Genomic DNA, 54,628 nt, shown 5'->3' with positions numbered 1-54,628 from the left:
ATAAAATTGGAAAAGCTTTATCATATTGATCATTATTGATGAAATTTTCTGCTTGTTTTAGCTTTTTATTTGTTTCTTGATCATAAATATATACTGTTTCTGAATTTGAATTCTTAGTATTTGCAGTGTGCTCTTGTTTTGTACTACCACATGAAATCAAGAAGATAAGTGATATAAGAACCAAAACATTTTTCATAAAAATTTTAGACTTTAGCGCAACATAGACGAAGATGAATTTTAATTTATATTTTTATGCAGAACAATTAATTATATGGATTGTTATTTACTTTTTTGTAACGAGATAACTTGTTTTTATAAAAATATAAGAGATTAAATAGTAGAGACAAAGCACCTACAACAGGTGGGCTTGAATTGTACCTGTCGGAGTAGTAGATGATGTATTATTAAGCTTTAACTAGTTTTACACGTAGCTATGGTGGAACAATAATTGCTAAAAAATGAAATAGTGCGTGGATTTGATTTTTATGTATAAATAAAATTATATTAATAGTAAAATAGATAAACTCTAATATTTTTTATAAATATTTTATGTTTTTAATTTTTTTTTACATTGTTTTGTTGTAAAATTTATAAAATAATTTTGTTGATTTGAATAAATTGGTGCTGAGTATGTTGATTAAGACAAAAAAGAATGTTTTATTAATTGTTCTGACTATGTTTTTATCTTCATTTATTTTAGTCGCTTGTGGTAATTCTACTAATACGACAAAACCGAAAGATAGCCATAGCCAACAGGACGTTAATCCCTTATTTGAAAAAGCACAAAATTTATTCGATCAAGATAAATACGAAGATGCATATAAAATATATAAGCAACTTGCGGATCAAGGTGATGCTAAAGCTCAAAATGCATTAGGTAATGGTTATCAGCATGGTTTTTGGGGAGAAACTGATCTAAAACAAGCTAAAAAGTGGTTTCAAAAAGCAGCTGATCAAAATTATGCGGGAGGCATCCATAATTTAGGCATGCTGGAATTTTTGCAAGGAAATTATAAACAGGCTCTACCATATTTTGAAAAGGGAGCAAACTTAAAGAGTTCAGAATCAATGACTCTTTTAGGCGCATACTATTCAGAAGGAATTATATTTGAACAAGATTATAAAAAGGCGCTTGAATATTTTTCGAAAGCTATAGATATTGATGCAGATAATGCAAGTGCTTTATTTAATATTGGGCAAGCGTATTATTATGGGGAAGGAGTTGGACAAGATTATAATAAAGCCTTTGCCTGGTATGTTAAATCTGCAAATCAAGATTATAGTCTAGCGCAGATTCAATTGGCGGAGATGTATTTTAGTGGGCAGGCTGTACCTAAAAATGTGAAAAAAGCTATTGAAATTATTAAGCCTTTGGCAGAGTTAGGTGATCCAAAAGCACAACAAAACTTGAAGTGGTATATTGATCATCCAAATTAATTAATATCAGTTGCTTAATTTAAGGAAATTAGTCGAATATGAAGGTTAAGATGAAAAAGAATATTTTCCTGATTGTTCTAACTCTGTTTTTATCTTCATTTTCTTTAGTCGCTTGTGGTAATTCTAAAAACACAGCAAAGCAGGAAGCTAACAATAGCCAACAAAACGTTAATTCTTTATTTGAAAAAGCACAAAATTTATTCGATCAAGATAAATATGAAGATGCATATAAAATATTTAAGCAACTTGCGGATCAAGGTGATGCTAAAGCACAAAATGCATTAGGTAATGGTTATCAGCATGGTTTTTGGGGAAATGTGGATTTTGATAACGCTATCTACTGGTATAACAAAGCAATAGAAAAAAATGAACCTCATGCCGCTTATAATTTGGCGTCGTTATATGAAAAAGGTAATGGAGTAAAACAAGACTTTGATCTTGCTTATGCCTATTATACTTTAGCCAAAGAGTTTGGCTTGGATGTCGCTCAAAAAAAATTACTGGAACTAGATAGTAAAGTCGTTAAAGAAAATATTCGGATTTTAAAAAATGGAGATAATATACAAATAGCAATAGATGATCCTTCTAGTAAATGGGAAATTATGGATGAAGAGGATTATCTAAAGAAGAATGGTAGATAAAAATTCTATAATGATTAAGGAATTTATACCAACTCTACATCCACATATTGCCGAATTAAATTATCATCAAGCATATGCACATAATCTAGGAATGCAACATTAAAACTACCGACGGTTTGTGCATGCTCATAAGCAAGTTTACCTGCAATTGCAAAGTGAATATGTGACGCAAGTGCAGCAATTGTAGATGCACTAACAGCACTATACGCTGCTGTTAATGCACCTAAAGCACAACCTGTTGCTGTGATTTTAGGTTGTAAGTGACAACCACCATTTACCCGAATAACAAGATCTAATTCTTTAGAAATGATGTAATCCGATTCACCCGAAATCGCAATACATTTAGCATGGTTTAATAAGTTCTTTGCTTGTACATATACATCTTGGCTATTTAGCGTACTGTCTACACCTTTGGATTGAATTTGACTGCCAGCCAGCGCACTGATTTCAGAGGCATTTCCTCGAATAATTGTTGGATTAAATTTTAAAAGTTGATCTACAGTTTCACTACGCCACTTCAAAATCGCACCATAACCCACAGGATCAAGTATCCATGGTACTTCATGCTGCTGAGCAGTTTGAGCTGATATTAACATTGCCTGTGTCTGTTCAGTTGTTGGTGTGCCAACATTAATACTGAGTGCGGAACTGATTTTAGTAAAATCTTCCGCTTGAAAAGGATTATCAATCATCGCAGGTGACGCACCGGCGGCAAGTAAAATATTCGCTGCATAATTACTGGCAACACTATTGGTTATACATTGAACGAGTGGCGATTGTTTTTGTAATGAATGCCAAGCTTCTATGACTTGATCAATAAGTTGTTGTTTCTGTAACATGATAAATCCTGAGCTAACTAACGCGTAAAATAATGGTCTTGATGCTTACATTGACGGCAAATTAATGAAACGTAATCTTTTGCATCATAATCCACAACTAAATCATTCGAACCACAATACATACACCGCTTAACCGAATAAAAATTTAAACGAGGTTCAATTTTACGCCAAGATTTCCAAACAGGTTGAAAGAAAATATTTTCGTCATAACCCAAAAACTTAAATAATAAAACCTCACTCATTTTACTAAAAGGAATGTTGTGTGGTCTTGGCAATGTGCTTGTTTCCCAACGTTCAGCCAAAGCGCGTTCACGATATTGTTCAAGTGTCTTTTTCAATAAGTTGGTATTAATAAACTTATCATTTCTCGGCTGCAATGCTTTCTGTTTATAAAGATATTCTAAAGCGGTTTGAATAAGATAGTAAATTTGGCCAATCGCTAACCCCTCCATCAAACGGTAGCAAAAAGCCTGAAACGAACGATTTCCAGCAATTTGAATTCCCCAAGTACGACAGTAGAACTGCATGAATTGCACAATCTCTTGGTAAAGCACCAAGTAGAGTGCATCCTTAACTTCATCTGTACTTTTAAAGGGAACACCTAAACTTAAATTTTCATAAAACCACTGGCGAAGCTGGTGGGTAATACTAAACAGACTTGGGTCAGCATAGCCATCTAAGCGAACATTTAAATAATAATGTTCAGTTTCAATGCCAGAATCTTGTGGTTTTAAAATACCGACTTTGACGAGGTCTTGAATCAAATGGTTCTGGAATAAGAAATTAGGCGTGAATTCATGATATTTAATGTTTTTCCAATGGATCATTTCATCATGCTGAATATCTTCACGCGCATAACCATCTAATAGACTTAACAAGAACAGTTTATGTAAAAAACTGAGTTGATTGAGACTATAGATGATTTCATCTTTTGCTTTGTATTTACGTTGTTCTTGTAAAAGTGCTTGTTGTGTTTGTTTCTTTCGTTGTGCCGTGCATTGAGTACAATGACAGTTCATATTGCTATCAGGCTTAAACACACGATGTTCGCAATGGCTGCACTCATGAAATTGAATATCTTGAGTGTATTGTTCAGCTTCAACCCAGTACATTGAAGCTTTGCAGAGAGGACAATGGCTACTTTCATCTAACTGTTTTTGTAGAATCTGTAAATCCATTGAGCAGAGACCTGTTATGCCTAAATAAAAGATTATACATGTTGGCATAAAAGAATGATGCATAGTTTTAGATTGCAAATTAAAAGCTTGAAATTTGATTTAATTTTTTAGATTTTTACTGCCTTCAATTACAGAGAAGAAATATAACTTTGCTAACCCTTGTTCATTTAACTGTTAATTTGTGACTTAGTTAAAATTCTTTTTGATTTTAAGTAATTAAATATCTATTGGTCGTGTTGACTGCCGATTGTTGTTGTAATACATATGTATATTAGATGGATCAATTTTGCATTACGGAGCATATTATGCAAAGAAACTCACTCATGAATGGACTCATGGGAGTATCATTTATTTTATTCACTTCTACTAGTTTTGCTGCAACCCCTGAAGGTTTTTGGAAAAGTATTGATGACCGTACTGGTGAGCAGCTTTCAATCATAGAAATTAAGAAAAAACCTGATAATACATATACAGGAACGATTGTTTACCGCTATCCAGTTTTAGGTGGTGGAGCAGTGTTAACCAATTGTGTGAAATGTCCAGAACCATTTAAAAATAAGCCAATCTTAGGTCTCCAAATTGCTTGGGGATTAAAAGAAGATCCTAAAAAGCCAAATCAGTATATTGATGGTCGTGTATTAGAGCCTAAAACAGGTAATATTTATAAAGGTAAAGCACAATTGAGTGCTGATGGAAAACGTATGCGTATGCGTGGATATATGGGAATTTCAGCATTAGGTCGTACCCAAGTTTGGATTAGAACAGATAGTGCGAATCCGTAAATAAGAACTATTTACAGAGAGGCCTGAACAACGAGTTTAGGCTTTTTTTTGTTTAAAATTATGTACATATGTATATGAAATAAAAATGACGGTGTGGTTGTTTTTTGTGCTAAAGAGTGGTTTTGTACGATGTAACTTCCTAAAAAGTGTGATAATTTTCGACCATTAAATTTATAACGATGAATAGCTTACTTTTTAAAGACGGGGGTTAATATGCTAAATCATATGCTCATGAAAGGAATCATGGGACTTTCAATTGCTTTTGCAAGTGTGACGACATTTGCTGCTTCAATCGAAGGCTATTGGAAAAGTATCGAAGAAAGAACAGGTGAACAATTATCAATTGTTGAAATCCGTAAAGGAAATGACGGACGTTTTCATGGAAAGATTGTTTATCGTTACCCAACACGCGGTATCGCGTTAACCAACTGTATGAAATGTGCAGCGCCAAATACAAATAAACCATTGCTAGGCTTAGAGATTCTGTCTGGATTTAGAGAAGATCCAAACAAAGCTGATGCTTATATCGATGGGCGTGTATTAGAAGCTACCAGCGGTCGTGTTTATAAAGGCAAAGCTGTTGTGACTGGTGATGGTAAACGATTACGTATGCGTGGCTATATGGGCGTATCTGCTTTAGGCCGCACAGTGGTTTGGTTACGAACAGATAGTGCAAATCCGTAATGAGCTTTATAAAAAACCTCGAATCTAAACAAGGTTCGAGGTTTTTTTATTGGATAAAGTAAATCGTTAAACAGGGCATGGTAAGTTTTCGTCCTCCTGACCAATTTTTTTAGCTGCAATTAATGCTTGAACTTTCTTACTTGGTACTTTCTCTTTTCCAAGCGCATCGTAGGTGTTGATTACATTGGTGACTTCTAGTGTTGTTAGACTAATTCCCTCCGCTGATAAAAAAACTGAGATAACGTTATGATCGATGCCTGCAGCGGCAAGATCATGGATTGCTTTAATATTTTCTAGGCGATAAAGATGCGCTTTTAATTCCATAGTCGTAGCCCTCACTTGTTATTTTAAATACCTACATTGGCATATATGTTTAAGCAATAACCGTGCACAAAATGTAAAGCTAACGAAAAAAATGTAAATTAAGCGATGAAATGCAGAGAAGTTTGTCACTTTTATTTATAAAGAGAAAACTATGTTGTAATTTTGTCTAAACGATAAGCCGATTCATCAAATTTTATTTGAAAATAGACAATCTCAACCCAATAAAAATTTTAAACGCATGTCGGGTCTTACAGACAGTTTTTATTGGTTGGCGTATGATTTGTGCAGATGTCTGTGATACTCGTGGTTATAACTGTTTTCAATGCGAGATTTTTAGACCAAACGGCATAATTTATGCTAATAAAAGACGCTTCAAGAAGTCTTGTCGACAAGACCATATACATGAAATCATGAAAGATAAGGAATACTGATGAATATCGCGGCTCAACCTCCTGTTCAAACGGATCAAACCATTTATTTAAAAGACTATCAAAAGCCATCGTTCTTGGTTGAATCAATTAATTTAGATATTCAAGTTTATGATGATCATACAATTGTTGATTCAACATTAGTGATGAAGCGTCAGGCAGCAGGCGCATTAACGCTTTTAGGCCGTGATTTAGAGCTAAAGTCGATTCAACTCAATGGTCAGATGCTCAGTGCAGATCAATACGTTCTAGACAGTGAACAATTGCAGATCACAGATGCACCAGATGAGGTCATTCTTCAAACACAAGTCATTATTCATCCAGAATCAAATACACAACTTGAAGGCTTATATAAAGCTGGCGATTTATTTGTTACGCAAAATGAGCCAGAAGGTTTCCGTAAAATAACTTTCTATCCTGATCGCCCAGATGTACTTTCAGTATTTACTACACGTGTAGAGGCAGATAAAAAATATCCAGTTTTATTGGCCAATGGTAATTTGCTTGAAACAGGTGAAGCAGGTGATGACCGTCATTTTGCGATTTGGCAAGATCCAACCAAAAAACCGAGCTATTTATTTGCCTGTGTGATTGGTGATTTGGCGGTACTGAAAGATCGTTATACGACTTCAGAAGGGCGTGACGTTGCATTAGAAATTTATGCCATCGAAAAAGATATTCCAAAATGTCATATTGCGATGGAAGCTTTAAAGCATTCTATGCGTTGGGATGAGGAACACTATGGTCGTCCTTATGATTTGGACAACTATATGATTGTGGCTGTGAGCCAGTTCAACATGGGAGCAATGGAAAATAAAGGTCTCAATATCTTTAATACCTCGTGTGTACTTGCCGATGAAGAATTCACTACGGATGCTGCGATTATGCGTGTGCAGTCAGTGATTGCACACGAATATTTCCATAACTGGACAGGTAATCGTATTACTTGTCGTGATTGGTTCCAGCTCTGCCTCAAAGAAGGTTTAACGGTTTTCCGTGATCAATCTTTCTCAGAAGATTTGCAGTCAGCCGCAGTACAACGTATTGATGATGTTGCTGTACTTAAATCACATCAATTTCCTGAAGATGCTGGTCCGTTATCACATCCTCCGCGTCCAGATCATTTTGTGGAAATTAATAATTTCTATACTGCGACAGTGTATGAGAAAGGTGCGGAAATTAACCGCATGATGGCGACTTTATTAGGTAAAGAAAAATATCGTAAAGGAACGGATGAATATTTCCTTCGTCATGACGGTCAAGCCGTAACCGTTGAAGATTGGGTTGCTGCACTCAGCGCTGGTTCAGGTGTTGATTTGTCTAACTTCCTCACTTGGTATAATCAGCCAGGTACACCTAAGTTAGAAGCAAAAGGTGAATATGATGCTGCTGCGCAAATTTATCGTTTGAGCTTTAAACAAAGTTTAAAAGCACATCCAAAATACCCAAATTTGAAAGCTGTTCCGATTCCTGTTGCTTTGGCATTATTCAATGCCAATACAGGTGAGCAATATACATTGCATAGCACTGATTTATTTATAAATGATGTGAAAGATGGTGTCTATCTGTTTGATACTGATCAGGCAACAATTGAGTTTACAGGGATAACTGAACAGCCTGTTGCTTCATTATTACGTAATTTCTCTGCGCCAGTGAATTTGATATTTGATTATTCGAATGATGATTTGGCGTTCTTAATTCAGCATGAAACCAATGGTTTTAATCAATGGCAAGCAACTCAAACGTTATTAGAACGTATCTTATTAGAAGATCATAAAGCAGATACTTATATTCAGGCGATTAAAAATACATTGCCAGATTTAGTGAATAAAGATCCATTACTCGCTTCGCGTCTGTTTGATGTACCAAGTGAAAACTATTTGGGTAGTCGTATTGATCAAGACTATGAGCCAGAAATTGTTCGTGAAAAACGCGAGTCTGTGCTGAATCGTTTAGCGCGTGAATTAGGATCATTCTGGAAAGAAACTTATCTTGCTTTAGATCCAGATCAGCAAAAAGAATTTTCTTTGGCAATGGGTGTTCGTGCGCTAAAAAATATCATGTTGAATATGCTTGCTCGCCAAGGTGATGATGCTGTATTTGAGTTGGCTTATGAACAGTATCAACAGACAGGCAATATGTCTGAACGTTTAGGTGCTTTACGTGTATTAGTTTGGAATGATGCACCACAAGCACAGGCGGCTTTAGATGATTTTTACAATCGTTTCAAAGATGAAGCCTTGTCATTAGATCAATGGTTTATGATTCAAGCTTCAAATCCATGCGCAACAGCAGAGACCATTGAATATTTAACCAAACACGTAGATTATGATCTAGGTACACCGAACCGTATTCGTTCAGTTAGCGGTGGTTTAGCGGCGAATCCTGTAAATACATGGAGTTATGGCGTTGATCATTTCGTTCAGCTTGCTACATATTTAGATGAGAAAAACCCGATTTTAGGATCACGTTTGCTACAAGTGCTTTCACGTTGGTACACACTGATTGAGCCGCAACGTACTCAAGTTCAACAAGCCCTAAAAGCATTACAGCCAAAGGTGAAGTCGAAAAATGTATCTGAAACATTAAACTCTTTGTTGAGTATCTAATCTGATAGAAGTGTTTTCTTAGCCACAGTCGTTTACGGTTGTGGCTATTCTTTTTTATTGAATATGGAATTTTTCCCACTAAAAAATCATAAAAATAAAAATGGGACATTACAGGAATAATCACACATGGCTTTGAGTGTATTTGATCTTTTTAAAATTGGTGTTGGTCCTTCAAGTTCTCATACCGTTGCACCCATGCGAGCTGCGTATCGATTCGTTCAAGTTCTGAAAGAGCGTGGTGATTTACAGAAAATTGAGCAAGTCAAAATTTTCTTATACGGTTCCTTATCTTCTACAGGGGTCGGACATGGTACAGATAAGGCAATAATATTAGGTCTCATGGGTAATGAGCCTGAAACGATTGATATTGCAAAAAGTCGATTGACCCTAGATCAAGCTTTAGTGACTAAAAAACTAAAAGTTGATGGTACAAAACTGATTGATTTTGATGCTGACCGAGATATTACTTTTATCGATGAGGCCTTAGCTTATCATCCAAATGCGATGAAAATTGTCGCGTATGACAAACATGAACAAGAGGTTTATGCCAATACCTATTATTCAATTGGTGGTGGTTTTGTTTTAGATGAAAGTCATGTCAATCATGGCAGTTTCATTGAAGACAACACGCAAATTCCTTATCCATTTCAAACGGCCAAAGAGTTACTAGCGCTGTGTAAAAAGTATAATTGCAGTATTAGTCATTTGATGTTGGAAAATGAGAAAAGCTGGCGAACTGAAGATGAAATACGCACTAAAATTATCGAAATTTGGAAGGCAATGCAGACCTGTATCCAAAGCGGATTAGAGCATGAGGGCGTTTTAGAGGGTGGATTAAATGTAAAACGTCGAGCTAAAAATATTCATCAACGGTTATTAAGAAAAGAAAATCAAAATTTGATTGAAACGACCTTTAATGCAATGGAGTGGGTCAACTTATTTGCCCTCGCAGTTAATGAAGAAAATGCCGCAGGTGGTCGAGTGGTAACAGCACCAACCAATGGCGCAGCAGGCATTATTCCAGCAGTTTTATCCTATTATGTAAATTTTTCAAAAGATGAGTCTGAAGATACCATCGTAAAATTCTTTTTAAGCGCAGCAGCAGTTGGAATTTTATGTAAATTGAATGCTTCTATTTCTGGTGCAGAAGTTGGATGTCAGGGCGAGGTTGGTTCAGCATGTGCAATGGCTTCGGCTGGTTTAGCAGAAATTTTAAATGGAACACCTGAGCAAGTTGAACATGCTGCTGAAATTGGTCTGGAGCATAATTTAGGCTTAACGTGCGATCCTATAGGTGGTTTGGTACAAGTACCGTGTATTGAGCGAAATGCAATTGCTGCGGTAAAAGCGATAAATGCAGCGCAAATGGCATTACATGGTGATGGTGAACATCATGTGTCTTTGGATAAAGTTATACACACCATGAAAGAAACAGGTAAAGACATGTTAGATAAATATAAAGAAACCTCCAAAGGTGGTTTAGCCGTCAACTCGATTGAATGTTAAACATTGCCAAATTAAGCATTAAAGATAAATGAATTTTTTATAGAAAGGATGGTGCAGATCATCCTTTTTTATTTGACAATGATTATTGTCATAAATAGTATAAAATCGATTCGAATATTACGGATGACTAAAATGGAAATAAAAAAAATCACATTACCTACCCGCCAAATAGAAGTAGAAGTGTACGCACCTAAAGAAACATCGGGGGCAGTGCCATCAATTTTATTGCTACACGAGTTATTTGGTATTCTTGATGTTTATCGTGAGGATGCTCAAGATTTAGCTGATCGTGGCTATCTCGTTTATGTACCTAATTTGTTTGATGGTGGTGCAGTCAAATATTGTATTCGTGCGATGGTGAGTAAAGCAGGACGTAGCAATGCAGCGGATAGCGGAGTGAATCAAGAGATTCATGTTTTATTGGATGCATTGAAATCCGATCCACGTTCAAATGGGCGTTTAGGCATGTTGGGACAATGTTTAACAGGCGGGTATGTAATTCAAATGGCCAAACGTGAAGATATGTTAGCTCCTGTGGTTTATCATCATTCTTTAGGGATTGAGGGCGTTGGTGTGCCAAAAAAAGAATCCTTAGATGAGATTCGAGTTTTGCAAGGACATTGGGCGAATGTCGATCCATTTTGTCCAAAGTCAAAAAGGGAAAAGTTGATCCAACAGTTAGGCGATCGAGTTGAAGCCTATACCTATAATATGCCGCATGGTTTCAGAAGTGTCAGCCGAGGCATGCCTGAGGCCAAAATCGTATGGCAACGTACAGTTGATTTTTTTGATCGAGAGTTAAAACAAAATACTGTATAAATGATATGCTTAGCCGTTATTATGTATAAATATTTATTCATTTATAGAAATAAAATGAGAGGGGCTAATGTCATATAAATATGAGTATGCAGGTTTCTGGATACGAGTGGGTGCAGCAATTATTGATTCGATTATCGTGGCAGTCGCTCTAATACCAATTATGATGATTATTGCACCTAATGTGAGTAATAATTTTTCGGGTTGGACTTGGGCTGATTGGCTAGGTCAAATTCTCAGTGCTATTTTTTATATCTTTTGTTGGATTAAATTTGCGGGAACACCAGGTAAACGTCTATTACGTTTAAAAGTATTGGATGAGCAAACAGGAAATAATGTTACTGTTGGGCAAGGAATTATTCGCTATATTGGTTATATTCCAGCCACTTTAGTTTTATTTATAGGTTTGATCTGGGTCGCTTTTGATCCTAAAAAACAGGGTTGGCATGACAAAATGGCTAAGACAGTTGTGGTAAAAGAGCTTTAGAAAGTTGTTTAATCAAATTTAAAATCGTCCTCCGTGGCGATTTTTTTATTTCTAGATCATTAAAAAATAGATTGAGAAGCATTGTCTCATAAATGGTATATAAGTCTTTTCGTGTTTCAAATAGAATAAAATCAAATTGATAAAAATGAGAACAGTATGAGTTCAGAGGCAAACTCAATCAGTTTAATTGCGCCTGTAGTTTTATTAGCTGCGGCTGTTATCGCCGTACCCATTTTTAAGCGTATTGGATTAGGGTCCGTATTAGGATATTTAATTGCAGGCCTTATCATTGGCCCATTTGGTTTTGCTTTTTTTCATGATTCTACTTCGATTTTACACATTGCTGAACTTGGTATCGTAATGTATCTATTTGTGATTGGCTTGGAAATGCAACCATCACATTTGTGGAGTCTTAGACGTGAAATCTTTGGTTTAGGCACATTACAGATCGTTGCTTGTGCTTTGGCTTTAACAGGTGTCGGCTTACTCTTTGGTTTTCAATGGCAAGTTGCATTTATTGGGGCGGCTGGTTTTGTTTTAACCTCAACTGCAATTGTGATGCAGCTATTGGGTGATCGTGGTGATATTGCACAACCGCATGGACAAAAAGTTGTTGCAATACTTTTATTCGAAGATTTACTGATTGTTCCGTTATTGGCGATTGTTGCATTCATGGCACCAAATCATGTGGTCGAAACTACATCAACACGCTTAGAAAATATTGGGATTGGTTTAATTGCCATCGCAGGTTTAATCGCTGCGGGTTATTGGCTACTGAATCCACTATTCAGACTCTTGGCAGCAGCTAAAGCGCGGGAGGTGATGACAGCCGCGGCACTTTTAGTCGTATTAGGTGCAGCATTGTTAATGCAGATCAGTGGTTTGTCGATGGCGATGGGTGCTTTCCTTGCAGGTGTGTTGTTATCAGAGTCAACCTTTAGACATCAGATTGAAGCAGATATTGAGCCATTCAGAGGCATTTTATTAGGACTATTTTTCCTTGGTGTGGGGATGTCTTTAGATTTATCTGTGGTACAACAGAACTGGCAGCTGATCGTAAGTGGCGTTTTGGCCATGATGTTTGCCAAAGCCTTGATGATTTATGTTGTTGCACGTATGACCAAAAGTTCGCATACAGAAGCTTTAGATCGAGCTTTATTGATGGCGCAGGGTGGTGAGTTCGCTTTTGTACTTTTTGCCGCGGCTGTGAGTGCTCAGGTGATTGATAATACAGTTAAGTCAAATTTGACAGCAATTGTGGTTTTATCAATGGTGCTAACACCGATTCTTGGTGTGGTATTTAAACGATTTACTCAAAGTAAAAACGAAGTTTCGTTGGAAAATGTCAATGTTGCTGAGGGACTTAGTGGTCGTATTTTGTTGATCGGCTTTGGTCGTTTCGGGCAGGTAGCTAGTCAGTTATTATTGGCCAGAGGTGTTGATGTCACCATTATCGATAATGACATTGATATGATCCAAAACGCAGAAAAGTTTGGTTTTAAAATCTATTATGGTGACGGATGTCGTTTAGATATTTTACATGCGTCAGGTGCTTCAACAGCTGAAGCAATTGTTGTCTGTGTCGATAGCAAGGAAACAACTAATCGTATCGTTGAACTGGTTACACATGAATTTCCTTTAGTAAAGCTATTAGTTCGCTCATATGATCGTGAACATTCTTTGCATTTGGTAAAACAAAAAGTGGATTATATGATTCGTGAGACCTTTGAATCCGCAATCAAATTTGGTGGCGTGATTTTGGAGCGTCTTGGTGTTGATGAGGACGAAGTAAAACGGATTAGTGATGAAATTCGTGAGCGGGATGAAGAGCGTTTTGAGACAGAAATTGCCGCAGATGATGTTTATGCAGGGGTAGGTTTACAATATTCACACCGCCATCCTCGTCCAACTTCACCTTTATTACGGCCAAAACAAGCTGGCCGTATTTTAAATGATGAAGAGGTTCAGAAGGATTTCGAGGGTAAATAGAACTTATTCTCTAAATAAGCCTTAATCTCTAAGGCTTATTTTTTGTTTTAAATCTAAATAAGATCAGTACGAAAATTCCAAGCAATAATCCCCAAAATGCTGAGCCAATACCCCAAAATTGAACACCTGATGCGCTGCATAGGAAGGTAAGTAAAGCTGCTTCGCGTTCTTCGACATTTGAAAATGCGACTGCTACGTTGTGGCTAATTGTTGCAAATAAGGCAATTCCAGCAAGTGCGACAATAAAAATTTGTGGGAACGACATCAGTAGACTGACTAGAGTTGAGGCAAAAAGCCCCATTAAAATATAAAACAAACCACAACTAATCCCCGCTATATAACGTTTGCTTGGATCAGGATGTACTTGGTCATCTAAACTTACTGCTGCGCTGATAGCTGCTAAATTAACGGAAAAACAGCCAAAAGGAGCAAAAACAGTGTGTGCAATACCCGTCCAACCAACAAGTTGATTCACATGTGGTTGATAACCATAACTTTGAATCATTGCAATACCTGGTAAATTTTGTGAAGTCATATTGATTACAAACAACGGTAAGGCAAGTCCAAGAATGGCAGACCAAGAAAATGAAGGTTGCATCCACACAGGTTGTGTCAAAGACCATGTGATTGCATGAAGTTCAAAATAAATGAATAGAGGGCAAATGATAGCCCCTAAAATAACAGTAAGAACAATACTGTAACGAGGGAATAAACGTTTAGATACGAGATAGATCACTAACATACTTAGAATAAAACCAAGCTGCGTTTCTAAACTGATGAAAATTTGTATTCCAAATTTTAATAAGATACCCGCTAGCATTGCACAGGTCAGGCTTTGAGGAATATGAGCCAATAATTTCTGGAAAATGCCTGAAAAGCCAACGATAGCAATTGCGACTCCACAAATAAGAAAAGCACCTATGGCTTCATATAAGTCGTAATGTCCCGTAGATGCAATAATTAAGGCAATACCCGGCGTTGACCATGCGGTTGCAACAGGATACTTATATTTCCAAGATAAAATTAATCCAGATAGACCAATTGCAAGCCCAAGCGCCCAAAACCAAGAATTAATTTGAGCAGTATTTGCCCCCAAAGATTGGGCGCCTTGGATCACCAGTACGGCTGAAACACTAATTCCGATAAGAAAAGTAATAAAGCCAGCAAAAACCGCGGGAATCGAGAAATCTTGAAGGAGACGTTGCATCTATGCATCTAAACTTGATTAAAATTTGTTGAAAAGTATATCGTTAATCACAAATGAATCGAAGTATTTAGGCGATTGAATAAACTGATCAAATTTGAAAAATTGAAACTAAGAAATGGTTGAAGTAGCAAGTCTTAAACCAAATCCAAAAAATAAAAGCCCAACTAAACAAATACCACTAGCTGCAAGTTTATAATTATATTTAAAGAAGTTAGCAAGCTTTACACCTGAAAAAATTAAAGCGGTTAAATAACTAAAGCTAATAATTTGTAGAATAATTGCCAAAATTAAAAAACTTAATGCAGGGTAAGCGTAATTGGGTTCTACGAATTGAACAAAAAAAGAAAGGAAGAATAAAATTGCTTTGGGATTAAGCAGACTAATACTAAGTGCTGTACGGTAAGGATGAACTTTATCTAATTGTGGTAAATCAGCCATTTCAGCATGTTGCGTTGGTCGACTCCATGTTTGAAAAGTACTTTGCAATAACTTAAAGCCTAAATATGCGAGGTAACAAGCACCAGATAATTTTAAAACGATAAATAAAATCGGAAATGCTTTTAATAGCGAAGCTGCACCTAATACAGTACAAATAATTAAAATAAAATCGCCTGTGAATACGCCACAAGCAGCGGCATAACCAGTTCGTATACCGTAACGTGATGCCACTGACATCACATATATAGAGTTAGGTCCGGGTAATAACACGATCAAGATTGTACCAATAATATACGTGGTTAAATCTGTTATGCCGAACACGTTAAACTCATTAAAAAAACCGATTTTCGCTAATATAGCAAAAATCGGTTTTTATAGGTGAAAATTCGACTAATTATGCTTTGATTTCAGCATCAATACCAAAAGATTGGCGTAGCAATAAACTGAGTTGATCACGTGCTTTGATAAAGCCATCGATTCCGCCTTGTAGCAATTGGAATGCCATCAAATCTTGTTCAAGTTCAGCTTTGAAACTTTCTTTGGTTTGAGCTGGACGTTCGATTTTTTCTGCTTGTTCCGCCACTTCAACTGACAACTGAGCTTTAACAGGCTGTTGATCTTGTTCCAGTTGCGACAACAGGCTTGGTGCAATTGTCAATAAATCACAACCTGCTAAACCTAGAACTTGCGCTGTACTACGGAAACTTGCGCCCATCACTTGAGTTTGAATACCTTGCTGTTTGTAATAATTATAGATCTGCTTAACAGACAGTACACCTGGATCTTTTTCAATTGGATATTGCTCGACACCTTCAGCTTTTTTATACCAATCTAAGATACGACCAACAAATGGGGAAATCAGAGTGATTTTCGCATCTGCACAAGCTTGGGCCTGATGTAAACCAAATAACAAAGTGAGGTTGCAAGGAATACCTTCCGCTTCAAGTACTTTCGCTGCTTGGATACCTTCCCAAGTCGAAGCGATCTTGATCAAAATACGTGACTGAGCAATGCCATAGCCTTGGTAGAGTTTAGAAAGCTCACGTGCTTTGGCAATCGTTGCTTCAGTATTATAAGAAAGAGAAGCATCAACCTCTGTTGAAACTCGACCATCAATTAGTTTTAAAATTTCAACGCCAAATTTAACCGTTAAAATATCAATGGTACGTTCAATCAGCGCATCACTTTGATAGCCTTCCTGTTTTGCTTGTGTATAAGCATCTTCAATCAGCTGTTTGCTTTCTGGCTGTTCTGCTGCGGCAGTAATCAATGAGGGGTTGGTTGTTGCATCCAGTGGACGAAATTTTTCAATCGCCTCTAGGTCGCTACTATCAGCTACAACAGTTGTTAGATTCTTTAATTGGTGTAATGCAGTTTCAGTCATTGATATAGCGTTCTTAATAAACAAAATTACGGATAACTTCTTTATAACATAAACTGTGTGAAATCAAAGCATGGCATTGCCGCATTTATTTATGCAATAGAATGCTTTTTATTTATTCGTTTGTTGACGTTGAGTTCTGATATGTTTAATCAGAAATCTCGCTGCCGCACCAAGTCCGCTTTCACGACTCCAAACAAGATCGACGTAGTATTCAAACTTAGGCGTGAAATCATAAAGTTCCAAAATTTTTAATTTCTTTTTCAATTCGGGGTTTTCATTAAACATTTCTAAAGGTAAAACACCCCAACCCAAATTTCGGACAATCATCATGCATGCAGAATGATGATTATCGGTGCGCCAATAATCTTTAGAATAAAGTAATTCTGGCTTAATTGTATTATCACGACTCGCGACTACTATTTGTCGAGTTTGAATCATTTGTTCAAAAGAAACTTCTTGAAGCTGTGCAAGCGGATGAATATTTGAAACGACAGGAACGAGAGCTTCTCGTTTTAATTCAACAAATTGTTCGCGGCTGTCCAAGTACTCTCTCTCAAACATCAGTGCAAGTTGAGCGGACTGATCGAGCAACATTTGCAAAGCATCTTCTTGAGGTGCAGACACGATATTAATAGCAAGACTCGGGAAGTGTTGCTCAAGTAGGGTGATGTAATCTGTCCAATTGGTATGCAGTAACTCAGAAACTACCACAATATTAAGTGTAGATTCTAAACCTGTACTTAAAGCATGAGCATGTTGCTTCCACTGATTCATTTCAATCAGTAATTGCTGTGTTTTCTCATATAAAGCCCATGCTTCATCTGTTGGTTTTGGTTCACGCCCAACACGCTCAAATAAATTTAGATCGAGGTCAATTTCTAAATTGGCGATTGACATACTTACGGCTGAGGGGACTTTGCCTAGCTTACGTGCAGCAGCAGAGAATGAACCTGTTTCAATGACGGTTTGAAACATGAGAAGTTGTTCTTGATTTATATTCATCTGTCAAAAAAACTGAAAGAACCTTATTGGATTAATCAAAATTATAAAAATAAAATGCGTAATATCCAAACAAGAGAGTGTTTAAAAATGTTGATTTCCAAAAGAAGACTCGTTCATGCGATTAGCTATGAAGTGATTTTATTGGTCATCATCGCAATTGCGTTAAGTTTTATTTTTAGTATGCCATTAGAAGTTACAGGTATTCTAGGTACAATCATGGCGGTGATTTCAGTCATCTGGAATATGATCTTTAACCATTATTTCGAAAAAATAGAACATAAATATCAATGGCAAAGAACGATTCGTATACGTATTCTTCATGCGATTGGATTTGAGGGCGGTTTAATGCTCGCAACCATTCCAATTATTGCTTATATGATGAATATGTCGTTCATTGAAGCTTTGATTTTAGATTTTGGTTTAACGATGTGTATTTTGGTGTATACGTTTATCTTCCAATGGTGCTATGACATTGTTGAGGGACGTTTCTTTCCAAATGCAAAATTTGCATCTTAATGATTAATAAAGCACCTTGGATAATTTGATCGAGGTGCTTTTTATATTGTATTTGATTGATTAGCGATAGCTTGGTTCAACTTGCTATTTGGTTTTTGATAGCGAAATTCAAGTATGTAAATGTCATATCTAAATAAAGGATAAGGGGGTTACTAAAAAGAGTGATGCAAAAATAAAATAGCCTAAGCATATTTAAAACTTTTAAATGAAACTGATTTTCTTCTTCAACTAAAAAACATCATGCTAAAATAGGGTACTTATCTTTTTAGATTGCATGATTTTCTCTATGTTTCAACAAGAAATCTCTCAATTAAACTTACAACAATTCAAAGCGGGCGAAAAACGCTGGATTGGTTCACTACTCGGATCATCAGCAGCACTATTATTTAAAGAAATTGCTACGCAGAATTCTAATTTATATGTGATTGTCGCAAGAAATAATCAGCACCTTGCTCAACTTGAAAGTGAACTTGAGTTCTATGGCATCAAGCCAACGATTTTTCCTGATTGGGAAATTTTGCCTTATGACCGTTTCTCTCCACATCAGGATATTGTGTCTGAGCGTTTGGCACTTCTTTCCAATATGCCACAAAAGGGCATTTTGCTGATTGCTGCAAGTACTTTAGCGCAACGTGTAGCACCATATTCGTGGGTTGTGGGCGAACACTTTGATATTAAAGTCGGTCAAAAGCTTGATTTAGAAACACAGAAAAAGCAACTGATACACGCTGGCTATCGTTTGGTTGATACGGTTTATGATCATGGTGAGTTTGCAGTTCGTGGCAGTATTATGGACATCTATGCATCTGGACAAGATCAGCCGATTCGTATCGACTTGTTTGATGATGAAATTGAGAGCCTCAAATTCTTTGATCCAGAAACACAGCGTACAACGGAATCCCTAAAAAACTTTACGGTTTTACCTGCAAAAGAATTTCCACTCAAGGAAGGACGCTCTACATTTAGAGATCGTTATGCTGAAAGTTTCCCAACGGCAAATCCAAAGAAAAATCCAATTTATCAGGATGTGTTAGATGGGATTGCAACCCCTGGTTTAGAGTTTTATTTACCATTATTTTTCGATAAGAAATTGATGGAATCACAAAGTACGCTTATGACGTACCTCCCAAAGAATTGCGTTGTCATTACAAATAATGAAATTGAAGATGAGCTGATTAATTTCTGGAAAGAAGTTGTGCGTCGATATGAAGATCGTCGTCATAATATTGATCAACCGATTCTTCCGGCAGAAGATTTATTTTTAATGCCGAATCACGTATTGCAGGCACTCAACCAATTTCCTCGTATTTTAGCCTCTGCAGACGCATTTGATGTCAAATCAGGTGTGTTGAATTTTGCTGCTGAACAACCACCCAAATTAGCAGTTGATCCCAAAAAAGAGCAACCTTTTGAAGCAGTCAAACATTATATCGATCAAGCTAAGCATCCTGTTTTACTCGTCGCCGAGAGTGCTGGTCGTCGTGAGACCTTAAAAGATGCACTACGTTCTGTATTGGGGGAAATTCAGAATGTAGAAAGTTTTGCACAATTTCAAAAAGAACAATTACACGTTGCGATTACCAGTGCACCTTTAGATCGTGGTTTGCTGCTCACAGGTCAATTATCTGTTATTTCTGAAAACCAACTTTATGAGCATCGTGTGGTACAACGCCGCCGAAAACGCCAACAAGAAGTTTCAGAAGAGTTTTTAATTCGCAGTTTAACTGAGCTGAGTATTGGAGCACCCGTAGTTCATATTGATCATGGTGTTGGACGTTATGCAGGTCTGGTTACATTAGAAATTGATCAGCAAGATCACGAGTTTTTGCAGCTCGATTATGCCGATGGTGCAAAAGTTTATGTGCCTGTGACCAACTTACATCTGATCAGTCGATACAGCGGTGGTGATCCAGACCTTGCACCATTACATAAACTAGGTACGGATGCGTGGAGCAAAGCAAAACGCAAAGCGCTTGAACAAATTCATGATGTTGCTGCGGAGCTGTTGCATATTCAAGCTCGCCGTCAATCTAAACCTGGTTTTGCATTTGAGTTAGATCATACTGGTTATATGCAGTTTTCCAGTGGTTTTGCCTATGAAGAAACACTGGATCAAGCCAATGCGATTGAAGCAACCTTGCACGACATGCAACTTGCCAAACCGATGGATCGTCTAGTCTGTGGTGATGTTGGCTTTGGTAAAACGGAAGTGGCGATGCGTGCCGCCTTTGTCGCGGTGCAAAATGGCAAACAAGTCGCTGTACTTGTTCCAACCACACTTTTAGCGCAGCAACATTATGAATCATTCAAAGATCGTTTTGCCGATACTGCAGTTCGTATTGAAGTGCTTTCTCGTTTTGGTAGCAATAAAACCCATTTGAAAACGATCGAAGATTTGGCAGAAGGCAAAGTCGATATAGTGATTGGAACACATAAGATTCTGCAAGAAAGCATTCAGTTTAAAAATTTGGGTTTGATGATTGTTGATGAAGAACATCGTTTTGGTGTTCGAGATAAAGAACGCATCAAAGCACTACGTGCAGATGTCGATATGCTCACGCTTACTGCTACCCCGATTCCGCGTACGCTAAATATGGCATTCTCAGGAATGCGAGATTTATCGATTATCGCGACTCCACCTGCACGTCGCTTAGCAGTAAAAACATTTGTACAAGAGCATACAGATGATTCTGTGAAAGAGGCGATTCTGCGTGAGTTGTTACGTGGCGGTCAGGTGTATTTCTTACATAATGAAGTCGATACGATTGAACGAGCAGCGGAAAACATTCGTAACCTTGTGCCTGAAGCACGTGTTGCTGTTGCACATGGTCAGATGCGTGAACGTGAACTCGAGCAAGTGATGCAACAGTTCTACCATAAAGAATACAATGTCTTGGTCTGCTCAACGATTATTGAAACAGGTATTGATGTTCCGAATGCCAATACCATTTTAATTGAACGGGCTGACAAACTTGGTTTAGCGCAGTTGCATCAACTACGTGGTCGTGTTGGACGTTCACATCACCAAGCCTATGCCTATTTATTAGTTCCATCCATTAAACATCTCAAAGGTGATGCTGAAAAGCGTTTAGATGCAATTCAACGTGCTTCTACTTTGGGCGCTGGTTTCATGCTGGCAACCGAAGATTTGGAAATTCGTGGCGCAGGTGAGTTACTTGGTGAACAACAAAGTGGTTCAATGCAGGCGATTGGCTATAGCTTGTATATGGAAATGTTGGAAAAGGCGACTAAAGCGATTCAAAAAGGTAAAACACCAAACTTTGATGCACCATTGTCACTGACTGCTGAAATCAACCTGCATATGCCAGCACTGATTCCTGACGATTATTTGGGTGATGTACATCAGCGTTTACTATTTTATAAGCGCATTAGTAATACCGATACACAAGAGAAGCTAGATAATATCCGTATGGAATTGATAGACCGTTTTGGTATTCCGCCTCAACCAGTGAAGCAATTATTCAGTGTGCATCAAGTCCGTTTGAGAGCAGAGCAATTAGGCATCACCAAAATTGATATCAATAGTAATGGTGGCTACATTGAGTTTGCACCAGACACCCCAGTGCAAGCGATGAGCATTATTCAACTCATGCAAAAGAATCCAACTTACTATCGTATGGAGGGCGGTCAGCGCTTAAAAGTCATGGTGCAATTGGCTGAGTATGATAAACGCATCCAATTTATTGTTGATTTGCTGAATAAGCTTCTTACTGAATTACATAGTTAGTGGAAAAGTATATTTTTGCTGCTTAAATGATCAAGATGTGTGGTCTTTAGCCAATGAATAGTCCTTTGGTCTGATGTATATGTAATAAATGAGGAAAATCATTGTTATTTGTAATCAAACAGGTTACTAATAATATTCACATCAAAACTGATGTGATAGTATTGATCATCATTATTCTGCATCATTTATAAAGATATGTTTAGTTTGCATCCACAACTTGCTCAAGATACATTTTTTGTAGGCGACTTTCCGCTTTCAACATGTCGTTTAATGAATGATATGCAATTTCCTTGGTTGATTCTTGTACCGCGTGTACCAGGAATCACTGAGTTATATGAACTTAGCCAAGCAGATCAAGAGCAGTTTTTGCGTGAATCAAGCTGGTTATCTAGCCAACTTTCACGTGTGTTCCGTGCAGATAAGATGAATGTTGCAGCTTTAGGTAACGTTGTACCTCAACTTCATTTTCATCATGTTGTACGTTACCAAAATGATGTTGCTTGGCCGAAGCCAGTTTGGGGAACTCCAGCTGTACCTTATAGCAGTGATGTTCTTGCTCATATGCGCCAGACTTTGATGCTTGCACTACGTGGTCAAGGCGATATGCCATTTGATTGGCGTATGGACTGATTTAGACAACACAATAAAAACAGTCTTCTATAATAAGGAAGGAGCTAAGGGTGCCACTAGATAGGTTGATTGATAAAGAACCTAGACAGTTCGCATATTTTCATCGGCTGATGGGATATTCGATACTGTCGCTGATATTGGTAATTTATACATTTACCTCTTCAAGTGCTAACCATCAACTTTACATCCTTCCTCTATTATTTGTTTTTTTTCTGTTTTGTCCAAAGTTAGAAAAGTGGTTACAGTACAAATTTGATAAAAACACAGAAAAAAATGTTCTCTTTGCTTGTGAAGCAGTCATTGTTGCAATCGTTTTAGCTGGGTTACATTTAAGTTTAGTTCCAACATTTACAATCTTATTTGCATTACTTTACGTTGGTCTCAATAATAAAATCACATTGCCTGTTGCTTGTTTGATTGGGCTAATCGGTGTTTTAACTTTCTATTTCTGTACATTCTTCATTTTTGGCGCAGAAGAATATTTTGAGCCAACGAATCCAGAGCTGACCGTCGTCAGTTTACTGGGTTTGATGATGTTTATTGTGATTGGAAACTACTATCAGCATCGTCGTATCAATATTCTTGGTCAGCAACGTCAGCATTATCATAACCAAATGACGCGTTATATTGCTTTCGCGAATCAGTTGAGTCGATATGCACCACTGCAATTATGGCAGTCGATCATGCGTGGTGAGGCCGAAGCAAAGATTGAATATAAGCGTAAAAAATTAACAATCTTCTTTTCAGATATTCAAGGTTTTACTGAGCTTTCAGAAACACTAATCCCAGACGATTTAGCTTTCTTACTCAATGATTATCTCAGTCATATGACAGAGATAGCGAAGCAGTATGAAGCGACTGTCGATAAGTTCATGGGTGATGCGATTCTGATCTTTTTTGGTGATCCAAACTCGCAAGGTGTTGAGCAAGATGCAAAATCTTGTGTAGAAATGGCGATTGCGATGCGTCAGCAAATGAAGCTCTTACGTGAACGTTGGAAGAAGATGGGTTATCCTGCATTACATATCCGTATGGGTGTAAGTACTGGATACTGCCACGTTGGAAACTACGGTGCTTCACATCGTATGGCTTATACCATTGTTGGGCGTGATGTGAATCTCGCTGCACGCTTACAATCGGCAGCAGAAGTTGATGAAATTCTGATTGCTGATGATACGCATCAGCTCATTAAAAATGAATTTCTTTGTGTTCCTAAAGTACCGATCTATTTAAAAGGGATTCAAGGTCCTGTTAAAACTTGGCAGGTTATGGAGAAGTTCACTGGTAAGAAGTCAGACACTCAAAAATGGTTTGATTTTGAATATAAAGGCTTCCATTTAGTGCTGAACTTAGAAGAAGTACAGAACTATGAATATCCAGAATTGGTCGAAATTTTGGAGAAAATGATCCAGCGTATTAAAACTCAGCAAAAAATTACTAATGCTCAGGGTATCCCAAAACTGACTTTGGATGATGAAGTCAGATAATCCTCAGTATAATTTTTTTAATTCAAACTGTTATTTCTAGTGGAACAATCGTTGTATGGTTTCTTGGAAAGAATCGTACCGAAGTTTTGTTGATATCTTAATTCTAATAAAGAGAATAAATAAAAAATGCAGCAAGTGATAGAAAACCTAAATACGGCGATGCTGGATAATTTGGATATTAAGGATTTAATCTTAAATTTGCCAAAACCATTAAGACCGTATTTACAGGTAGCACCTTCTATGTGGATGTATGAAGATCCGCTTTATGGTCAAATCAAAGCAATGCCTATGTTATATACGACGGGTAAAATTGTCTGGGCATCATTGGTACAAGCGAATAGGAATTTATTTGAACCTGAGTGGATATCGTGTGCTGGAGAGGTTGTATTTGATCCATCGGGGAAAATGCAGCCTGTTCAACTTGTGGAAGCGGCAGAGCAATTGTTTTCCCTAAAGGGAACTACTCCAAAGGTCTTGGATCAACAGAATTATGCAGCGCATTTGACCAATGAATTTACACGAGTATTTAATTATCCTTTTCCACAAAGTTTAGCGACTTTACCCTTAAAGATGTCTTCCATGTGGTTTGAGTATCGACATTTACCAGGTGGACTTCTTGCAATGAAGGTTTTTCCAATCATTGTGTCAGAGCAAAACCCCAATTATATTATGCCTTTACCATCTTATTTTTGGCCAAATAACTTCTTTAAAGATAAGTGGCTGGAACTGGCTGCACGAGAAAATGGTGGTGGTTTATATGATGTGGAGAAAGAGGTTCTTAATAAGATTACGAATAAAGTATATTTAGAAGAAATTCTACTTCAACCTAAATTACCTCAAATTTTTGAAGAACAAATACCGCGAGAATCTGCTGTTACAAGTTCATCAAAAACTAAACTTAGTCGGTTTTTCTTGCTCTTTTTAGCCGTGATTTTGCTGTGTTTATTTATTTTTCTTAATAAATAAAAACTCCTCGTGAACGAAGAGTTTTTATTTGAACTTTGGAAATTAATCGATTTAGATATCGTTAATGATTTTCCGAAGCATGGTTGATGGTGTATTTAGGAATCTCGATTTCTAAATCTTCATCAACAATTTCAACTTGGCAAGATAGGCGAGAGTCAGGCTCTAAACCCCAAGCACGATCAAGTAAATCAGCTTCTACGTCATTCATTTCTTCAAGGCTGTCAAAACCTTTGCGGACAACCACATGGCAGGTCGTACATGCCGCAGACATATCACAAGCATGTTCAATTTTAATACCTTGCTTAAGTAAGCTTTGGCATAAATTGGCATTCTTTTCGACTTCAAATTCTGCACCTTCAGGGCAAATTTGAGCATGAGGAAGAACTTTAATACGTGGCATATTGATCACCTATACCTTTAGTTTGAGTTTGACCAATCTTCAAGTTTCGTACCTTTTAAGGCATGGTCAATATGTCGGTTCATACGAAGCGCAGCAAAGGCATCGCTATGAATTTTAAGTTGCTGAACAGCATGTTCAATCGCTGCAAGCTCATCTGTCTTAAGACGGGCTTTTAACGCTTCAGCAGCAAGAATTAAGTCACGAGCCTGTTGCTGAGAGAGCAAATCAGTATCTGCTTTTAACGCTTGCTCTAAAGCCTCCAACTCACGTTGTGCTTCAACTTTGGTTTCTTGCAAGTGACGAAGATGTTTATCTTCTTCTGCGTATTGGAAACCTTCAACCAGTAAGCGCTCAGTATCTGCTGAAGATAGGCCGTAAGATGGTTTAATATCAATTTGCGCCTGAACACCAGAGGTGGTCTCTTTAGCTGAAACTGTCAATAAACCATCGGCATCGACTTGGAACGTTACTTCAATACGCGCTTGACCAGCAGTCATTGGCGGAATACCGTGTAATACAAAGCGACCCAATGAGCGACAATGTTCTACTAAATCACGTTCACCTTGTACCACATGGATTAACATTGCTGTTTGACCATCTTGATAAGTGGTGAATTCTTGGCGGCGAGCAACCGGAATTGCTGTGTTACGTGAGATTAAGCGTTCAACTAAACCACCCATGGTTTCTAAGCCAAGTGACAGTGGAGTAACATCAAGCAATAATGAGCCGTCTTGGCTGTTTCCAATCAGTTGATTTGCTGTAATAGAAGCACCGATCGCGACAACTTCATCTGGATTAATTGTACATAATGGTTCACGTTTGAATAGCTCACGTACTACTTTTTGAACGGCGTAAGAACGGGTTGAACCACCCACTAAAACAACATGCTCAATCTCATCAAGTTCAAGTTTTGCATCACGTAATACGCGTTTGCAAACACTCATTGTCTTATCAAGAGCAACTTGAATAATCGCTTCAAAAGTTGGACGGTCTAAAGTAAGACGGTCATCCAATAGTTTTAACTCGGCAGATTCATGATCCGTTAAATATTCTTTGGCTTGGCGGGCAGCAACAACAAAGACAGCATATTCTTCATCACTTAATGTCTCGATATTGAGCTGTTTCTTTGCCCATTTTACGATTAAACGGTCAAGGTCATCGCCACCTAACGCAGTGTGTCCACCTGTCGCTAAAACCTCAAATACACCTTCTGAAAAACGTAGGATAGATACATCAAATGTACCACCACCTAAATCATAAATCACATAGTTGCGATCAGTGCTTAGATTGGTTTCTTGATCCAAACCATAGGCAACCGCAGCAGCTGTAGGTTCATTTAATAAGCGTAAAACGTTTAAACCAGCAAGTTGAGCTGCATCACGCGTTGCTTGACGTTGTGCTTCATCGAAGTAAGCAGGAACTGTAATGACTGCACCATTTACAGGATTGTTTAAACTTGCTTCAGCACGATCTTTAAGTTGTTTTAAAATCTCAGCTGAAATTTCAACAGGCGTTTTACGACCAGCAGCAGTTTCAAATGCTGGCATCTCATTTTCTGCGCCAACAAGTGTATACGGATGTTGAAATTTAATATCTGCTTGTGAACGACCCATAAAACGTTTTACAGAAACGACAGTATTTTTTGGGTCAGTCATCATAAACGGTTTGGCTTCATAGCCAAACGTTGTTGAATCCTTTGCATAGTGAACAATAGATGGCAATAAAACGCGATCTTTGTCATCTTGTAGAACTTTCGGTTTTCCCGATAGCACTGTCGCCACTAAAGAGTGGGTTGTTCCCAAGTCAATGCCAATCGCAATACGATGTTCGTGCGGGGCAGTCGATTGACCAGGTTCAGCAATTTGCAAAAGTGCCATGCGTGAGGTATCCCTTGAAAATAATTGGTAATAGCGGATTAAAAATCATCATCTAGATCGAAGCTTTCTTCTTCGTCTAGTATGCGATCTTCAGCTTTATCAATATCATTCATAACACGTTGGAAAAAACGCAGTTTACGAACAGTATCACGTGCTTCAGCCCAATCTTCGTCTGCAAAATCAATTTTAAATTCACGTACTAGACCATCAATCCATTGTTGTACTTCAACTTTTAATGTGTGCAATTGTGCAGAAGATGTTGCTTCATCCAATTGTTCACGCATTTCAAGTGCAGATTGTAAGAACTCAAAATCGCTAATTGATTGGTCAAGATGATTGTCTTGTTTCTTTAAACCAAGTAAATATGCAGCACGGCTGTCAACTTGTGAAAGCACTTTGAAGGCTTGGTTGATTTCGCTTGACTTAATCAGTGCTTGATCTTTGTCAGTTGCTTTGTCAGGGTGATATTGCTGTTGCAAACTTAAAAATTGTTTTTTTAAAGCTGCTAAATCTATATCGAGTGCTTCGGGTAATTGGAACAACTCAAAATGATTCATGGGAGATGAATTCCGCTATTGATAAATACGTTAAAACAGTGCGGAACACACTGTTTTGACGAAAAGAAAGAGGGTGGGAGTGGATTAAACAGTAAATGATTCACCACAACCACATTCACCTTTTTGATTTGGGTTGTTAAATTCAAAACCTTCATTGAGACCGTTTTTAACATAGTCCATCTCTAAACCATCGAGATAAACTAGGCTTTTTGGATCAACGAAAACTTTAACACCGAATTGTTCAAACATTTGATCATGTGTGTCGACATCATCGACAAACTCAAGTACGTAAGCCAATCCAGAACAACCCGAAGTTTTCACACCAACACGAATGCCTTCACCCTTACCTCGGTTTTGTAGGTAATTGCTGATGTGAGTCGCAGCATTTTCAGTTAAATTGATCATGAAAACTCCAATTTTGTTCGGTAATCAATTAAGCTTTTGCTTTTTTACCACGATAGTCTTCGATCGCAGCTTTAATCGCATCTTCCGCCAATACAGAGCAGTGTACTTTTACTGGAGGAAGCGCAAGCTCAGTTGCAATATCAATGTTTTTGATTGCTTGAGCTTCATCAAGTGTCTTACCTTTTAACCATTCAGTTACAAGAGAACTTGATGCAATCGCAGAACCACAGCCATAAGTTTTGAAGCGAGCTTCTTCAATTACGCCATTGTCGTCGACTTGAATTTGTAAACGCATCACATCACCACAAGCTGGTGCACCGACCATACCTGTACCAACGTTTTCTGCATTTTTATCTAAAATACCTACATTACGAGGGTTTTCGTAATGATCAATTACCTTTTCGCTATAAGCCATGTCGCTTCTCCAAACCTCGGGGTCAGCCTAATATTAAATATGAGGGTTAAAACACTGTTTTCAATGAAGAGTTAATTAAAACTACAATGAATTTAGTGTTCAGCCCATTCAACTGTTGAAAGGTCAATACCTTCTTTATACATATCCCAAAGCGGAGAAAGTTCACGAAGTTTCTCAACAGCAGCCTTGGTAAGTGTTAACACATGGTCAATATCTGCTTCAGTCGTATATTTACCAAAACTGAAACGGATCGAGCTGTGTGCTAGCTCATCAGATAAACCTAAAGCACGTAACACATATGATGGTTCTAAAGTTGCAGAAGTACATGCTGAACCGCTTGAAACGGCAAGGTCTTTTAGTGCCATCATCAATGATTCACCTTCAACGAAGTTGAAGCTGACATTGAGATAGTTTGCAACGTTTTGAGTAGGGTGACCATTCAAGAACACTTGCTCAAGATCTTGGAAACCATTCCAAAGTTTGTCACGCAAGAGGCGAAGACGCTCTTGTTCTGCTTGCATTGTTTTGCCAGCAATTTCAAAAGCTTCACCCATGCCAACGATTTGATGTGTCGCTAGAGTACCAGAACGCATACCACGTTCATGACCACCACCGTGCATTTGAGCTTTTAAACGAACACGAGGGCTACGGCGAACGTAAAGTGCACCAATCCCTTTAGGACCATAAATTTTATGACCTGAAAAACTCATCAAATCAATTTTCATTGTTGAAAGATCAATTTCAACTTTACCCGCCGCTTGTGCAGCATCTACATGCAAGAATGTTTTATTTGCACGAGTGAGTTCGCCAATTGCAGCAACGTCAGTTACTGTACCGATTTCATTGTTCACCATCATGAGTGATACAAGAATCGTATCTGGACGCAAAGCAGCTTGAACCATTTCTGGAGTAATTAAACCAGTACGTGGTTCTGGCTCTAAATATGTAATTTCAAAACCTTGTTCTTCAAGTTCACGGCAAGGATCTAACACAGCTTTGTGTTCGATTTTACTTGTAATTATGTGTTTGCCTTTTGAACCATAGAACTGAGCAATACCTTTCAACGCCAAGTTGTCAGATTCAGTAGCGCCAGAAGTCCACACGATTTCACGCGGATCAGCTTTGATTAAGTTTGCTACTTGTTCACGAGCATACTCAACTTTCTCTTCAGCTTGCCAACCATACGCATGTGAACGTGATGCTGGATTACCAAATGTACCTTCGAAAGTTAAGCATTCCATCATACGCTCTGCAACTTCAGGAAGTACTGGCGTAGTTGCTGCATAATCAAGATAAATTGGACGTTTCATGTCAAATACCTGTAACCGATAGAAGGGCTGAATCTAAACTTACTGAATTTTGGCGTAGTGCAACTGTTTGAACGTTGTCACGAGCAATCAGATCAGCAAGGGAGATTTTTGCGAGATAATCGGCAATATGGTGGGAGAGTTCTTGCCATAAGTCATGCGTCAAGCACATTGCACCATTTTGACAGTTGCCTTTATGGTCACAACGCGTCGCATCGACAGTTTCATTTACAGCTTCGATAATTTCTAGCACAGTGATTTCAGCGGCATTGCGTGCAAGATGATATCCACCGTTAGCACCACGAACGCTTGAAACTAACCCATGACGCTTAAGTTTCGCGAATAACTGTTCTAAATAAGCGACTGAGATGGATTGGCGTGCTGCTATTTCCGCAAGCGTGATCGTTTGTTCAGTTGGCTGCAAAGCTAAATCAAGTAGAGCAGTCACTGCGTAACGACCGCGAGTTGTAAGGCGCATGATTCGATACACATGGTTAGACTAGATGTCTAAATTTTATGAATTCCGACTAAAATAGTCAAGTTTTTTAATTGCGAATATCAATGTGAAAAGTGAAATATACTGTAATTATTGTATCCACATATTATAAACAAAAAAACCAATAAAAATAAAGCTCAATAAAGCAAAGCAAATATTGATGAAACGCTGACGTTTCTGTATGCGATGGATACGATTTTGATACTGTTTTACTTCAACGAGTAAAGTATTGATTTCAGAACGTTGTTGGTCAATTTTATCCAAGAGCGGTGCGATGCGTTGTTGAGATGCAACTGCTTCTGCTTCGTCATTAAAAGCATTAAACCATTGTCTCCAATTTGCGAAGATACTGGTTAATGTTAGATGAGGAATGAAGTCTAAAAACTCTTCAGATAAGGTTGAATCACCCAAAATACGCATATTGGTGATGCTGCGTTGATTGTTAAATACAAATATTTTAACTAAATCAATCAGTGTGCTATTCACCTCTAAATCAATTTTTCTATCCAAAGCTTTCATATCAAACAACAAGCCTTTGTCAGTAAATTGGATATAAAAATCAAAGAAAGGGATATAGCTATTGATGCGAATTGTAATTTTTTGCTCAATAAATTTTTTTGCTTGCAAACGTAAAGCGGCATCATGGGTTAGGATGAATGAGAAAAAAGTCTCTAAAACAATGATGACAATGTTTAGCAACAAATGAGGGTGCTTGTTTCTTTGTTGCGTATAACTCATAAGTCTCTTTTTCCTTACCAATCAAACAATAAAACCACAAATCTGTAAACTTGAGCATCCTTACTCAATTATTAAAAATAATTTACATGACTTTGTTGCTTTGTAGAACAGTTTTTTAAAACGATCAAGTCTTAACTTTGATATTATAAAAACATTTTTATGGTTAAATACGACATACTGTTTGTAAAGTGCTTAGGAGCATGGTTCTATGGATAACTCAAATATAGAAAATTCGAGTGAAGAAACTGAGGTAAAAACTAAGACAAAATCAAAGAGTTCTAAAAAATCTGCGCTTGATTTCAAGAAGTATACACAACAAATTTGGTTAGCTGGTTTAGGTGCTTTTTCTCGTGCTGAAGAGGAAGGAAATAAATTATTCGACTCATTGGTCAAGGTCGGCGAAGAGTTAGAATCAAAAACAGTTGATTTTGCGGATAACACAGTTGGTAAGGTCACTGAGAAAGCCAAAGAGTCTGTTACAGATACCAAAGATAAAGTTGAAAAGATTTTAGATACTGGTGTAAATCACTCTTTAAATCGCATTGGTTTAGTGACACCAAAGGATCTTCAACATATTGAGCAACTTTTAGTGCAACTTCACATTAAAGTGGACGCTTTAATTGAAGAAAATAACCAGTTAAAAGCCAAATTGAATAAAAAGTAAAAAAATCGTTGGCACTCGTCCGTTTATGTCGTATTTCAGTATTTATTTTTGCTAAAAGGCCTTTCTAGTATTGCGTTCTCCCCTAAAGCATTGCTATAAAGGCGTCATGGCCTTTTAAACTATAGCCTTGGATCTTAACAAACGATATTAAGAGGATATTTTTTATCATGAATAAATCAGAATTAATTGATGCGATTGCTGAAAAAGGGGGAGTATCTAAATCGGATGCTGGTAAGGCACTCGATGCAACGATTGCGTCAATCACTGAAGCACTTAAAAAGGGTGATACGGTTACTTTAGTTGGTTTTGGTACTTTTAGCGTTAAAGAACGTGCTGCACGTACTGGTCGTAATCCAAAAACTGGTGAAGAGCTTCAAATTAAAGCAAGCAAAGTACCTAGTTTCAAACCAGGTAAGGGTTTAAAAGATTCAGTTGCGTAATCTTTTTAAATCAATAAACGCACCATTTCGGGTGCGTTTTTTATTTAATGAATGAAAAAGTGAGTTTGATCCTTATTCTGCATTCATTCGCTTTTATTTTTCAGTTAAAATTGCTCCGAAATAAAATATTGGAATTCTTATGGAATCTTTTCGTACACTCATTAAGGGTTGGCTTGGCAAAGTCCTTTTAGTTTTGTTTTTGACTCCTTTAGCGCTTGTAGGTATTGAGGGATATTTTAGTGGTAGCAATAAGGCAGATGTTGCGAAATCTGTCAACGGTCAAGATATTTCTAATAAAGAATTAGAAAGTGCAACCAAGAATTATAAAGATCAGTATTTATCTATGGTTAAAGGTGATGAGTCACTTTTAAATCTACCAGTTATTCAAGACAAAGCTTTAGATGCGCTTGTGACGCGTGCCTTATTGCAACAGCAAGCTGAAAAGTTAGGTATTTCATTAAGCGATGCTCAACTTGAACAAATGTTGGCTCAACAACCAAGTTTCCAAGAAAACGGGAAGTTCTCTGAGCAACTTTATGGAAACTATTTACGTTCAGTAGGCATGACCAATCAAAGTTTGCTTGCAAGCTTACGTCAAGACCATGCATTGAAAATGATTTCATCAACGTTGATGGACTATGCATTAGTAAGTAAGTCTGATTTACAACAATTGGCTAACTTGCAAACTGAGCAACGTACTTTGCATCTAGCAAGCATCAAACTGGATGAATATAAAAAAGGTTTAACTGCGTCTAATCAGGAAATCACAGATTACTACAACAAGCATAAAGGTGAGTTTAAGCAAGTTGCAGCAGTCGATGTTGATTATGTTGTTTTAACACCTTCATTGTTGCCACAAACAAACTTAGCTGTAACTGATGCTGATTTAAAGCAAGCCTATCAAGCTTTTGTTGAAAAACAGCAAAAAGATGCTAAGCGTGAAGTGAAGCATATTTTAATTACGACGGATACTCGTGATGCTGCCGCAGCACAAAAACTTGCGAATGATGTTTATGCGAAAATTCAAGCTGGCATGACGTTTACTCAAGCAGCAGCTCAATTCTCTGAAGATCCGAGTTCGAAAGATCAGGGCGGTTTGGTTGATGCTTATGCACCTGGTATTTTCTCTACTGATTTTGATAATGCTGTAAATGCTTTGAAAAATGGTCAAGTTTCAAAGCCTGTGAAAACTCAGTATGGCTATCACATTATCGAAGCAAATACACAGACAGTGACTATTCCTTCATTTGAAGCTGAAAAAGCGCGTTTGACAGCTGAAGTTGAAAAAACAAAATCAGCTAATTTATTCAGCGATACTGTCAATAACTTAAATGAAATGGTTGTCGGTGGTGACTCACTTGATGCTGTGGTACAAGAAGTAAAAGCTGCACGCGTTGAATCAGCAAAAGGTGTAACTTTGACAACGCAAAATCCTTATTTAAGTGATTTAAATGTTAAAGCTAAAATCTTTAGTGATGATGTGAAGAATGGTGATCGTAATGCGTCATCAAATATTCAATTAGCTAATGGTGATACGATCTGGATCAAAGTTCGTGATTATCATCCAGCAGGTATTAAGCCGTTAGCTCAAGCGACAGCTGAAGTTAAAGCTAAAGTTATTGAAGATAAAGCATATAAAGCTGCGAAAGCGAAGATGTCTACAATTTTGGCAGACTTTAAAACACAGCCAGCAGCGCAAGTTGTTGCTAAGTCTAATGTGACTTTTGAAAATGCAGGCGTATTTGTTCGTTCTCAAGGTTTAAAACGTGAAATTGAACGAGCGGCTTTCAGTATTCCAGCTCCGACGAAAGAAGGGATGTGGTCAGCAACTACTGCGAAATTACCAAATGAATTGGTTATCGTAGCTGTATCAAATGTGAATGCGAATGTTGCTAGTGAACTACCACAAGAACAATTGACTGAGTTGACAAAACTTTATCAACAGTTCCGCGGTCAGCAGATATTAGAAGATTACACTGAATACTTAAAATCACATGCAAAGATTAAATAAGTTTAATCTTTGCATAAAAAAAGCCAGTTCAATTTGAACTGGCTTTTTTTGATCTATTTTTATTTTTTCTGAATAAACTTTGCTTCTTCAGATTGTGGGTATTGAGTCAGTAACTTTGTGCGATATTGACCTGCTAAAGCTGCATTTTTATCGACTTCTTTAGCAATACTATAAAGTTGATAAACAGCCCGTGGCGCTTTCGCTGAGTTTGGATAACGTGTAGCAACGATATTGTAGTTTTGTTTAGCTGCTTTATAGTCAACAGGTTCAACAGCCAAATAAAACTCTGCTAGCCAAAAATACGCATTACCGACATATATTCCATTTGGATGGTTTTTGATGAAGTTTTGCATAGGCTGGATTGCATTTTTAGCACCACCTTGTTTGTATGCATCTAAAGCAACTGTATAAGCAGCTTTTTCGAGTTCTATTTGATTATTTACGCTATTGTTTGCTTGTGGTTGAACAACTGGTGTTTGCACAGGTGTTGGTGTGATTGGCGCTGTCTGCTGTGTATTTGCTACTGGAGCGACCTGATTTGTGGTATTTGTTGTTGGTTCACTAGAAGCATTTTCTGGATCAGTATTTTCTTCCGGTGGATCGATTTTTTGTGATAGCAACTCTAAGCGTTGATCTAAATCAGTATAGCGATTTGTCAGTTCTTTTTTGAGTTGGTCGATTGCATTTTCGTGCTCTTCAAGCTGACCACGTAACTTTCGGACTTCCTCTTCAAGCTTTTGGTTCTTTTGGATTAGATCCCAATTTAAATTCGTCGCAACAGGTGAAGCATTTGTATTGTCAGCAATTTGTTGGCTTAAAGCTCTAGACTCAATAGGAACATTGGCATACAAATGCGCGCTGCTAAGCAGAGCCATGAAAAGTACAGAATGCTTTTTTAGCATGAAAACTCATCCGTAATGTTGAAAAATAAGCGATACAAGCAAGCTTTTGAGCTTGTGGCATGTTGATATGTATTTTACTTTAGTCATTAAAACAGCAACTCATTTAAATGCAATAAGCATTTACAATCTTCAAGCACTTTTGAAGGGATTTAGTTTTTGTTGTTTATAATTTATTCATATTTAATCGGCTGTAATAAAAAAATCTAGATTTTGATGAGGAATTAGACAGTTGAATAGAAAACTTAATTAAAAACAGTTACAAGACTTGCAAGTGGTCTAAAAATCTCTATACTTTGTCAGGCAATGGTAGCCCTGCTGGTAGCTTCGCAATTGTACTCTATGAACCCCGCCAGGACCGGAAGGTAGCAACGGTAGTAGAACTATGATGTGCCGAAGTCTTGCTGGTAGGGCTGCCACCAGCTATTCTTCTTCGCTCGTTCGAGCAATCGCTTTCATTATCGCATCCATACTAAATCCTCTATATTGTAAGAAGCGAATTTGCTTAGCTTTGATTTTTGGATCTTTTGCGATATCTATACCAAATTTTTTAACTTTAAGCTGATACGCTTGTTCTGACCAATCGACTTCTTTTAATTCTTCTGTAATCAGTTCTTCATCTAATTCTTTCGCTTTTAAAGCCTGTTTGATGCGCTGTAGCCCTTTACCTTTTCTCAATTGGCTTGCTAGGGTAAGTTCTGCGACTCTTTGATCGCTTTGATAGTTTTGCTGTGCTAATTCTGCAACTAACTCTGCAACCTCATCAGGATTAATTGCATATTGATTGAGTTTATTGCTCAGTTCGGCTTGGGAGTAATCACGGCGAGTAAGAAGTGCAAAGGCGTAAGAGCGTAGTCTTGTACCTGTAAGCGTTTTGGGTTTTTCTGATTTTTCAGTATTAAACACGTTTTATTTCCTCATGAAAGAAAAACGCCCCGAAGGGCGTTTCAGCTTAGCTTTCTAAAAAGTCTGGTTCTTCTTCTTCAATATCTGTATTTTCGGCTGGCTTGTTTTTGGTGAGAAGTTGTTCTCGAATCAGCTTCTCAATTTCTTGAGCCATTTGAGGATTTTCTTCAAAATGACGAATTACATTATTTTTACCTTGTCCAATCTTATTACCTTGGTATGAATACCATGCACCAGCTTTTTGGACGATATCTTGTTGAACAGCGAGATCAACCAGTTCACCTAACTGATTAGTCCCTCTACCGTACATGATTTGGAATACAGCTTCTTTGAAAGGAGGCGCCATTTTGTTTTTTACAACTTTAACGCGTGTTTCGTTACCTGTAATTTCATCGCCTTCTTTTACTTGACCGATACGACGGATATCTAAACGTACAGATGCATAGAATTTAAGTGCGTTACCACCAGTCGTGGTTTCTGGGCTACCAAACATCACACCAATTTTCATACGGATTTGGTTAATGAAGATCACCATACAGTTAGAGCGTTTTGCATTACCGGTAATTTTACGTAATGCCTGACTCATTAAACGTGCTTGTAAGCCCATGTGTGAATCACCCATTTCGCCTTCAATTTCGGCTTTAGGGGTTAATGCAGCAACAGAGTCGACAACGATGAGGTCAATTGCGCCAGAACGCACCAGCATATCTGCGATTTCGAGCGCTTGTTCACCATGGTCAGGTTGTGAAACCAAGAGGTTATCAATATCTACGCCTAACTTACGTGCATATTCTGGGTCTAATGCATGTTCTGCATCAATAAATGCACATGTACCGCCATTTTTCTGACATTGAGCAATCGCTTGTAATGTCATGGTCGTTTTACCTGATGATTCAGGACCGTAAATTTCGATGATACGGCCTTTAGGTAATCCGCCAATCCCTAATGCGATATCTAGTGTTAATGAACCTGTAGAAACAGCTTCAACTGCTTGTACAGTGTTATCGCCCAAGCGCATCACTGTGTTTTTACCAAATTGCTTCTCAATTTGGCTTAACGCAGCTTGTAACGCTTTGCTTTTATTATCATCCATCTCAAAACCTCAAAACTTTATATTCTTAACGACTAACCCAAGTGGATGTATTGAATCTCAACTTGTTGGGACTCGGGTATAGTGGCAGATTCTAGTTGTTTATTCTACATCTGATCTGTGTCTTTGCGACACAAAATGACGCACCTGAAAGTAGGGAAATTCACTCATCATGATAAGACCATGATTGTACATTTTCCTGCTTAAAACGATTGATATCACGACGATCTTTTTTACTTGGTCGATGATCTGGTCGAGCTAGATTATGCATTTTTCGCTGTGATGCATGCAACTCTCTACGCGCAATACTTTCTTGTGTTTCTTCATAGAGTTGTTGCGCAATAGGAGCGCCACCACGAACGGCAGATAATGCTTTAATCACTACGGTCTTTTTTTCGAAGCCTTGCTGGATGGTCAGTTCCATTCCTATTCGAACTTCTTTAGAGACTTTAACTCGATCATTGTGATGGTGGACTTTACCGCCTTCGATCGCAGCTTTGGCAATGGAGCGTGTTTTAAAGAAACGAGCCGCCCAAAGCCACTTATCAATACGCATGCTTTCCATGCTGTCTGGTTCATGCTGTTTTGGCATCTGTTACCTGTAGGTTGGTCTCGAGATTGTTGGACTCAAGATAGTCAAATAATTCAGTTAGATGATTGAGTGCAGGATATGGGAGTTCGTTTACGTTTCTACTTGGTTTACTACTTGATGGCTGTAGAATGCTTACAAGTTTAGAAATACCAAAAGCTTCAGCACCTTTTAAGACAGCAACGGTATCATCAATAAATACAGCTTTCACTGGATCAAAAGGGTGAAGCTGTTGAAGCTTTTGCCAAAATCCAACATCTTCTTTGGCATATCCCAATTCTTCACTACTGATCATAACTTCAAAGTAAGGGCTGAGTTCGACATTTTCAAGTTTCAATTGCAGTCCAGCTCGATCTGCATTGGTCAATAACCAGCAGCGATAACCTTTCGCTTTGAGTTGTTCTAGCAGTTGATGGCAGCCAGCGCGTGCAGCAATTTTCTCACGATGTTCATATTGAAGTTGCAGTACATCAACCCCAACTTTAGCAGTCCAGTACGCCGAAGAATACCAAGATAGTGTATGCTTATGCTGTTGGTAGAATTGAAATAGTGTCTGCTGGCTTTGTTCAAGACTGCATTGGTGGACTTGAGCATGTCGTTCGGGCAAACAATGATTCCAAATAAAATCATCAAAGGCTAAATCGAGTAATGTGCCATCCATGTCGAACATGGCAATCGGCTGCTGCTGTAAATCTGAATATGACATAAGGTTAGTCTATGTTTATAAAAACGCTTGCGCCACAAGATCCGTTAATTTCTCAACTTGTTCCGATTATGGCGCAGGCAAGTCAAATATTGTTGGAAGAATACCAAAGTTATTGTGCAGGTTGCGAATTTAATATTCAGGAAAAAAGTGATGATTCACCAGTAACGCAAGCAGATTTGAAAGTGAATCGCTTTTTATTGAAGCATTTAGCTGAAGTGACACCAACCTTACCCGTACTCTCTGAAGAAAGTGATTATTCAGCTCGAAAGGCATGGCCACAATGTTGGATGCTTGATCCATTAGATGGGACGAAAGAATTTATTCATGAGCGTGATGAATTTACAATTAATTTAAGTTTAATTGATGGGCATTTGACTACATTTGCAATCATCGCAGTGCCGTGTGAGCAAGTGATGTATATTGGCTACACTTCTCAACGCCCTTATAAATATAGTTTTAGTCAACAACAATGGTTTCAATATCAAGTTGAAGAGCATTTGGTTAATACACCGATTCAAATTGGCTTAAGTCATAATAGTAAAAACCCTAAATATCAAAATTTCATTGATCCGATTTTAAAATCAAGAGATGTCACTCGCCGCGAAGCGGGCAGTGCTTATAAGTTCTGTATGATGTTAGAAGGTGAAATTGATATTTATCCACGTTTTCATCCAACTTCTGAGTGGGATACGAGTTCAGGGCAAGCATTGTTAGAAAGTATTGGTGGTGGTTTGTTGACTTTAGAGGGTAAACCATTTCTATACAATCAAAGAGATACCGTACTTAATGGGGGGTTTATCGCATTTAAAGATCAATATTGCAAAGATCTTGCTTATGATGCTTTAACGCATTCGGGTATTTTAGATTGAGAGTTATTTCACGCATGGTATAGTGAAATAAATTTTCATCATTTATAAATATTATGGCATTACACCTTTTGCCCAAAAGTATGTTTGAAGCAGTCGACTTGTTGCCTGATGCTTCTACGCCAGTCACTTTATTTACACGCCACTCTTTACGTGAATTGGTGAATGGGCAGGGTTTTGCTGGTTATGATCTTCAGCTTACAGAGCAAGGTCGAGATCTTGCTTATGCATGGGGGCAGTATTTAATACAAAATACGGATCGCGCCATCCATCATTGTATTTCTAGTCCAATTCAGCGTTGTGTCGATACAGCCGCTTTAATGATTGAAGGGGCTGATGATGCACACAAAGCTTCAAATACACATACGATTGAAATAGTTGAGCAACGTTTGTTGGTTGAACCAGGAAGCTTTGTATTGGATATTCAACAAGCTGCGCCTTATTTTCGTAAACAAGGTGCATTGGGTTTTATTAATAGTTTTGTGAATAATGCCTTACCGGGAATGAAGCATCCAATTACAGGTGTTTTTGATGTGATCGAATTGCTATATCACACGCATCCGTCACAACAAAAAGGATTAAGTTTAGCTGTCAGTCACGATACGATTTTGGCGGCGATAGTTGCAGTGATTTCTGGCAAAAACCAAATTGATAAAGCGGATTGGCCAGATATGATGGAGGGATTATTTGTTTGGTTTGAAGGTGAGGATTTTGCTAATAGTAAATTGAAATGGATTTGGCGTGGGCAAAAACAAGAACTATTAATTAAAGATTTTAAAGATAATTAAAAGAACAATTGGGTTTAAATTAATTTTAGTCATTCATTTTATTTTAGATATTTTATTATATTCTGAATATATTTTTTCATCTTTAAATTAAAGGTGATATTATTATAAATATATGATTTTTATTAACTTTAACTAATAATCATAATTTATCATTACTGATAATTCATTGTAATTTTTTTGGGGAAATGTGATGCAATTGCAACTCAAACATTTATCTGTATGTATTTTCACTATTATGCTTACTGCTTGTGGTGGAGGTGGTAATAGTGGTGGTTCGGAATCTTCAGGAGATAATACGATAGGGACAGGCAGTACAGAAAATCCTGCTCCGCCTGTAGCTGAGAAATATCCAGAGCCAACAAAGGATGTAATCGATGATAATGTTCTGGGCTTTTATGATTACGATAAATTAGGACAGTCACGCTCATTAAGAAATGATTTGAATGGTAGCTTTGCTGCGATGATTCAATTTGGTCAAAGTCATGTAGTTAATCCTAAGAATAATGAAAAAGATTACATGCCACGTTTAACAACGGATAAAGAGGCTTTATTGTTAGTCACACCATTGACTGAAATGGGGGATGTAAAGACCTTAATGGCTGAGATTTATCAGGGTAATCAATTACTGAGAACCGTTGAGTTAGAGGAGCCATCGCGTTTGGCTGCATCTGATCAATCAAATAGCGATGGTCGACCTCCTGTAAGCTATTCAAAACGTGCTTGGAGTGCACCTTTGAATTGGGATGAGGTTAAGGCGGGTTTACATATTCGAGTTCTGGATCCATTAAATAATCGTACAGGCGATTTGACTGAGAATGATATTGATTTTGCTGCTCCAGGCGAATTAGTGCTGCAAAACATTCGATTAGGTTTATTGACAGATCCGCCTAAATCAAATGGTCACTATATGCTGTTAGAACCAGCAAAAGCGGGAACAGATTATTTTCAGACGATTCCAGCTGCGCGAATGATTGTCACAAAATATGATGATTTAAAATTAGAAAAAGTCATGGTCGCAAGTGGTGTCATTTACGACACTGTGAGTGCAACTACTGGCGATGTTTATAGTGGTGACATGCGAGAAAATACGGCTAAATCAACTTTTGGTGTGGGTATAAACCTAGCCAATTGGGGAATTACAAGTGCTTCAATGGCAAGTCAAGAACAGCCACAACTTACTCAAAGTGTAGTTACACATCATGCTCGCGGTAAATACAGCAATGGAGAGGCTTCGCACGGATTGAGCGGTGGCAATGGTATGCTAACTTTGATTGATTCTATAGGTAATGAATTTAGCCATGAGATTGGTCATCACTATGGGTTAGGGCACTATCCTGGTTCAGTTGGTAATAATATGTTTTGGGCTGCACATCATGCAGATAGTGGCTGGGGATATATTGCATTTAGAAATAAAATGCGAGGCAATCTAAACTGGACGGCAACAAATTTAGGTGATGGCAGTAACGGTGTTCCAAACTTTTTAAACAAATATGCTTATGGTTGGGATGTAATGTCTGGTGGAGCAACAGCAAGTAACATCTCTAAATATACGCACTACACAGGTTATAGTACCTATTTAAAAATACAGCCAGCTTTTGATCGCTATGTATGGGATAAAAACTCACCAACTGGTTATAAAAAATGGAACGCGACCACACGAGTAATGGAAGTTGCTCAGCCAAAAGTACCGAACTCTGGAAATGTTTGGTACAACAGCGCAGATGGTAATTATTTAAAACCAAGATTATTTGGTGTTCCTGTTTATACGATTCTAGGTGGATATGATCCTGTGAATCAGATTGGTTTAATTTATCCTGCTGCGAAAGGGAATTGGGGGAATGTATTTAATTTGCCTCAAGTTAATACTAATGCAACTACGGCAAACTGTTGGCTCAATGTTCAGTTCGCATCAACTACACAAAATATTGCGCTTGCACCTCAGCGTATGAATAGCAATAGTAATGCCAATAAGTTCCATATCAATATTGCCCAAAGTGAAGCACCTCAACAAGTTAATTTGTATTGTCGAAAAGCCAATGAAAATGCAGTATTACTCTCTACAATGAGCATTCCTGCGAATAATACACCGATTGCACCATTTGTTGAGATTGGTGAGGAAGCTGGTTACTCTGCATTAAAAGAAATTGAGCTTCCAGTGCTTGAACAAGCGCTAGTTGGGAACAAAGCTAAACCAGTTGTTAGTCTTTCAACAGATGCTAAGTTGTTATTTGATTCTTACCAGAAATTTAAAAACCAGCTTTCATCTGATGCGCAAACTGAAATGAATCGTTATACGCAACAGCAAACGAAGCTTTATCGTTTGAACCGCTGGATGAATGTGTATCGAGCTGATCTAATAGATATGAATGTTGATGCCTTGGATGCATTCCATACATTCCTAGATAAACTCGAATTAAAAAATGATTTTAATTTAGACTCAGCAGTGAGTTTGATGAATCGAACCAATTGTTTGAAAGCTGAGAGACTTGAAAGCGGGCAATTGAATGGATTTATTAGTGGTGCTACTGGATGTGTTGGAGATGGCTCTGAAAAATGGGTTTATGATGCTCTAGGGAAAATACACAGTAAACAATACATTGATCATTGTTTGGCAACAACCTCCGGTAATGTAATTAATTTAATGCCTTGTGATAATAATCAAGCTAATCAAGTTTGGGTTACAGATGTAAGTGCTCAAGCGATTAAGCAATCGAATCAATGTTTTGATTTAGAAGGTGGTTATCTTACCAATAATAGAGCGCGTTTGATTCGTTATAGATGCACTGCTGGCACGAACCAAAAATGGACGATACCATCTGTGAATAATAGCTTAATACTTTCAGGTTTAACGACTAAGAACTTGGCGTTATCTTCTAAAGTATTCACAGTTAATCCATAAAATTCAAAAGGGAGGAGGTAAACAATTTACCTCTTTCTAATTTTTGTAATACGAAAAACTGTAGACAATAAAAAAGCCCGAAAATCGGGCTTTTTTATTTGCTTCAAATTAGTTAGCTAACGCTTTAACTTGAGCATTTAAGCGGCTCTTATGACGAGCAGCTTTATTTTTGTGGATGATGCCTTTATCAGCCATACGGTCGATTACAGGTACAGCTGTTTTGTAAGCTTCTGAAGCAGCAGCATAATCACCAGCAGCGATCGCATTTACTGTACGTTTAAGGTAAGTACGAACCATAGAACGCAAGCTTGCGTTGTGTTTACGTGCTTTAACGTTTTGACGAGCACGTTTTTTAGCTTGAGCAGAGTTTGCCACTCGTGCACTCCTTGAAAATAAGTTGGTCTGGGCGGGCTGAAGTTAAAACCAAAAATATTGGCAACATTCACCAGCCCGTAAACAAGTGCCATATTTTGATGAAACTAAGCATCGAAGTCAAGCCTTGTAATGTTTTTAAGTGCATTTAACAGGTGATTATGTTGCAAGAAAACGTTACATTAAGCCTAGTTATAACTTGGATGAAATAAAAATGAAAACAGGTGATAAAAAAGCGATTGTAATAGATGCTACAGGATTGGTTGGACAAGCTTTAATAGAGCAATTGCAACAGTCTGAAGAATTCAGTGCGATAACTGCCGTGGTGCGTAAAAAGTCTGATGCATTAGATACTTATAATAAAGTTACTCAATTTGTCTTAGAAGATTTTTTGTTATTAAACGATGAAGACGTGAATGCATATACGCATGCTTTTAGCTGTTTAGGTAGCACGATTAAACAAGCAGGTTCAAAAGAAGCATTCTATGCGATTGACTATGAAATGAATGCTCATTTTGCTGATTTACTTCAAGATAAAGATGTTCACTTATTGGTCGTTAGTGCTTTGGGAGCGAGTGCAAATTCACCAATTTTCTATAATAAAGTTAAAGGTGAATTAGAAAATTACCTCAGAAGTTTATCTCTATATAAATTGTCAATCTTTCAACCATCATTATTGATTGGTAAGCGAAGTGATGTGCGTTTTCTGGAAGATATGGCACAAACAGCATTTAAACTTGTAGAACAAGCATGGACTAAGCCGTTTAAATATAAGCCTGTAACCGCAGAGCAATTGGCGCATACTATGCTAGTTGCAGCCCAAACACAAACTGCCGCATTTAAACTGTTTGATAATTTAATGATACAACAAACTCGATAATGGAGAAGCTCAGTGACAACAGTATCTTTCGTAACTTGTGATTTGTTAGATGATAACCCTGAAAAAGATTTACAAGTCGTAACACCATGCTTAGATGGGAAGTTCTTCAAGAGTTATGGTGCTCGTAAAACTTTTGGTGGCCAAATTGTGACTGTAAAGTGCTTTGAAGATAATTCTCGTGTTAAAGAATTATTGGCAACTGACGGTACGGGTAAGGTACTTGTTGTTGATGGTGGTGCTTCCATGCGTTGTGCATTGATGGGAGACATGATTGCGGAATCAGCAGTGAAAAATCACTGGAATGGTGTTGTGATCTATGGTTGTGTGCGTGATGTAGATGCGATTGCGGAACTAGATTTAGGTGTACATGCATTGGCTGCAATTCCACAAAAAAGTAATCGTAAAGGCATAGGTGAAGTTGATATCACATTGTATTTTGGTGGTGTGACAATCAGTTCTGGTGATTATATCTATGCAGATAATAACGGAATTGTGATTGCGAAAGAAAAATTAGTCGACTGCTAAAGGGTTAGCGATATGCTGAAAATGGTGAATCATCAATTTAAAGTTTTACAATCTGTGGTTGCGAGTATCATTGAGGGTGGGCGAGGTGTATCAGGTACGCCTTTTCCTCAACAACCAACAAAACCTTTAAAGCTTTATGAATTTGAAGGTTCGCCATTCTGCCGTCGAGTTCGAGAAGTAGTGACCTTATTGAACTTAGATGTGGAGATTTATCCATGTCCTAAAGGCGGTCAGAAATATCGACAAATTGTAAAGAGCAAAGGTGGAAAAAGACAATTTCCATTTTTAATTGATGAAAATACAGGTGATCAACTTTATGAATCACAAGATATTATTCATCATTTATTTAAACATTATGGTAAAACAGGGCAGACCCCTAAGAAATACAGCCATTATCCTAAATTACCTTATGTTTCGACCTTGGCTTCAGTTGCGAATGCAGCACGTGGTGTATGGATCAATAAGAAAATTATTGATCGAGCAGCACCAGAGCAACTGTTAGAGCTGTGGAGCTTTGAAGCGAGTCCTTATACGCGTTTAGTGCGTGAAGCTTTATGTGAATTAGAAATTCCATATGTTCTGCATAATGTGCCTAAGGAGCGTTGGCAAGATATGGGACCAGCCATTCTACGCTTAAAACCAGGTAAATATATTCCATTACCGAATGGTAAGCGTGAAAAGGTTGTTGAAATTATGGGGCGTGATATTCAAGTTCCATTTTTAATTGATCCAAACACAGGCGTGAAGATGTTTGAGTCGGCTAAGATTGTTGATTATTTGAAAAAACAATATGGTTAACCTGATTTAGAAAAGCATCCGTTAAGGGTGCTTTTTTATTCCTGATTGATTGTTAGCTTGCATCAATGGGTACTTTATCGTTTTAATAAGCAAGTCATCAAAGCAAAGCTGTATAGATAGATCATATGTTAAGCCAACTAACTAACTTATTCAAAAGTTCAAAGGAAACACCTGAACAGCTATTCCTTAAAGAAAATGACTTGGTTTTTGATAGTCGTGGTGCAATTTATAAAGGCATCGTTTTGAATGAGTTGGGATTCCGTCTGGAATATTTCTCAAACCGAAAGTTAGATCGATTTGACGATCTCGAAAAGCTATTTCGGATTGCACCGCAAATTAATGAAAAGATCGATCTAGAAATACACTCACAGCGTTTTGTTGAGCGGTTGGGGAATACAGAAGAAAATCTTAAACAGTTGAAGCAAGCGATTAAAGTTTTAAATGATTATTATGTGAAGTTTAAAAGAGCTAGATAGTTTGGTTTCAAGCCTGAATTAATAAATATATTTTCATAGTTACGATAACTAGATAGGCTGTCTTTACCTTTACTTTTCAGAGATGAAAAGTAACCAAAATCTTTTGTTGGACTGACGGTACATCCCTGTTACCGCAGTCCAACAAGGCGGCGTCCATGCCGCCAACCATGATAGTAAATGATGGTTTAGATTTAGAAGGGTGAATTTTTTTAACTCAGAATATAAAAAAGGGACTAAATCCAAAGATTTAATCCCTCTTGAGTCTAGCTAGTAATTATTTTTCAATAATTGCTGTTACGCCTTGACCACCAGCAGCACAGATCGAAACTAAGATACGGCCTGAACCTTTTTGGTTTAAGATTTTTGCAGCAGTCGCGATGATACGACCACCAGTCGCAGCGAATGGGTGACCCGCAGCTAAAGAAGAACCTTTAACGTTTAATTTGCTACGATCAATTGAACCTAAAGGTGCATCTAAACCTAAACGCTCTTTACAGAATTTCTCATCTTCCCAAGCTTTCAATGTAGAAAGAACTTGTGATGCAAATGCTTCGTGAATTTCGTAGTAGTCAAAATCTTGAAGTTTAAGACCAGCGCGTTCAAGCATACGTGGAACTGCATAAGCAGGTGCCATCAATAAGCCTTCTTTTTTACCAACGAAATCAACCGCAGCAGTTTCAGAGAACGTTAAGTAAGCTAGAACTTCGTGACCATTTGCTTTAGCCCATTCTTCAGAAGCTAAAAGTACGCATGAAGCACCATCAGTAAGAGGAGTAGAGTTACCCGCTGTCATTGTTGCAGCTTCACCTTTACCAAATACTGGTTTTAACTTCGCTAATTTCTCAGCAGTTGAGTCAGCACGTAAGTTGTTGTCACGGCTTAAACCTAAGAATGGTGTAATTAAGTCATCGAAGAAACCTTCTTCGTATGCTTTTGCCATTTTTTGGTGAGAAGAAGCAGCTAAAGCGTCTTGATCTTCACGAGCAATACCCCATTCAAGCGCAGTGATTGCTTGATGGTCACCCATAGATAAACCAGTACGTGGTTCACCATTTTTAGGTGCATCCATAAGATCTTTAACATTGATCTTAGAAAGTGCTTTTAAACGGTCTTTACCAGTTTTAGCGATGTTAAGCTCAAGTAAAGCTTTACGTAAACCATCACCAAACGCGATAGGCGCGTCAGAAGTAGTATCTACTCCACCTGCGATACCTACTTCGATTTGACCTAATGCAATTTTGTTTGCAACTTGGAATGCTGCTTGTAAACCAGTACCACAAGCTTGTTGAAGATCACAAGCTGGAGTTTCTGGAGCAAGTTGAGTATTCAATACACATTCACGAGTCATATTGAAATCACGGCTGTGCTTTAATACTGCACCAGCAACAACTTCACCTAAGCGTTGACCTTGTAGGTTGAAACGCTCAACCAAACCATTTAATGCAGCAGTAAACATGTCGATGTTTGAAGCTGTAAAATAAGCGCCGTTTGAACGAGCAAATGGAATACGGTTACCGCCGATAATGGCAACACGGCGAACAGTGTTTTGGCTCATGGTTTTATCCTGTTGAACAGAAGGTTTGGTTGTTTTAGCTGGCGCTGCTTTTGTAGATGTAGAAGAAGCAGTGCTTTTCGGACTACGAGTAGTAGCACGCGTACGAGTCGTTTTAGGTGTCGTGCTTGCTGCTTTAGAGGTCGTGCCAGCAGTTTTACGTGTAGTAGAAGCTGCTTTTGATGTATTTGACACATTTTCTTCAGCAGAATTCTCGACTGCTGGATTTTCTTGAGTTGTTTTGCTCATAAGGCTTTTCCAAGCATAATTGCGATATTCTTGTGACAACAATACCATATTTACAATATTGCTGTATTGACTAGAATGACGCTGTAGACCACATTCAGGTCAAGACATCAGAACATGAACTCAAGTATGATTTATGACGAGTCAATCAAACATTGATTTCATGTAATTTGATTAACATGATGCATGTGTTTGTAAAAAATTCATTTGTATGAGAGATAATAATCATGACCGATCAATACCAAGCATTTACACAATCGCCTTTGGGTAAATTTGTTGTAAAAAATTTAGGTTTACCATCGCCAGTAACGTTAGATCGTTTTGAAAGTGCTCAACCTGTTGTGAATGGTGCAGTATTGCTTGGCGCAGCGCCTTCAAGCACGATTTCTGCTGCTATTGCTCAGGTTCTTAGCAATATCCATGCAGATAGCTATGTGGGTAATAATGTTGAATTACAACAAACCGCAGCGAAAGTTGGTTTAAACCTTCGTCCTTTAAATGCAGATGATAAAGAGTCTAAATTTAAAGCAGTTGTATTTGATGCTTCTGGTATTCAAGATTCAGAACAACTTAAAGAGTTGTATAACTTCTTTAACCCAATTGCTCGCCAGATTTCTAGTTCTGGTCGTGTAATTGTAATTGGTACAACGCCTGAAACTGCAAAGACAGTGAAACAAGCGATTGCTCAACGTGCGCTTGAAGGTTTCATTAAATCAGTTGGTAAAGAGTTCAAAAAGGGTATCACTGCTCAAGTTGTTTATGTAGACCAAGGTGCAGAAGCAAACCTTGAATCTACGTTACGTTTCTTAATTTCTCCACGTTCTGCTTATGTTTCAGGTCAAGTGGTTCGTGTTTCTAAAGCAGACGTTGTTGATCTAGACTGGGCGAAGCCACTTGCAGGTAAGACTGCATTAGTGACTGGTGCAAGCCGTGGTATTGGTGAAGCAATTGCAAACGTACTTGCTCGTGACGGCGCACACGTAATTTGCTTGGATGTACCACAACAGCAAGCTGATCTTGAGCGTGTTGCAGGTTCAATCGGTGGTTCTGTATTGGCAATTGATATTACTGCTGCGGATGCTGGCGAGAAAATCAAAACTGCTGCTGCAAAACAAGGTGGTTTAGACGTTATTGTTCACAATGCTGGTATTACTCGTGACAAAACTTTGGCAAACATGAAGCCAGAGCTTTGGGACTTAGTTATCAACATTAATTTATCTGCAATCGAACGCGTTAACGATTACTTACTATCAAATGATGGTTTAAATGCAAATGGTCGTATCGTTTGTGTATCATCAATCAGTGGTATCGCTGGTAACTTAGGTCAAACTAACTACGCTGTTTCTAAAGCGGGTGTTATTGGCTTAGTGAAATTTACTGCGCCTACATTGAAAAACGGTATTACGATTAATGCTGTTGCGCCTGGTTTCATTGAAACTCAAATGACTGCTGCGATTCCTTTTGCTATTCGTGAAGCAGGTCGTCGTATGAACTCAATGAACCAAGGTGGTTTACCTGTAGATGTTGCAGAGGCAATTGCTTGGTATGCATCTACTGGTTCAACAGGTGTTACTGGTAACGTTGTTCGTGTATGTGGTCAAAGCTTATTAGGTGCGTAAGCATTAGGGTTTTGAAGAGGGGTGCTTGTGCATCCCTTTTTTATAAAAAATATCAAAAGGTTGATTATGAACACACGTCATTTTAGTGAATTACCAAAACCTTATTTGGCTTATCCAAAAGTTATTCAGGGTTTAATTTTTAAAAAGCCAAAAGGCGAGAAAGTATTACCACAAGTTGAGTATGTGGTGGATACATTAAAAATTGATACCAAGCATTTAGAAAGCTATAACGAAATCTGTGGTTTTAAAAATGATGGTTTTGTGCCTGCGATCTATTTAGCCGTACTCTCTCAAAGCCTACAAATGCATATGATGACAAGCGAAGCTTTCCCATTTGCAATTTTAGGTTTAGTTCATATCCGCAATCAGATCAAACAAATACGTAAAATCGGTGTGAATGAACAAATCACATTGTCATGCAAGTTTGGTGAGCTGAAACCACATGATAAAGGTTTACAGTTTGATTTCATTACGACGGCGAAGGTCGGTGGCGAAGTTGTGATGGAAAGCCTGACAACATATCTGTCACGTCAGAAAGTTGAGAAAAAAGCGGCTGAGAAAGCGAAAGATACTCAAGAGCCCGCTTATCAACCGCAGGCTGAATGGAATATTTCAGAAAATACAGGCCGTCGCTATGCGTTGATTTCAGGTGATTTCAACTTAATTCATATTCATGCGGTGACTGCAAAAGCTTTTGGTTTTAAACAAGCAATTGCACATGGTATGTGGAGCAAAGCAAAAGCTTTAGCAAATGTGCAGCTTCCAGATGCTTATGAAGCAGACGTATGGTTTAAGTTACCAATGTACTTACCTTCAAAAGTTGAATTTTTAACTGCTACAGATGCTAAGCAGACTGACTTTTTAATTCGTAATGTTAAATCTAAAAAGCCACATGTTGCGGGTACTGTAAAAGCAATCTAAGCCATTATTCATATGTTCAATATCCCTTTTGTTCGCAAGAGGGATATTTAAAATATAAATATCATAAGGATGCATACATTGATTAAAGAGATTTTATTTGCCGACACACATAATTATCATGGCAATGTTGATGACCGTTTTGTTGATCTAGCAACACAATTTAGCCGTTTACAAGATGCGCGAAGTCATCAAGGCGGTGCGGCTTTAGTGGTGTATTTCAAAGGCCAAAAAGTTGTTGATATTTTCACAGGTAAGAAATCTCAGAATGAAGCGTGGCAAGCTGATACTTTGTCGATGTGCTATTCAACTGGAAAAGGAATTTTAGCCACGCTCACGCATATTTTAGTGAGCGAAGGCATTTTGGATTATGATTTGCCGATTGCGCACTATTGGCCAGAGTTTGCACAGAATGGCAAGCAAGGGGTCACAGTCCGTCATGTACTTTCTCATCAAAGCGGATTGTTTGATATTCGAAATACCATTGAGACAGCAACAGAAATGTTGGATTGGTCGCATATGCTAGATGTTATGGCTGCTGCTACACCACGCTTTTCAGCAGGACAAAGCTTTGCTTATCAACCGCTCACGTATGGTTGGATTATTGGTGGGGTTCTTGAGAAAGCAGCAAAACAGCCTTTAAGTTGGTTAATGCAACGCTATCTTGTACAGCCACTTGAACTTGATGGTGCATATTTTGGTACGCCAACTTCGGAGTTGGGGCGTGTCGCACGGTTACTAGAGAAGCCTAAGTCTCAATCTCAAGCAAAACCGCAAGTACAAAAGCCTCAAGCCGCTCGTAAAGCATCTTTATCAGAAAGATTGTTAGAGTTATCTGGGCAAAGTCCACAAGATTTCCAAGATGCGATGATTCCAAAAGGGATGCGTAATTTTAGTTTTTATAGTGATGCGGGTTTACAAGCGATCATTCCTGCTGCAAATGGTGTTTTCACTGCTAATAGCCTTGCAAAAGTATACGCAATGCTTGCGAATCAAGGACAGTGGCAGGGGCAACAACTGATTCGTCCAGAAGTCTTTAAACAATTGAGTACCGTACAAAGCAAGACTCGTGATCGAGTGATGCCAATTCCTATGCATTGGCGGTTGGGTTATCACCGTATTTTAACAATGGGTAAGCGTGCGCCGCATGGTTTCGGTCATGTTGGTTTTAATGGTTCAGGTGCATGGTGTGATCCAGAGCGAGAACTAAGCTTTGCTTATACACATAATTTTAATATTACTTCGGCTACAGGTGATTATCGTTTGTGGGGCTTGAGCCAAGAAACTTTACGTTGTGCAGATGAAATTCTGAAAGGAAGAAAAGGCTGGTTTTAAGTTAATTGGTCTAAATACGGAGGAATATGATAAATGACAGCGTCATATTTCCTCTCAGTCTTTTTATCTGCAATTACACCACCTAAAAACTCTGCCAGTTTCCGACTTGCATAATTATGAATGGCAACGGGATACAAAAAATATTTAGCTTGTATTTTTTCAGAAGCCCAGCGGAAAACTTCGTAAATCGACTCTTTGGCAAAACCTTGATTGTGATAGTCGTCTCTGATCCAAAGACCTAGTTCTGGTGTGGCTGTTTGGGTGCGATGTACACCAATCAGACCAATAAAAATATGTGTTTCTTTACACCGTAAAACAAAGTGATAATCCGTATTCTCTGATTCAGCTAGCAGCCATTGCTGTCTAATTTGATCTAATGCTTCAAAATTTTCAGCAGGTTCCCAAGCCATATAGCGAGTTAAGGTTTTGGTAATACAAGGGTATATATCTACTAGATCATCCATTTGAAATACAAATAGATTGACTCTTGAACTTTGTAATATTGGTGATGTGTATTGCATCTATTTTCTAAATAGCTCTGCTTGTAAAATAGCTTCGGTATGGCGTTTAAAGTCTGCATCATTTAGACCATTCAGCCCTAACTTATATATACCTTCTAGACCGCAAACAAAAGCAATTAATCGCCAAGCGATGTCTTGGCTATCTGACTCAAAGTTAAATTCACCTTGATTTTTACCCTCATTAATCATTCGGACAATTGAGCGATGCCAATCTTGCATTGCTAGATTATAGGCATATTTAATTTCTGAATCTTGATCAATCAGGATTTCAGCTTCATTCCACAGACGGAGATAAGGTTGAATTTGCTCAATATTTTCACAACCCAATAAAAGAGAGACACGTTGTAAATAATTTACAGTATTTACTTGGTCTTCAATTTCATCGAGTTGTTGCATAAGTTTGATAAAAGCTTCTGCTTTAAGGTGAGAATTTGATGCAAAATGGTGATGAACTTGTCCTGTGGAGGTTTGTGCTTCGGTTGCAATACGGCGAACAGTCATCGCTGAAAATCCTTCATTTAAAGCAACATGCATGGCTGCTTGTAAAATCATCTCTCGGCGTTGTTCTCGATTTAAATAAGCCATTTTTCTGACCAAAACTCGTTTTGTAAAAACAGATACAAATTAACTTATATTTTAAAGTTGGACAAGTGTTCAATTTTGCTTATAATTACACCAATTTGAACATCTGTCCAAAATTTAGAGGCATTTATGTCACGCAAGTGGTTAATTCTTGCAATCATCGTATTGATCTATCTTCCTGTTTCGATCGATGCAACTGTTTTACATGTCGCTACACCTACATTGAGTGAGTCACTTGGACTATCAGCAAATGAGATGTTGTGGATCATTGATATTTATTCACTGGTTATGGCTGGTCTTATTTTGCCAATGGGCGCCTTGGGTGATCGCATTGGTTTTAAACGATTGATGCTTATTGGTGGTCTATTATTTGGTCTAGCGTCTTTAGCTGCTGCATTTTCACCAACAGCTTTGACTTTGATTGCATCAAGAGCATTACTCGCCGTTGGTGCAGCAATGATTTTGCCAGCGACTTTATCCGCTGTACGCAATACTTTTTTAGATGAGAAAGAGCGTAACTTTGCTTTGGGTATTTGGGCGACTGTAGGTGGTGGTGGCGCAGCCTTTGGCCCATTGCTTGGTGGTTTTTTACTTGAGCACTTTCATTGGGGATCAGTGTTCCTGATCAATGTTCCGATTATGATTGCTGTACTTGCTTTAACTGTCTTTGTGATTCCAAAGCAAACAGGGCAACCCAAACAAAGCTTGAACTTATTGCAAGCCATTGTATTGGTAGTTGCTATTCTAAGTATGATTTATGCCATTAAATCAGTGCTGCATGGCTTTTCAATTTGGTCGGTACTGATTTTTGCTGTGGGTCTGGGTTTGTTGGTTGGGTTTGTACGTAAACAGTTAATTTCTGATGCTCCAATGATTGATATCCAATTGTTTAAGCATCCTGTGATTGCGACAGGCGTCATCATGGCCATTTTATCAATGATGGCTTTGGTTGGATTTGAGCTATTAATTTCTCAAGAATTACAGTTTGTTTATCAGCTTTCACCACTTGCGGCAGGCGCATTTATCTTGCCATTTATGATCGCCATTAGTTTGGGTGGGCCAATTGCAAGTTTGTTGGTGAATCGCTTTGGTCTACGCTCAGTTGCGTCACTTGGAATGTTAATGAGTGCGATTAGCTTATGGGGATTGGCGCATACAGATTTTATGAATGCACAAATATCGGCTTGGGCATGGATGGTAGTTTTGGGCTTAAGTGTGGAAATTGCATTATTGTCGTCTACCTCAGCAATTATGTCTTCTGTACCTCCGAGTAAAGCGACAGCAGCAGGAGCAATCGAAGGAATGGCATATGAATTGGGTGCTGGTCTGGGAATTGCTTTTTTCGGTTTGCTGCTTTCATGGTTTTATGTCAACTCAATTATTATTCCAAATGAGTTGCCACATGCATTCATTGAGCAGGTGAGTGGTTCAATCGGAGAGGCGATGCAAGTCGTCAAACAGTTACAGCCTGCGCTTGCTGAAACAGTCATTGATGTTGCGAAACAAGCATTCAGTCAATCACATCGTTCTGTTCTGAATGTTGCTGCATTTCTGTTTTTTATATTGTCTATATTTATTTGGTTGGCTTTACCAAAGAAAGTGGCTGTTGTTGAAGAGTAAAGATTACCCTTAGTTTGATCATTCAAGCTAAGG

Annotated in this window: 52 protein-coding genes, 1 other RNA gene and 1 pseudogene; 29 read left to right on the top strand and 25 right to left on the bottom strand. The window is 38.0% G+C overall.

Annotated elements, in window-relative coordinates:
• Positions 1-196: pseudogene (locus IO68_RS34120) on the bottom strand (sel1 repeat family protein); the annotation flags it as partial.
• A 434-nt stretch (positions 197-630) separates the two neighbouring features.
• Between IO68_RS34120 and IO68_RS22115 the strand changes: the two are divergent.
• Together IO68_RS22115 and IO68_RS0116840 are read left to right on the top strand one after the other, a co-directional pair.
• The gene (locus IO68_RS22115) at positions 631-1,437 is read left to right on the top strand and encodes a tetratricopeptide repeat protein (protein WP_023012965.1); all 807 of its coding nucleotides are present in this window, start codon (positions 631-633) and stop codon (positions 1,435-1,437) included.
• Positions 1,438-1,487: 50 nt separating this feature from the next.
• Entirely contained in the window at positions 1,488-2,078 is a 591-nt protein-coding gene (locus tag IO68_RS0116840) for a tetratricopeptide repeat protein (protein ID WP_227502879.1), read from the top strand.
• Positions 2,079-2,101: 23 nt separating this feature from the next.
• On the opposite strand, the gene thiM is transcribed toward IO68_RS0116840, so the two are convergent.
• Both thiM and IO68_RS22105 read right to left on the bottom strand, forming a co-directional pair.
• Positions 2,102-2,917: a hydroxyethylthiazole kinase gene (thiM, locus tag IO68_RS22110; RefSeq protein ID WP_023012963.1), complete on the bottom strand. Its 816-nt coding sequence runs from the start codon at positions 2,915-2,917 to the stop codon at positions 2,102-2,104.
• A gap of 17 nt (positions 2,918-2,934) precedes the next feature.
• Positions 2,935-4,095: a hypothetical protein gene (locus IO68_RS22105; protein ID WP_023012962.1), complete on the bottom strand. Its 1,161-nt coding sequence runs from the start codon at positions 4,093-4,095 to the stop codon at positions 2,935-2,937.
• Between the two features lie 305 nt (positions 4,096-4,400).
• Between IO68_RS22105 and IO68_RS22100 the strand changes: the two genes are divergently transcribed.
• Positions 4,401-4,877, top strand: coding sequence for a DUF2147 domain-containing protein (locus IO68_RS22100; protein WP_004878695.1), 477 nt, complete (start codon positions 4,401-4,403; stop codon positions 4,875-4,877).
• 213 nt (positions 4,878-5,090) lie between these two features.
• A complete protein-coding gene (locus tag IO68_RS22095) occupies positions 5,091-5,561 on the top strand; it encodes a DUF2147 domain-containing protein (protein ID WP_023012961.1) in 471 nt (156 codons plus the stop codon).
• A gap of 66 nt (positions 5,562-5,627) precedes the next feature.
• Here IO68_RS22095 and IO68_RS22090 read toward each other — a convergent pair whose 3' ends face one another.
• Positions 5,628-5,885 carry a hypothetical protein gene (locus IO68_RS22090; RefSeq protein WP_004878699.1) on the bottom strand — a complete coding sequence of 86 codons (258 nt, stop codon included), beginning with the start codon at positions 5,883-5,885 and terminating at the stop codon, positions 5,628-5,630.
• A 430-nt stretch (positions 5,886-6,315) separates the two neighbouring features.
• Between IO68_RS22090 and pepN the strand changes: the two genes are divergently transcribed.
• The 5 genes from pepN to IO68_RS22065 all read left to right on the top strand — a co-directional run bounded on the left by pepN (position 6,316) and on the right by IO68_RS22065 (position 13,720).
• Complete coding sequence (pepN, locus tag IO68_RS22085; RefSeq protein WP_023012960.1) at positions 6,316-8,922, top strand: aminopeptidase N; 2,607 nt, start codon at positions 6,316-6,318, stop codon at positions 8,920-8,922.
• Positions 8,923-9,048: 126 nt separating this feature from the next.
• Positions 9,049-10,428 (top strand): L-serine ammonia-lyase, encoded by a 1,380-nt coding sequence (locus IO68_RS22080; protein ID WP_023012959.1) that lies wholly within the window; start codon positions 9,049-9,051, stop codon positions 10,426-10,428.
• Between the two features lie 132 nt (positions 10,429-10,560).
• Positions 10,561-11,247: a dienelactone hydrolase family protein gene (locus IO68_RS22075; protein WP_023012958.1), complete on the top strand. Its 687-nt coding sequence runs from the start codon at positions 10,561-10,563 to the stop codon at positions 11,245-11,247.
• A gap of 67 nt (positions 11,248-11,314) precedes the next feature.
• A complete protein-coding gene (locus IO68_RS22070; RefSeq protein ID WP_019384145.1) occupies positions 11,315-11,731 on the top strand; it encodes an RDD family protein in 417 nt (138 codons plus the stop codon).
• Positions 11,732-11,887: 156 nt separating this feature from the next.
• Positions 11,888-13,720, top strand: coding sequence for a monovalent cation:proton antiporter-2 (CPA2) family protein (locus IO68_RS22065; RefSeq protein WP_023012957.1), 1,833 nt, complete (start codon positions 11,888-11,890; stop codon positions 13,718-13,720).
• A 28-nt stretch (positions 13,721-13,748) separates the two neighbouring features.
• Here the strand turns inward: IO68_RS22065 and IO68_RS22060 are convergent, their stop codons facing one another.
• From IO68_RS22060 to IO68_RS22045, 4 genes are all read right to left on the bottom strand, one after another.
• A complete protein-coding gene (locus IO68_RS22060) occupies positions 13,749-14,927 on the bottom strand; it encodes a benzoate/H(+) symporter BenE family transporter (protein WP_023012956.1) in 1,179 nt (392 codons plus the stop codon).
• A gap of 108 nt (positions 14,928-15,035) precedes the next feature.
• Positions 15,036-15,686 (bottom strand): leucine efflux protein LeuE, encoded by a 651-nt coding sequence (leuE, locus tag IO68_RS22055; RefSeq protein WP_023012955.1) that lies wholly within the window; start codon positions 15,684-15,686, stop codon positions 15,036-15,038.
• A gap of 73 nt (positions 15,687-15,759) precedes the next feature.
• On the bottom strand, positions 15,760-16,749 hold the full coding sequence (gene tal, locus IO68_RS22050; protein WP_023012954.1) for a transaldolase: 990 nt from the start codon (positions 16,747-16,749) through the stop codon (positions 15,760-15,762).
• 108 nt (positions 16,750-16,857) lie between these two features.
• Complete coding sequence (locus IO68_RS22045) at positions 16,858-17,751, bottom strand: LysR family transcriptional regulator (RefSeq protein ID WP_023012953.1); 894 nt, start codon at positions 17,749-17,751, stop codon at positions 16,858-16,860.
• Between the two features lie 87 nt (positions 17,752-17,838).
• On the opposite strand from IO68_RS22045, the gene aceI reads away from it, so the two are divergent.
• From aceI to IO68_RS22020, 5 genes are all read left to right on the top strand, one after another.
• Entirely contained in the window at positions 17,839-18,267 is a 429-nt protein-coding gene (aceI, locus tag IO68_RS22040) for a chlorhexidine efflux PACE transporter AceI (RefSeq protein WP_133147788.1), read from the top strand.
• A gap of 286 nt (positions 18,268-18,553) precedes the next feature.
• Entirely contained in the window at positions 18,554-22,015 is a 3,462-nt protein-coding gene (mfd, locus tag IO68_RS22035; protein ID WP_023012951.1) for a transcription-repair coupling factor, read from the top strand.
• Positions 22,016-22,210: 195 nt separating this feature from the next.
• Positions 22,211-22,645: an HIT domain-containing protein gene (locus tag IO68_RS22030; RefSeq protein WP_004878720.1), complete on the top strand. Its 435-nt coding sequence runs from the start codon at positions 22,211-22,213 to the stop codon at positions 22,643-22,645.
• Positions 22,646-22,695: 50 nt separating this feature from the next.
• Positions 22,696-24,132, top strand: a complete 1,437-nt coding sequence (locus IO68_RS22025) for an adenylate/guanylate cyclase domain-containing protein (RefSeq protein WP_004878722.1) — start codon at positions 22,696-22,698, stop codon at positions 24,130-24,132.
• A 126-nt stretch (positions 24,133-24,258) separates the two neighbouring features.
• Positions 24,259-25,098, top strand: a complete 840-nt coding sequence (locus tag IO68_RS22020; RefSeq protein WP_023012950.1) for a hypothetical protein — start codon at positions 24,259-24,261, stop codon at positions 25,096-25,098.
• Positions 25,099-25,159: 61 nt separating this feature from the next.
• Here the strand turns inward: IO68_RS22020 and fdx are convergent, their stop codons facing one another.
• From fdx to IO68_RS21980, 8 genes are all read right to left on the bottom strand, one after another.
• On the bottom strand, positions 25,160-25,498 hold the full coding sequence (gene fdx / locus IO68_RS22015; RefSeq protein ID WP_007480230.1) for an ISC system 2Fe-2S type ferredoxin: 339 nt from the start codon (positions 25,496-25,498) through the stop codon (positions 25,160-25,162).
• A gap of 17 nt (positions 25,499-25,515) precedes the next feature.
• Positions 25,516-27,375, bottom strand: coding sequence for a Fe-S protein assembly chaperone HscA (gene hscA, locus IO68_RS22010; RefSeq protein WP_023012949.1), 1,860 nt, complete (start codon positions 27,373-27,375; stop codon positions 25,516-25,518).
• 38 nt (positions 27,376-27,413) lie between these two features.
• A complete protein-coding gene (gene hscB, locus IO68_RS22005; RefSeq protein ID WP_023012948.1) occupies positions 27,414-27,932 on the bottom strand; it encodes a Fe-S protein assembly co-chaperone HscB in 519 nt (172 codons plus the stop codon).
• Positions 27,933-28,016: 84 nt separating this feature from the next.
• The gene (gene iscA, locus IO68_RS22000; protein ID WP_004878730.1) at positions 28,017-28,337 is read right to left on the bottom strand and encodes an iron-sulfur cluster assembly protein IscA; all 321 of its coding nucleotides are present in this window, start codon (positions 28,335-28,337) and stop codon (positions 28,017-28,019) included.
• 28 nt (positions 28,338-28,365) lie between these two features.
• A complete protein-coding gene (gene iscU, locus IO68_RS21995; RefSeq protein ID WP_004878732.1) occupies positions 28,366-28,752 on the bottom strand; it encodes a Fe-S cluster assembly scaffold IscU in 387 nt (128 codons plus the stop codon).
• Between the two features lie 92 nt (positions 28,753-28,844).
• Complete coding sequence (locus IO68_RS21990; protein ID WP_004878733.1) at positions 28,845-30,062, bottom strand: IscS subfamily cysteine desulfurase; 1,218 nt, start codon at positions 30,060-30,062, stop codon at positions 28,845-28,847.
• 1 nt (position 30,063) lies between these two features.
• On the bottom strand, positions 30,064-30,537 hold the full coding sequence (locus IO68_RS21985) for an Rrf2 family transcriptional regulator (protein WP_007480232.1): 474 nt from the start codon (positions 30,535-30,537) through the stop codon (positions 30,064-30,066).
• Positions 30,538-30,645: 108 nt separating this feature from the next.
• A complete protein-coding gene (locus IO68_RS21980; protein WP_023012947.1) occupies positions 30,646-31,293 on the bottom strand; it encodes a hypothetical protein in 648 nt (215 codons plus the stop codon).
• Positions 31,294-31,501: 208 nt separating this feature from the next.
• Between IO68_RS21980 and IO68_RS21975 the strand changes: the two genes are divergently transcribed.
• The 3 genes from IO68_RS21975 (at position 31,502) to IO68_RS21965 (ending at position 34,408) form a co-directional block, all read left to right on the top strand.
• Positions 31,502-31,957: a phasin family protein gene (locus IO68_RS21975; protein ID WP_007480233.1), complete on the top strand. Its 456-nt coding sequence runs from the start codon at positions 31,502-31,504 to the stop codon at positions 31,955-31,957.
• A gap of 167 nt (positions 31,958-32,124) precedes the next feature.
• Positions 32,125-32,397, top strand: coding sequence for an HU family DNA-binding protein (locus tag IO68_RS21970; RefSeq protein WP_004878739.1), 273 nt, complete (start codon positions 32,125-32,127; stop codon positions 32,395-32,397).
• 139 nt (positions 32,398-32,536) lie between these two features.
• The gene (locus IO68_RS21965; protein ID WP_023012946.1) at positions 32,537-34,408 is read left to right on the top strand and encodes a SurA N-terminal domain-containing protein; all 1,872 of its coding nucleotides are present in this window, start codon (positions 32,537-32,539) and stop codon (positions 34,406-34,408) included.
• A 59-nt stretch (positions 34,409-34,467) separates the two neighbouring features.
• On the opposite strand, the gene IO68_RS21960 is transcribed toward IO68_RS21965, so the two are convergent.
• Positions 34,468-35,310, bottom strand: a complete 843-nt coding sequence (locus IO68_RS21960) for a YbgF trimerization domain-containing protein (protein ID WP_023012945.1) — start codon at positions 35,308-35,310, stop codon at positions 34,468-34,470.
• Positions 35,311-35,623: 313 nt separating this feature from the next.
• On the opposite strand from IO68_RS21960, the gene ffs reads away from it, so the two are divergent.
• Positions 35,624-35,720: signal recognition particle sRNA small type (gene ffs / locus IO68_RS33555), an RNA gene on the top strand.
• Between the two features lie 10 nt (positions 35,721-35,730).
• Here ffs and IO68_RS21955 read toward each other — a convergent pair.
• The 4 genes from IO68_RS21955 to IO68_RS21940 form a co-directional block, all read right to left on the bottom strand.
• Entirely contained in the window at positions 35,731-36,213 is a 483-nt protein-coding gene (locus IO68_RS21955; protein ID WP_019384159.1) for a regulatory protein RecX, read from the bottom strand.
• Positions 36,214-36,259: 46 nt separating this feature from the next.
• On the bottom strand, positions 36,260-37,306 hold the full coding sequence (gene recA, locus IO68_RS21950; RefSeq protein ID WP_004878748.1) for a recombinase RecA: 1,047 nt from the start codon (positions 37,304-37,306) through the stop codon (positions 36,260-36,262).
• A gap of 160 nt (positions 37,307-37,466) precedes the next feature.
• Entirely contained in the window at positions 37,467-37,895 is a 429-nt protein-coding gene (locus tag IO68_RS21945; RefSeq protein WP_004878750.1) for an RNA-binding S4 domain-containing protein, read from the bottom strand.
• Positions 37,879-38,598: an HAD-IA family hydrolase gene (locus IO68_RS21940; RefSeq protein WP_023012944.1), complete on the bottom strand. Its 720-nt coding sequence runs from the start codon at positions 38,596-38,598 to the stop codon at positions 37,879-37,881. Before IO68_RS21940 ends, IO68_RS21945 begins: the two co-directional genes overlap by 17 nt.
• Before the next feature lie 11 nt (positions 38,599-38,609).
• Here IO68_RS21940 and IO68_RS21935 point away from each other — a divergent pair, with 11 nt between their 5' ends.
• The 3 genes from IO68_RS21935 (at position 38,610) to IO68_RS21925 (ending at position 43,151) form a co-directional block, all read left to right on the top strand.
• A complete protein-coding gene (locus tag IO68_RS21935) occupies positions 38,610-39,467 on the top strand; it encodes a 3'(2'),5'-bisphosphate nucleotidase CysQ (protein WP_023012943.1) in 858 nt (285 codons plus the stop codon).
• A gap of 53 nt (positions 39,468-39,520) precedes the next feature.
• Entirely contained in the window at positions 39,521-40,252 is a 732-nt protein-coding gene (locus IO68_RS21930; RefSeq protein WP_023012942.1) for a histidine phosphatase family protein, read from the top strand.
• Positions 40,253-40,442: 190 nt separating this feature from the next.
• Positions 40,443-43,151 carry a M66 family metalloprotease gene (locus tag IO68_RS21925; protein WP_023012941.1) on the top strand — a complete coding sequence of 903 codons (2,709 nt, stop codon included), beginning with the start codon at positions 40,443-40,445 and terminating at the stop codon, positions 43,149-43,151.
• A gap of 108 nt (positions 43,152-43,259) precedes the next feature.
• Here IO68_RS21925 and rpsT read toward each other — a convergent pair whose 3' ends face one another.
• The gene (gene rpsT, locus IO68_RS21920; protein WP_004878761.1) at positions 43,260-43,526 is read right to left on the bottom strand and encodes a 30S ribosomal protein S20; all 267 of its coding nucleotides are present in this window, start codon (positions 43,524-43,526) and stop codon (positions 43,260-43,262) included.
• 211 nt (positions 43,527-43,737) lie between these two features.
• Between rpsT and IO68_RS21915 the strand changes: the two genes are divergently transcribed.
• The 4 genes from IO68_RS21915 to IO68_RS21900 all read left to right on the top strand — a co-directional run bounded on the left by IO68_RS21915 (position 43,738) and on the right by IO68_RS21900 (position 46,202).
• Entirely contained in the window at positions 43,738-44,403 is a 666-nt protein-coding gene (locus IO68_RS21915; protein WP_023012940.1) for a nucleoside-diphosphate sugar epimerase, read from the top strand.
• A gap of 12 nt (positions 44,404-44,415) precedes the next feature.
• Positions 44,416-44,928: a ribonuclease E activity regulator RraA gene (gene rraA, locus IO68_RS21910; RefSeq protein WP_004878765.1), complete on the top strand. Its 513-nt coding sequence runs from the start codon at positions 44,416-44,418 to the stop codon at positions 44,926-44,928.
• A gap of 12 nt (positions 44,929-44,940) precedes the next feature.
• The gene (locus IO68_RS21905) at positions 44,941-45,726 is read left to right on the top strand and encodes a glutathione S-transferase N-terminal domain-containing protein (protein WP_004878767.1); all 786 of its coding nucleotides are present in this window, start codon (positions 44,941-44,943) and stop codon (positions 45,724-45,726) included.
• Between the two features lie 125 nt (positions 45,727-45,851).
• A complete protein-coding gene (locus tag IO68_RS21900) occupies positions 45,852-46,202 on the top strand; it encodes a hypothetical protein (RefSeq protein ID WP_004878769.1) in 351 nt (116 codons plus the stop codon).
• A 274-nt stretch (positions 46,203-46,476) separates the two neighbouring features.
• Here IO68_RS21900 and IO68_RS21895 read toward each other — a convergent pair whose 3' ends face one another.
• Positions 46,477-48,003, bottom strand: a complete 1,527-nt coding sequence (locus IO68_RS21895) for an acetyl-CoA C-acetyltransferase (RefSeq protein ID WP_004878771.1) — start codon at positions 48,001-48,003, stop codon at positions 46,477-46,479.
• Positions 48,004-48,227: 224 nt separating this feature from the next.
• On the opposite strand from IO68_RS21895, the gene IO68_RS21890 reads away from it, so the two are divergent.
• The 3 genes from IO68_RS21890 (at position 48,228) to IO68_RS21880 (ending at position 51,872) form a co-directional block, all read left to right on the top strand.
• On the top strand, positions 48,228-49,619 hold the full coding sequence (locus IO68_RS21890) for a 3-oxoacyl-ACP reductase (RefSeq protein ID WP_004878773.1): 1,392 nt from the start codon (positions 48,228-48,230) through the stop codon (positions 49,617-49,619).
• A 66-nt stretch (positions 49,620-49,685) separates the two neighbouring features.
• Complete coding sequence (locus tag IO68_RS21885; RefSeq protein ID WP_023012939.1) at positions 49,686-50,540, top strand: MaoC family dehydratase; 855 nt, start codon at positions 49,686-49,688, stop codon at positions 50,538-50,540.
• Between the two features lie 78 nt (positions 50,541-50,618).
• On the top strand, positions 50,619-51,872 hold the full coding sequence (locus tag IO68_RS21880; RefSeq protein ID WP_031234730.1) for a serine hydrolase domain-containing protein: 1,254 nt from the start codon (positions 50,619-50,621) through the stop codon (positions 51,870-51,872).
• Here IO68_RS21880 and IO68_RS21875 read toward each other — a convergent pair.
• Both IO68_RS21875 and IO68_RS21870 read right to left on the bottom strand, forming a co-directional pair.
• On the bottom strand, positions 51,869-52,393 hold the full coding sequence (locus tag IO68_RS21875; RefSeq protein WP_031234729.1) for a GNAT family N-acetyltransferase: 525 nt from the start codon (positions 52,391-52,393) through the stop codon (positions 51,869-51,871). The two genes, IO68_RS21880 and IO68_RS21875, sit on opposite strands and share 4 nt — an antisense overlap.
• A complete protein-coding gene (locus IO68_RS21870) occupies positions 52,394-52,978 on the bottom strand; it encodes a TetR family transcriptional regulator (protein ID WP_023012936.1) in 585 nt (194 codons plus the stop codon).
• Positions 52,979-53,104: 126 nt separating this feature from the next.
• Here IO68_RS21870 and IO68_RS21865 point away from each other — a divergent pair, with 126 nt between their 5' ends.
• Positions 53,105-54,595: an MFS transporter gene (locus IO68_RS21865; protein WP_023012935.1), complete on the top strand. Its 1,491-nt coding sequence runs from the start codon at positions 53,105-53,107 to the stop codon at positions 54,593-54,595.
• The last annotated feature ends 33 nt before the right edge of the window (positions 54,596-54,628 follow it).

Source organism: Acinetobacter sp. COS3 (genome assembly GCF_000475335.1).
Taxonomy (GTDB): domain Bacteria; phylum Pseudomonadota; class Gammaproteobacteria; order Pseudomonadales; family Moraxellaceae; genus Acinetobacter; species Acinetobacter venetianus.
This window is presented reverse-complemented; position numbering and strand designations above follow the sequence as displayed.

What these genes read in the sequence shown, in the direction of transcription:
- iscA (WP_004878730.1), bottom strand. Translation starts at nt 28,337, where the DNA reads ATGATCAATTTAACTGAAAATGCTGCGACTCACATCAGCAATTACCTA.
- mfd (WP_023012951.1), top strand. Translation starts at nt 18,554, where the DNA reads ATGTTTCAACAAGAAATCTCTCAATTAAACTTACAACAATTCAAAGCG.
- IO68_RS22105 (WP_023012962.1), bottom strand. Translation starts at nt 4,095, where the DNA reads ATGGATTTACAGATTCTACAAAAACAGTTAGATGAAAGTAGCCATTGT.
- IO68_RS21990 (WP_004878733.1), bottom strand. Translation starts at nt 30,062, where the DNA reads ATGAAACGTCCAATTTATCTTGATTATGCAGCAACTACGCCAGTACTT.
- thiM (WP_023012963.1), bottom strand. Translation starts at nt 2,917, where the DNA reads ATGTTACAGAAACAACAACTTATTGATCAAGTCATAGAAGCTTGGCAT.
- recA (WP_004878748.1), bottom strand. Translation starts at nt 37,306, where the DNA reads ATGGATGATAATAAAAGCAAAGCGTTACAAGCTGCGTTAAGCCAAATT.
- IO68_RS21965 (WP_023012946.1), top strand. Translation starts at nt 32,537, where the DNA reads ATGGAATCTTTTCGTACACTCATTAAGGGTTGGCTTGGCAAAGTCCTT.
- hscB (WP_023012948.1), bottom strand. Translation starts at nt 27,932, where the DNA reads ATGAATCATTTTGAGTTGTTCCAATTACCCGAAGCACTCGATATAGAT.
- IO68_RS21935 (WP_023012943.1), top strand. Translation starts at nt 38,610, where the DNA reads ATGTTTATAAAAACGCTTGCGCCACAAGATCCGTTAATTTCTCAACTT.
- IO68_RS21900 (WP_004878769.1), top strand. Translation starts at nt 45,852, where the DNA reads ATGTTAAGCCAACTAACTAACTTATTCAAAAGTTCAAAGGAAACACCT.
- IO68_RS21925 (WP_023012941.1), top strand. Translation starts at nt 40,443, where the DNA reads ATGCAATTGCAACTCAAACATTTATCTGTATGTATTTTCACTATTATG.
- IO68_RS22060 (WP_023012956.1), bottom strand. Translation starts at nt 14,927, where the DNA reads ATGCAACGTCTCCTTCAAGATTTCTCGATTCCCGCGGTTTTTGCTGGC.
- IO68_RS22080 (WP_023012959.1), top strand. Translation starts at nt 9,049, where the DNA reads ATGGCTTTGAGTGTATTTGATCTTTTTAAAATTGGTGTTGGTCCTTCA.
- IO68_RS21930 (WP_023012942.1), top strand. Translation starts at nt 39,521, where the DNA reads ATGGCATTACACCTTTTGCCCAAAAGTATGTTTGAAGCAGTCGACTTG.
- IO68_RS21970 (WP_004878739.1), top strand. Translation starts at nt 32,125, where the DNA reads ATGAATAAATCAGAATTAATTGATGCGATTGCTGAAAAAGGGGGAGTA.
- IO68_RS21905 (WP_004878767.1), top strand. Translation starts at nt 44,941, where the DNA reads ATGCTGAAAATGGTGAATCATCAATTTAAAGTTTTACAATCTGTGGTT.
- IO68_RS0116840 (WP_227502879.1), top strand. Translation starts at nt 1,488, where the DNA reads ATGAAAAAGAATATTTTCCTGATTGTTCTAACTCTGTTTTTATCTTCA.
- IO68_RS21870 (WP_023012936.1), bottom strand. Translation starts at nt 52,978, where the DNA reads ATGGCTTATTTAAATCGAGAACAACGCCGAGAGATGATTTTACAAGCA.
- IO68_RS22020 (WP_023012950.1), top strand. Translation starts at nt 24,259, where the DNA reads ATGCAGCAAGTGATAGAAAACCTAAATACGGCGATGCTGGATAATTTG.
- IO68_RS22030 (WP_004878720.1), top strand. Translation starts at nt 22,211, where the DNA reads ATGTTTAGTTTGCATCCACAACTTGCTCAAGATACATTTTTTGTAGGC.
- IO68_RS22070 (WP_019384145.1), top strand. Translation starts at nt 11,315, where the DNA reads ATGTCATATAAATATGAGTATGCAGGTTTCTGGATACGAGTGGGTGCA.
- IO68_RS21865 (WP_023012935.1), top strand. Translation starts at nt 53,105, where the DNA reads ATGTCACGCAAGTGGTTAATTCTTGCAATCATCGTATTGATCTATCTT.
- IO68_RS22065 (WP_023012957.1), top strand. Translation starts at nt 11,888, where the DNA reads ATGAGTTCAGAGGCAAACTCAATCAGTTTAATTGCGCCTGTAGTTTTA.
- IO68_RS21885 (WP_023012939.1), top strand. Translation starts at nt 49,686, where the DNA reads ATGAACACACGTCATTTTAGTGAATTACCAAAACCTTATTTGGCTTAT.
- IO68_RS22090 (WP_004878699.1), bottom strand. Translation starts at nt 5,885, where the DNA reads ATGGAATTAAAAGCGCATCTTTATCGCCTAGAAAATATTAAAGCAATC.
- iscU (WP_004878732.1), bottom strand. Translation starts at nt 28,752, where the DNA reads ATGGCTTATAGCGAAAAGGTAATTGATCATTACGAAAACCCTCGTAAT.
- IO68_RS22115 (WP_023012965.1), top strand. Translation starts at nt 631, where the DNA reads ATGTTGATTAAGACAAAAAAGAATGTTTTATTAATTGTTCTGACTATG.
- IO68_RS21890 (WP_004878773.1), top strand. Translation starts at nt 48,228, where the DNA reads ATGACCGATCAATACCAAGCATTTACACAATCGCCTTTGGGTAAATTT.
- IO68_RS22100 (WP_004878695.1), top strand. Translation starts at nt 4,401, where the DNA reads ATGCAAAGAAACTCACTCATGAATGGACTCATGGGAGTATCATTTATT.
- aceI (WP_133147788.1), top strand. Translation starts at nt 17,839, where the DNA reads ATGTTGATTTCCAAAAGAAGACTCGTTCATGCGATTAGCTATGAAGTG.
- IO68_RS21980 (WP_023012947.1), bottom strand. Translation starts at nt 31,293, where the DNA reads ATGAGTTATACGCAACAAAGAAACAAGCACCCTCATTTGTTGCTAAAC.
- tal (WP_023012954.1), bottom strand. Translation starts at nt 16,749, where the DNA reads ATGACTGAAACTGCATTACACCAATTAAAGAATCTAACAACTGTTGTA.
- IO68_RS21960 (WP_023012945.1), bottom strand. Translation starts at nt 35,310, where the DNA reads ATGCTAAAAAAGCATTCTGTACTTTTCATGGCTCTGCTTAGCAGCGCG.
- fdx (WP_007480230.1), bottom strand. Translation starts at nt 25,498, where the DNA reads ATGCCACGTATTAAAGTTCTTCCTCATGCTCAAATTTGCCCTGAAGGT.
- hscA (WP_023012949.1), bottom strand. Translation starts at nt 27,375, where the DNA reads ATGGCACTTTTGCAAATTGCTGAACCTGGTCAATCGACTGCCCCGCAC.
- IO68_RS22045 (WP_023012953.1), bottom strand. Translation starts at nt 17,751, where the DNA reads ATGAATATAAATCAAGAACAACTTCTCATGTTTCAAACCGTCATTGAA.
- IO68_RS21985 (WP_007480232.1), bottom strand. Translation starts at nt 30,537, where the DNA reads ATGCGCCTTACAACTCGCGGTCGTTACGCAGTGACTGCTCTACTTGAT.
- IO68_RS21945 (WP_004878750.1), bottom strand. Translation starts at nt 37,895, where the DNA reads ATGCCAAAACAGCATGAACCAGACAGCATGGAAAGCATGCGTATTGAT.
- IO68_RS21940 (WP_023012944.1), bottom strand. Translation starts at nt 38,598, where the DNA reads ATGTCATATTCAGATTTACAGCAGCAGCCGATTGCCATGTTCGACATG.
- IO68_RS22075 (WP_023012958.1), top strand. Translation starts at nt 10,561, where the DNA reads ATGGAAATAAAAAAAATCACATTACCTACCCGCCAAATAGAAGTAGAA.
- IO68_RS21895 (WP_004878771.1), bottom strand. Translation starts at nt 48,003, where the DNA reads ATGAGCAAAACAACTCAAGAAAATCCAGCAGTCGAGAATTCTGCTGAA.
- IO68_RS21915 (WP_023012940.1), top strand. Translation starts at nt 43,738, where the DNA reads ATGAAAACAGGTGATAAAAAAGCGATTGTAATAGATGCTACAGGATTG.
- pepN (WP_023012960.1), top strand. Translation starts at nt 6,316, where the DNA reads ATGAATATCGCGGCTCAACCTCCTGTTCAAACGGATCAAACCATTTAT.
- IO68_RS21975 (WP_007480233.1), top strand. Translation starts at nt 31,502, where the DNA reads ATGGATAACTCAAATATAGAAAATTCGAGTGAAGAAACTGAGGTAAAA.
- IO68_RS22095 (WP_023012961.1), top strand. Translation starts at nt 5,091, where the DNA reads ATGCTAAATCATATGCTCATGAAAGGAATCATGGGACTTTCAATTGCT.
- IO68_RS21875 (WP_031234729.1), bottom strand. Translation starts at nt 52,393, where the DNA reads ATGCAATACACATCACCAATATTACAAAGTTCAAGAGTCAATCTATTT.